The 57,671-nt window shown below is 41.0% G+C and carries 52 protein-coding genes; 24 read left to right on the top strand and 28 right to left on the bottom strand.

Annotated elements, in window-relative coordinates; all coding sequences use genetic code 11:
- Positions 1 to 87: 87 nt before the first annotated feature.
- Positions 88 to 336: a hypothetical protein gene (locus ACN0T8_RS06150; RefSeq protein WP_417879945.1), complete on the top strand. Its 249-nt coding sequence runs from the start codon at positions 88 to 90 to the stop codon at positions 334 to 336.
- Positions 337 to 394: 58 nt separating this feature from the next.
- Here the strand turns inward: ACN0T8_RS06150 and ACN0T8_RS06145 are convergent, their stop codons facing one another.
- A complete protein-coding gene (locus tag ACN0T8_RS06145; protein ID WP_417879768.1) occupies positions 395 to 1,303 on the bottom strand; it encodes a LysR family transcriptional regulator in 909 nt (302 codons plus the stop codon).
- A gap of 170 nt (positions 1,304 to 1,473) precedes the next feature.
- Between ACN0T8_RS06145 and ACN0T8_RS06140 the strand changes: the two genes are divergently transcribed.
- Positions 1,474 to 2,679: a multidrug effflux MFS transporter gene (locus ACN0T8_RS06140; protein WP_417879767.1), complete on the top strand. Its 1,206-nt coding sequence runs from the start codon at positions 1,474 to 1,476 to the stop codon at positions 2,677 to 2,679.
- Between the two features lie 40 nt (positions 2,680 to 2,719).
- Here the strand turns inward: ACN0T8_RS06140 and ACN0T8_RS06135 are convergent, their stop codons facing one another.
- Complete coding sequence (locus tag ACN0T8_RS06135; protein ID WP_027695533.1) at positions 2,720 to 3,160, bottom strand: Lrp/AsnC family transcriptional regulator; 441 nt, start codon at positions 3,158 to 3,160, stop codon at positions 2,720 to 2,722.
- A 110-nt stretch (positions 3,161 to 3,270) separates the two neighbouring features.
- Between ACN0T8_RS06135 and ACN0T8_RS06130 the strand changes: the two genes are divergently transcribed.
- Together ACN0T8_RS06130 and ACN0T8_RS06125 are read left to right on the top strand one after the other, a co-directional pair.
- Entirely contained in the window at positions 3,271 to 3,858 is a 588-nt protein-coding gene (locus tag ACN0T8_RS06130; protein WP_417879766.1) for a LysE family translocator, read from the top strand.
- A gap of 181 nt (positions 3,859 to 4,039) precedes the next feature.
- The gene (locus ACN0T8_RS06125; protein ID WP_417879765.1) at positions 4,040 to 5,362 is read left to right on the top strand and encodes a polysaccharide deacetylase family protein; all 1,323 of its coding nucleotides are present in this window, start codon (positions 4,040 to 4,042) and stop codon (positions 5,360 to 5,362) included.
- Between the two features lie 44 nt (positions 5,363 to 5,406).
- On the opposite strand, the gene ACN0T8_RS06120 is transcribed toward ACN0T8_RS06125, so the two are convergent.
- Positions 5,407 to 5,562 carry a hypothetical protein gene (locus tag ACN0T8_RS06120; RefSeq protein WP_417879764.1) on the bottom strand — a complete coding sequence of 52 codons (156 nt, stop codon included), beginning with the start codon at positions 5,560 to 5,562 and terminating at the stop codon, positions 5,407 to 5,409.
- Between the two features lie 379 nt (positions 5,563 to 5,941).
- Here ACN0T8_RS06120 and sstT point away from each other — a divergent pair, with 379 nt between their 5' ends.
- Entirely contained in the window at positions 5,942 to 7,180 is a 1,239-nt protein-coding gene (sstT, locus tag ACN0T8_RS06115) for a serine/threonine transporter SstT (protein ID WP_417879763.1), read from the top strand.
- 107 nt (positions 7,181 to 7,287) lie between these two features.
- On the opposite strand, the gene ACN0T8_RS06110 is transcribed toward sstT, so the two are convergent.
- Complete coding sequence (locus ACN0T8_RS06110) at positions 7,288 to 8,502, bottom strand: 4Fe-4S binding protein (protein WP_417879762.1); 1,215 nt, start codon at positions 8,500 to 8,502, stop codon at positions 7,288 to 7,290.
- Between the two features lie 244 nt (positions 8,503 to 8,746).
- On the opposite strand from ACN0T8_RS06110, the gene ACN0T8_RS06105 reads away from it, so the two are divergent.
- From ACN0T8_RS06105 to yghU, 3 genes are all read left to right on the top strand, one after another.
- Complete coding sequence (locus tag ACN0T8_RS06105; RefSeq protein WP_417879761.1) at positions 8,747 to 10,006, top strand: MFS transporter; 1,260 nt, start codon at positions 8,747 to 8,749, stop codon at positions 10,004 to 10,006.
- A gap of 2 nt (positions 10,007 to 10,008) precedes the next feature.
- Positions 10,009 to 10,683: a peptidoglycan DD-metalloendopeptidase family protein gene (locus ACN0T8_RS06100; RefSeq protein ID WP_417879760.1), complete on the top strand. Its 675-nt coding sequence runs from the start codon at positions 10,009 to 10,011 to the stop codon at positions 10,681 to 10,683.
- A gap of 252 nt (positions 10,684 to 10,935) precedes the next feature.
- Positions 10,936 to 11,790 carry a glutathione-dependent disulfide-bond oxidoreductase gene (yghU, locus tag ACN0T8_RS06095; protein ID WP_417879759.1) on the top strand — a complete coding sequence of 285 codons (855 nt, stop codon included), beginning with the start codon at positions 10,936 to 10,938 and terminating at the stop codon, positions 11,788 to 11,790.
- 88 nt (positions 11,791 to 11,878) lie between these two features.
- Here yghU and ACN0T8_RS06090 read toward each other — a convergent pair whose 3' ends face one another.
- Positions 11,879 to 12,235, bottom strand: a complete 357-nt coding sequence (locus tag ACN0T8_RS06090) for a helix-turn-helix domain-containing protein (protein ID WP_417879758.1) — start codon at positions 12,233 to 12,235, stop codon at positions 11,879 to 11,881.
- Between the two features lie 361 nt (positions 12,236 to 12,596).
- On the opposite strand from ACN0T8_RS06090, the gene ACN0T8_RS06085 reads away from it, so the two are divergent.
- The 3 genes from ACN0T8_RS06085 to ACN0T8_RS06075 are packed head-to-tail and all read left to right on the top strand — an operon-like array spanning position 12,597 to position 17,778.
- The gene (locus tag ACN0T8_RS06085) at positions 12,597 to 14,669 is read left to right on the top strand and encodes a type VI secretion system Vgr family protein (RefSeq protein WP_417879757.1); all 2,073 of its coding nucleotides are present in this window, start codon (positions 12,597 to 12,599) and stop codon (positions 14,667 to 14,669) included.
- Positions 14,651 to 15,292, top strand: coding sequence for a DUF4123 domain-containing protein (locus ACN0T8_RS06080; protein ID WP_417879756.1), 642 nt, complete (start codon positions 14,651 to 14,653; stop codon positions 15,290 to 15,292). Before ACN0T8_RS06085 ends, ACN0T8_RS06080 begins: the two co-directional genes overlap by 19 nt.
- Positions 15,289 to 17,778 (top strand): LysM peptidoglycan-binding domain-containing protein, encoded by a 2,490-nt coding sequence (locus tag ACN0T8_RS06075; RefSeq protein ID WP_417879755.1) that lies wholly within the window; start codon positions 15,289 to 15,291, stop codon positions 17,776 to 17,778. Before ACN0T8_RS06080 ends, ACN0T8_RS06075 begins: the two co-directional genes overlap by 4 nt.
- 53 nt (positions 17,779 to 17,831) lie before the next feature.
- Here the strand turns inward: ACN0T8_RS06075 and ACN0T8_RS06070 are convergent, their stop codons facing one another.
- The 5 genes from ACN0T8_RS06070 to ACN0T8_RS06050 all read right to left on the bottom strand — a co-directional run bounded on the left by ACN0T8_RS06070 (position 17,832) and on the right by ACN0T8_RS06050 (position 22,706).
- Positions 17,832 to 18,881, bottom strand: a complete 1,050-nt coding sequence (locus ACN0T8_RS06070; protein ID WP_417879754.1) for a formylglycine-generating enzyme family protein — start codon at positions 18,879 to 18,881, stop codon at positions 17,832 to 17,834.
- 135 nt (positions 18,882 to 19,016) lie between these two features.
- Positions 19,017 to 19,499: a DUF1097 domain-containing protein gene (locus ACN0T8_RS06065; RefSeq protein ID WP_417879753.1), complete on the bottom strand. Its 483-nt coding sequence runs from the start codon at positions 19,497 to 19,499 to the stop codon at positions 19,017 to 19,019.
- 170 nt (positions 19,500 to 19,669) lie between these two features.
- Positions 19,670 to 20,539 carry a DMT family transporter gene (locus ACN0T8_RS06060; RefSeq protein WP_417879752.1) on the bottom strand — a complete coding sequence of 290 codons (870 nt, stop codon included), beginning with the start codon at positions 20,537 to 20,539 and terminating at the stop codon, positions 19,670 to 19,672.
- A 161-nt stretch (positions 20,540 to 20,700) separates the two neighbouring features.
- Positions 20,701 to 22,332 carry a diacylglycerol kinase family protein gene (locus ACN0T8_RS06055; RefSeq protein ID WP_417879751.1) on the bottom strand — a complete coding sequence of 544 codons (1,632 nt, stop codon included), beginning with the start codon at positions 22,330 to 22,332 and terminating at the stop codon, positions 20,701 to 20,703.
- Positions 22,326 to 22,706 carry a hypothetical protein gene (locus tag ACN0T8_RS06050; protein WP_417879750.1) on the bottom strand — a complete coding sequence of 127 codons (381 nt, stop codon included), beginning with the start codon at positions 22,704 to 22,706 and terminating at the stop codon, positions 22,326 to 22,328. Before ACN0T8_RS06050 ends, ACN0T8_RS06055 begins: the two co-directional genes overlap by 7 nt.
- 256 nt (positions 22,707 to 22,962) lie before the next feature.
- On the opposite strand from ACN0T8_RS06050, the gene ACN0T8_RS06045 reads away from it, so the two are divergent.
- The 5 genes from ACN0T8_RS06045 to hpf all read left to right on the top strand — a co-directional run bounded on the left by ACN0T8_RS06045 (position 22,963) and on the right by hpf (position 27,679).
- Positions 22,963 to 24,105, top strand: a complete 1,143-nt coding sequence (locus ACN0T8_RS06045) for a polyamine ABC transporter substrate-binding protein (protein WP_417879749.1) — start codon at positions 22,963 to 22,965, stop codon at positions 24,103 to 24,105.
- Between the two features lie 91 nt (positions 24,106 to 24,196).
- Complete coding sequence (potA, locus tag ACN0T8_RS06040; protein WP_417879748.1) at positions 24,197 to 25,348, top strand: polyamine ABC transporter ATP-binding protein; 1,152 nt, start codon at positions 24,197 to 24,199, stop codon at positions 25,346 to 25,348.
- Positions 25,345 to 26,235, top strand: coding sequence for an ABC transporter permease subunit (locus tag ACN0T8_RS06035; protein ID WP_417879747.1), 891 nt, complete (start codon positions 25,345 to 25,347; stop codon positions 26,233 to 26,235). The genes potA and ACN0T8_RS06035 overlap by 4 nt, the downstream gene beginning before the upstream one ends.
- 28 nt (positions 26,236 to 26,263) lie before the next feature.
- The gene (locus tag ACN0T8_RS06030) at positions 26,264 to 27,106 is read left to right on the top strand and encodes an ABC transporter permease subunit (protein WP_417879746.1); all 843 of its coding nucleotides are present in this window, start codon (positions 26,264 to 26,266) and stop codon (positions 27,104 to 27,106) included.
- Positions 27,107 to 27,319: 213 nt separating this feature from the next.
- Positions 27,320 to 27,679: a ribosome hibernation-promoting factor, HPF/YfiA family gene (hpf, locus tag ACN0T8_RS06025; RefSeq protein WP_417879745.1), complete on the top strand. Its 360-nt coding sequence runs from the start codon at positions 27,320 to 27,322 to the stop codon at positions 27,677 to 27,679.
- A 91-nt stretch (positions 27,680 to 27,770) separates the two neighbouring features.
- Here hpf and ACN0T8_RS06020 read toward each other — a convergent pair whose 3' ends face one another.
- The 14 genes from ACN0T8_RS06020 to ACN0T8_RS05955 all read right to left on the bottom strand — a co-directional run bounded on the left by ACN0T8_RS06020 (position 27,771) and on the right by ACN0T8_RS05955 (position 44,560).
- Positions 27,771 to 28,397, bottom strand: coding sequence for a LysE family translocator (locus ACN0T8_RS06020; RefSeq protein ID WP_417879744.1), 627 nt, complete (start codon positions 28,395 to 28,397; stop codon positions 27,771 to 27,773).
- A 63-nt stretch (positions 28,398 to 28,460) separates the two neighbouring features.
- The gene (locus tag ACN0T8_RS06015; RefSeq protein ID WP_417879743.1) at positions 28,461 to 29,378 is read right to left on the bottom strand and encodes a DMT family transporter; all 918 of its coding nucleotides are present in this window, start codon (positions 29,376 to 29,378) and stop codon (positions 28,461 to 28,463) included.
- 104 nt (positions 29,379 to 29,482) lie between these two features.
- Positions 29,483 to 30,190, bottom strand: a complete 708-nt coding sequence (locus tag ACN0T8_RS06010) for a helix-turn-helix domain-containing protein (RefSeq protein WP_417879742.1) — start codon at positions 30,188 to 30,190, stop codon at positions 29,483 to 29,485.
- A gap of 280 nt (positions 30,191 to 30,470) precedes the next feature.
- Complete coding sequence (locus ACN0T8_RS06005) at positions 30,471 to 30,818, bottom strand: YajD family HNH nuclease (protein WP_417879741.1); 348 nt, start codon at positions 30,816 to 30,818, stop codon at positions 30,471 to 30,473.
- 97 nt (positions 30,819 to 30,915) lie between these two features.
- Complete coding sequence (locus tag ACN0T8_RS06000; protein WP_417879740.1) at positions 30,916 to 31,575, bottom strand: Qnr family pentapeptide repeat protein; 660 nt, start codon at positions 31,573 to 31,575, stop codon at positions 30,916 to 30,918.
- A gap of 145 nt (positions 31,576 to 31,720) precedes the next feature.
- Complete coding sequence (locus ACN0T8_RS05995; protein ID WP_017025474.1) at positions 31,721 to 31,930, bottom strand: cold-shock protein; 210 nt, start codon at positions 31,928 to 31,930, stop codon at positions 31,721 to 31,723.
- 383 nt (positions 31,931 to 32,313) lie between these two features.
- Entirely contained in the window at positions 32,314 to 33,807 is a 1,494-nt protein-coding gene (gene putP, locus ACN0T8_RS05990; protein ID WP_417879739.1) for a sodium/proline symporter PutP, read from the bottom strand.
- A 129-nt stretch (positions 33,808 to 33,936) separates the two neighbouring features.
- Positions 33,937 to 34,668, bottom strand: a complete 732-nt coding sequence (locus tag ACN0T8_RS05985; protein ID WP_417879944.1) for an aldehyde dehydrogenase family protein — start codon at positions 34,666 to 34,668, stop codon at positions 33,937 to 33,939.
- A 6-nt stretch (positions 34,669 to 34,674) separates the two neighbouring features.
- Entirely contained in the window at positions 34,675 to 37,824 is a 3,150-nt protein-coding gene (gene putA, locus ACN0T8_RS05980) for a bifunctional proline dehydrogenase/L-glutamate gamma-semialdehyde dehydrogenase PutA (RefSeq protein ID WP_417879738.1), read from the bottom strand.
- A 210-nt stretch (positions 37,825 to 38,034) separates the two neighbouring features.
- Positions 38,035 to 38,823, bottom strand: coding sequence for an AraC family transcriptional regulator (locus ACN0T8_RS05975; protein WP_417879737.1), 789 nt, complete (start codon positions 38,821 to 38,823; stop codon positions 38,035 to 38,037).
- A gap of 128 nt (positions 38,824 to 38,951) precedes the next feature.
- Positions 38,952 to 39,596 carry a pyridoxamine 5'-phosphate oxidase gene (gene pdxH, locus ACN0T8_RS05970; RefSeq protein ID WP_417879736.1) on the bottom strand — a complete coding sequence of 215 codons (645 nt, stop codon included), beginning with the start codon at positions 39,594 to 39,596 and terminating at the stop codon, positions 38,952 to 38,954.
- A gap of 229 nt (positions 39,597 to 39,825) precedes the next feature.
- The gene (locus tag ACN0T8_RS05965; protein ID WP_417879735.1) at positions 39,826 to 41,976 is read right to left on the bottom strand and encodes a GNAT family N-acetyltransferase; all 2,151 of its coding nucleotides are present in this window, start codon (positions 41,974 to 41,976) and stop codon (positions 39,826 to 39,828) included.
- A 386-nt stretch (positions 41,977 to 42,362) separates the two neighbouring features.
- The gene (locus ACN0T8_RS05960; RefSeq protein WP_417879734.1) at positions 42,363 to 43,337 is read right to left on the bottom strand and encodes a ParB/RepB/Spo0J family partition protein; all 975 of its coding nucleotides are present in this window, start codon (positions 43,335 to 43,337) and stop codon (positions 42,363 to 42,365) included.
- Positions 43,337 to 44,560 (bottom strand): AAA family ATPase, encoded by a 1,224-nt coding sequence (locus ACN0T8_RS05955; protein ID WP_417879733.1) that lies wholly within the window; start codon positions 44,558 to 44,560, stop codon positions 43,337 to 43,339. Before ACN0T8_RS05955 ends, ACN0T8_RS05960 begins: the two co-directional genes overlap by 1 nt.
- Positions 44,561 to 45,981: 1,421 nt before the next feature.
- Between ACN0T8_RS05955 and ACN0T8_RS05950 the strand changes: the two genes are divergently transcribed.
- Positions 45,982 to 47,958: a replication initiator protein RctB domain-containing protein gene (locus tag ACN0T8_RS05950; RefSeq protein WP_417879732.1), complete on the top strand. Its 1,977-nt coding sequence runs from the start codon at positions 45,982 to 45,984 to the stop codon at positions 47,956 to 47,958.
- 106 nt (positions 47,959 to 48,064) lie between these two features.
- Here ACN0T8_RS05950 and ACN0T8_RS05945 read toward each other — a convergent pair whose 3' ends face one another.
- Positions 48,065 to 48,529, bottom strand: a complete 465-nt coding sequence (locus ACN0T8_RS05945; protein ID WP_417879731.1) for a hypothetical protein — start codon at positions 48,527 to 48,529, stop codon at positions 48,065 to 48,067.
- A gap of 377 nt (positions 48,530 to 48,906) precedes the next feature.
- Here ACN0T8_RS05945 and ACN0T8_RS05940 point away from each other — a divergent pair, with 377 nt between their 5' ends.
- The 3 genes from ACN0T8_RS05940 (at position 48,907) to ACN0T8_RS05930 (ending at position 50,531) form a co-directional block, all read left to right on the top strand.
- On the top strand, positions 48,907 to 49,104 hold the full coding sequence (locus ACN0T8_RS05940; protein WP_417879730.1) for a hypothetical protein: 198 nt from the start codon (positions 48,907 to 48,909) through the stop codon (positions 49,102 to 49,104).
- Positions 49,105 to 49,476: 372 nt separating this feature from the next.
- Positions 49,477 to 49,686 carry a DUF3283 family protein gene (locus tag ACN0T8_RS05935; RefSeq protein ID WP_417879729.1) on the top strand — a complete coding sequence of 70 codons (210 nt, stop codon included), beginning with the start codon at positions 49,477 to 49,479 and terminating at the stop codon, positions 49,684 to 49,686.
- A gap of 122 nt (positions 49,687 to 49,808) precedes the next feature.
- Positions 49,809 to 50,531 carry a YebC/PmpR family DNA-binding transcriptional regulator gene (locus tag ACN0T8_RS05930; protein WP_417879728.1) on the top strand — a complete coding sequence of 241 codons (723 nt, stop codon included), beginning with the start codon at positions 49,809 to 49,811 and terminating at the stop codon, positions 50,529 to 50,531.
- Positions 50,532 to 50,641: 110 nt separating this feature from the next.
- Here ACN0T8_RS05930 and ACN0T8_RS05925 read toward each other — a convergent pair whose 3' ends face one another.
- Complete coding sequence (locus ACN0T8_RS05925) at positions 50,642 to 50,932, bottom strand: hypothetical protein (protein WP_417879727.1); 291 nt, start codon at positions 50,930 to 50,932, stop codon at positions 50,642 to 50,644.
- 175 nt (positions 50,933 to 51,107) lie between these two features.
- Positions 51,108 to 52,502, bottom strand: coding sequence for an MATE family efflux transporter (locus ACN0T8_RS05920; RefSeq protein WP_417879726.1), 1,395 nt, complete (start codon positions 52,500 to 52,502; stop codon positions 51,108 to 51,110).
- Between the two features lie 78 nt (positions 52,503 to 52,580).
- Here ACN0T8_RS05920 and ACN0T8_RS05915 point away from each other — a divergent pair, with 78 nt between their 5' ends.
- The 3 genes from ACN0T8_RS05915 to ACN0T8_RS05905 all read left to right on the top strand — a co-directional run bounded on the left by ACN0T8_RS05915 (position 52,581) and on the right by ACN0T8_RS05905 (position 55,626).
- Positions 52,581 to 53,465, top strand: a complete 885-nt coding sequence (locus ACN0T8_RS05915) for a helix-turn-helix transcriptional regulator (protein ID WP_417879725.1) — start codon at positions 52,581 to 52,583, stop codon at positions 53,463 to 53,465.
- Positions 53,466 to 53,597: 132 nt separating this feature from the next.
- A complete protein-coding gene (locus ACN0T8_RS05910; protein ID WP_417879724.1) occupies positions 53,598 to 54,575 on the top strand; it encodes a DUF1852 domain-containing protein in 978 nt (325 codons plus the stop codon).
- 19 nt (positions 54,576 to 54,594) lie between these two features.
- Entirely contained in the window at positions 54,595 to 55,626 is a 1,032-nt protein-coding gene (locus ACN0T8_RS05905) for a methionine synthase (RefSeq protein WP_417879723.1), read from the top strand.
- A gap of 103 nt (positions 55,627 to 55,729) precedes the next feature.
- Here ACN0T8_RS05905 and ACN0T8_RS05900 read toward each other — a convergent pair whose 3' ends face one another.
- The gene (locus ACN0T8_RS05900; protein ID WP_417879943.1) at positions 55,730 to 56,068 is read right to left on the bottom strand and encodes a cytosolic protein; all 339 of its coding nucleotides are present in this window, start codon (positions 56,066 to 56,068) and stop codon (positions 55,730 to 55,732) included.
- Between the two features lie 755 nt (positions 56,069 to 56,823).
- Here ACN0T8_RS05900 and ACN0T8_RS05895 point away from each other — a divergent pair.
- Positions 56,824 to 57,597, top strand: coding sequence for an NERD domain-containing protein (locus tag ACN0T8_RS05895; RefSeq protein WP_417879722.1), 774 nt, complete (start codon positions 56,824 to 56,826; stop codon positions 57,595 to 57,597).
- The last annotated feature ends 74 nt before the right edge of the window (positions 57,598 to 57,671 follow it).

Below are 57,671 nucleotides of genomic sequence, written 5' to 3'. Positions count from 1 at the left end.
GTAAATGCTATTAACAAATAGGATATATTTATCGACTTGAATAGAACTGTTATCCTACACACATAACGTTTTAATAGAGTATTTATGATGATTGACGATAACCTAGTAATTGAGACCTTAGACGATCTGGAAGCGTTTCTGCGCTTAGTGGAAAACGGCGGCCTAGGGCTGAAAAAGGTCACTGGCGTGGCGCTGGCAACCAATAACAATAATGGTCGCCCGTTTGTTGCGGTTTTAGATGATAAGCACCAATTATTGCTTGGCCGCTGGGTCACTCAAGACGTGTTTGATAACGGCAAAGATCTTGTCCGTAATGGCCCAAGTAAAGCACATTAATGCTTTCTATGTGAATGAAAGGCTGACCACCAGCTCAGCCTTATTTTTTTATATCGATTTAAACCACTTTCACGTCTTTCTCTGTTTCCAATCTCTGCTTTAAATACTCCACAAACAATTGAGTACGGGTATGTTCATAATCCAACTTCGGATAATAAGCATAAACTCGCGTATGATCCGACGTAACATTCGATAGCACTCGAACCAATTCACCACGCTCTATTTCTTCTTGCAGCATCACTTGATTGGATAAAATAATCCCCATGCCGCGTTTTGCACTGTGAAATAACGCTTCTGGATTGGTTGTCGAGAAGTTACCTGTTAAGCGTACTTTTTTGCTGCGTTCACCGAGGGTCGTAAGCCGCACTTCTCGTTCGACTTTTTCACCCCAAATCAACATGTTGTGATTGCTCAAATCATCGATCGTCTGTGGCGCGCCATATTTCTTTAAGTAACTTGGCGCGGCATAAAAGCCAGATTGGTAATCCACCAAAGGAGCGGCACGAAAACTCAAAGTATCAAGGTTTTCAATTTCACGACCAATGTAAATATCAAAGCTCAGCTCCGGCAATTGACCGGGGAGTGTAGTGATCAACTGAACTTTAATTTGTGGGTATTGATGCAGAAAGTCATCAACATAACGCATAAAAAACTTAGAGCCTAATGCGAGCGTAGCACCTACTCTTAGCATTCCAGTTGGGGTTTGATTAATTGAACGTGTTTCATCCACCAGCGATTGCCATTGTTCGACCTGAGCTTTACCACGTTGATAAAACATTGCTCCAGCTTCCGTTTGGCTTAATGAGCGCGTGGTGCGTTTGAGTAGTTGCACGCCAATACGTTCTTCTAAAAAATGTATGCGTTTACTTACCGCGGAACTAGTGGTATTTAAACGACGTGCCGCTTGATTAAAGCTGCCTTCTTCAACCACTCGAATATACGTTTTTACCGATTCAATCCAATCCATCGCACGCTCCATTCCATTATATCTCAAATAGACCCAATCTCTTTCCTATAAAGTCTATTATCATTTTATATTCATCAAAGTAAACTTAGTATTCATTAAGCTTCAATCGGCTTTCTCGCCAACAATGCTTTTATCTCAAAAAAATTCAATCCAAAATCAATAGTGCCTAGATGACAAATAAAACAATAAATGTCTTTAAAAAAACACCACTCTTGCTCGCGATGATGATCATTGCAACGGGTCAAGTTGGTGTAAGCATTTATCTGCCCTCTTTGCCTTTAATCAGCCATGATTTAGCAGTTTCTCAAGCGCAAGTTCAGTCTATCGTGACCTTCTTTTTAATTAGCTTTGGCTTATCACAGTTATTTTATGGGCCATTATCCGATGCGATTGGTCGCCGCCCCGTTTTTCTGGCAGGGCAAGGCGTGTATCTATTAGGTACATTGATTTGTGTATTATGGGCGACCAGCTTTGAAGCGTTATTATTTGGCCGTTTTTTGCAAGGTCTAGGGGCTGGCAGTGCTTCGGTACTCGGCCGTAGTGTATTACGCGATAGTTATAACGGCCCGGATCTCACCAAAGCGTTATCTTATCTCTCGATAACTGCTTCTATTTTACCGATTATCTCGCCAGTATTTGGTGGTTGGGTCGCCTATCATTTCGGCTGGCAAAGTGTGTTTAGTGCGGTACTGGTGTATTTAATTGCGATTGTCACACTCGGCTGGAAAGTGCTGCCAGAAACTTTACCCTACCCTAAAAGCCGCTTTAATCCGGTCAAAGTATTAAAAGGTTATGGTGAACTGCTCACCTGTAAACAAGTGGTGTCTAGTGCCAGTTATAACTGGATCAGCTATTTAGGCGCGGTCGTCTCGCTATCTGTTTTACCTTTCTTGTTACAAAAACAATTGGGGATGACGGTATCTGACTATGGTGAAGCGATGATCATTCCATCGGCAGGATTATTAATTGGCAGCGTGACGGTTAACCGCTTACATCAGTACTTCTCGCAAGCTCGCTTGTTGTGCATCGCATTTAGCTTGATGGTGATTTCAGGTGTTTGGTTGCTGATTATGCCACTTTCCGCTTTTCACCTAATTGGCGCGTTTACCTTATTAACGGTTGCGCAAGGCATGAGTTTCCCTATTTCCATGTCCTTACTACTAGAACCTCATCCAAACCGTGTAGGCACCGTTTCAGCGTTATCCGGTTCAATTCAAATGTGTATTGCGGGTTTCTTTGGGGAATTTCTAGTGCGCAACTTCGTTGCTAGCCAAAACGATCTCGGCATTTTTTATTGCTGCACTGCGTTAGTCATGATGCTGGTATTGCTCGGCAGCCGCCGCACACAAAAAGAAACTCAGGTTCCAGTAAGCTAAAGCAAACTGGTAAATTGCACTTAACTCATGGACACACTCCTTAACGGGTATCTTTCGGGGTATCCATCACTACTAATGTCGTTATGGTATTTACCTGCGGGATCTCACCTAACACCTCAGAATGAAAGCGTTTATAGCGAGTCAAATCTTTGGTTTCCACTCGTAGTAGATACTCATTCGCACCGGTGATGTTATGGCATTCGGTGACTTCTTTTGCCAACATCACTTCTTGCTCAAATCCACGCTGTGATTTTTGACTATGATCCGATAGTCCAATCGTGACATAGGCAATAAAACCAATCCCTAATTTCTCTGAATTAAGCACCGCTCGATATCCACTGATCACTTCTTGGCGTTCCAATTCTTGTACTCGCCTTAACGTCGCAGAAGGCGATAAACCAATTCGTTCCGACAACTCAACATTGGATAATCGACCATCCGCTTGAAGCTCTTGCAATATTCTTTCGTCAAATCTATCCATAACTTAACTTTGTTGCTCACTTTATCTAAACAGCACATCAAATAGACATAAAATGTAACCATAAACCAAATAGTATACAAGGAACCGTCACATCAAATGGAAACGAAGAAATGGATATTCAACAACTGCTCGCATTATTTACTTTTGTTCTAGTCTCAACCGCCTCACCCGGCCCTAACAACATTATGTTGATGACCTCTGGCGCTAACATTGGCTTTCTGCGCACCGTTCCACACATGCTCGGCGTGGTGTTTGGTTTTAGCTTTATGGTACTTCTGGTTGGGGTTGGTTTGATGGGCTTGTTTCAGTTATATCCGGTGTTACACCAAGTGTTGAATATTGCTTGTATTGCTTATCTCTTTTATTTGGCATTAAAAATTGCTCGCGCACAGCCCGGATCTCAAAATGCCGAATATCAACCAATGAGTTTTTTTGCTGCGGTCAATTTTCAATGGATCAATCCCAAAGCTTGGACCATGGCGATCACCGCAGTCAGTGTCTATAACACCCTCAATAACTGGCAAGGTGTGTTAATTGTGTCACTGATGTTTAGCTTGGTGAATATGCCGTCCGCCACATTGTGGACTTATGCAGGGCAAAAACTGAAAATCTGGCTTAATAGCCCACTACGTGTGAAATGGTTTAACTATTCAATGGCAGGATTGTTAGTACTCTCAATTGCGCCGATGATGTTCTAAAAAGAAATAGATCTCTAAAAAATGAGGCTTTAAAAAGAACATTTCGATTCCAATAAAGCAATCTACAAATCGCTTATTTACATTGTAAATTCAATATTGATTCCATTACGAGTAGTCTTCACACAGGATATTTCTCTTCTTTCTATGATTAGTTTTAACGTTATTAGGAAAGGAGAAAATAATGATTAAACAAGGATTTACTTTAAGTTTAGGACTGGCCGCTGTGTCATTTTATAGCCATGCTGCTCACCAAGCCCCTTCACAACTTCCACCAGCTGGCATTGCCGTTGGAAATGCGCCCCAATTTGTCGCCATTGCGTTTGATGACAACACGTTAGTCGATGGGCAAAACTGGGTACTTGATCAGTGGGGTAAGCGCCAAAACCCCACTGGACACGGCAATGCTGCAACCTTTGATGGTTCGGCTATTCACACCACTTTTTTTAATACCTGTGAGGCGATAGTCGTGGCAATTGAACAAGGCATCAATGCAGGTCATGTTAAAGAAACTTGGTATCAAGCCAACCTACTCGGGCATGAAATGGCCAATCACACTCTCAATCATTTACATGGTTTAGAATTTACTTCCGTAGAATGGCAACAACAAATCAATGATTGCCAGAACGCCATGAGTAAGCCATTTACCCAAATCGATCCTGAATTTCCATCCGATGCTCAAGGAATCGATGCCAAAGCGGTGGGCTTTCGTTCACCTTATTTAGAATACAACGATGCACTCTTTGCTTACTTAAAACAGAACGGATTTAAATACGATGCTAGTATTGTAGAAGGCTATGAGCCGGATCATCATGCAGGAAATCAGTATTGGCCTTACACCTTAGATAACGGCAGCCCGGGTGCTGATATGGCCGCAAGTTGGGGCATAAAACCACCTATCACTCAACATGTTGGACTATGGGAAGTGCCCGTGTATGCCTTAACCGTGCCAGATGATGAAATAGCTAAACAATACGGCTTTGATTATTCATTGCGCGACAAAATACAACAAAAGATGAGCTGGTTTGATGTTCAGTCTGGCAAAATTGAAGCTGGTGACTACAACTTATTTTATATGGCGCAACTTAGCGGCCCAGAAGTATTGGCGATTTTGAAATACAACCTCGATCTGCGTCTGGCAGGCAACAAAGCGCCAATGACATTTCTTGGTCACTCAACTCAATATGATGACCAAATCGATCAATGGACACCCACCGCATCTACCGCCGAAGAACGTCGACAAGCAATCGAAGACTTCTTAGATTACGCGCTTTCAAAACGGGATGTGCGGATTGTTAGTTACTTAGAATTGGTCAATTGGATGGAAAATCCTCAAGCATTGCCCGCTCGATGTGAATCTGCTGAATGGATGAAAGGTACTTCTTATAGTAAGGCTCAAAACGTCAACTATGCAGGGTTTGAATGGCAGGCGAAATGGTGGTCTTACAATGAAAGACCACAAGATAAAAGCTGGTCTGCATGGCAGAAAGTGAGGGCTTGTCGTTAAAGGAGATCAATTTTCTCGGCTAATTACACTTTAACTTCAACCAACTACTCTTTCTTCTCAAGCGACTGTTCTTTATTTAATTGATTCACGAACGCCTGCATGGCCATGCAGGCTTTACCATTGATGACAACATTAATGTGCGACAATAAATCTCCAGTAGCAATTGGGCTGCCTTTCACTACCGGGAAGACATTCGCCATACTCTCACTATTGACCTGATGACACACTGCACAACATCAAGTACCTACCCCCACCATGAGTGAATCACATCATCAGAAGTCATAGATAGTTAGAATTTTTAATTTGTTCTAGAAGCAAACAATATCAATATTCAAACTGTGAACACAAAACCAACAAAAAAGTTTTTCTCACGCTTATTTAATATGCTATAAACCTGCGCAACATTTATTTAACAATATATATGCACACCCAAATGCATCAATTGTTAATTCTTGTACTGATATTATTGCTTTCTAGTAGACAGATTCACTACAGAAGCTATGATGGTTCAGCCTAGAAGCTACTAGGCCGGTCAAACAGGATTTTTGACTGACAATAAAACATAAAACAGGCTTAAATATGCAAAACAATAACTCTTTGATTTATCGATTGGCCAACGGCAATTTAGTACTGCAAATTTTGGTGGGTATTATTGCAGGTGCTGCACTTGCTATGATCTCTCCTTCATCAGCAACTAGTATGTCTATTTTTGGTAGCCTATTCGTAGGCGCACTAAAAGCCGTCGCACCTATCCTAGTTTTCGTTTTGGTTGCAGCATCTATTGCTAGCCAGAAAAAAAACTCTAGCAGTAACATGCGCCCAGTTATTACTCTTTACCTTATCGGTACATTTTTAGCAGCGCTAACAGCAGTACTAATGAGCTTTGCGTTCCCAACATCGCTTACTTTAGTGAATGCAGCAACTGGCACTACCCCTCCAGAAGGCATTGGCGAAGTATTAAATACACTACTTTTTAAGATCGTTGATAACCCAGTAAATGCATTAATTAACGCGAACTACATTGGTATTCTTGCTTGGTCTGTTGGTTTAGGTTTAGCGCTTCGTCATGCGAATACCGCAACTAAAGATATGTTTAGTGATATCAGCCACGGTGTTTCTGCCGTTGTTCGCTTTATCATTCGTCTTGCGCCAATTGGTATCTTTGGCCTTGTTGCAACAACATTTGCTACTACTGGCTTTGAGGCAATTGCTGGTTACGCTCAACTACTCGCAGTTTTGCTTGGTTCAATGGCAATTATTGCTTTAGTGGTGAATCCATTACTTGTTTTCCTAAAAACTAAACAAAACCCATACCCGTTGGTATTCCAATGCTTACGTGAAAGTGGTGTAACGGCATTCTTCACGCGCTCAAGTGCTGCGAACATTCCAGTTAACATGGCGTTATGTGAAAAACTAAAGCTAAATGAAGATACTTACTCGGTATCTATCCCACTAGGTGCAACCATTAACATGGGCGGCGCAGCGATTACGATCACCGTATTAACGCTTGCTGCAGTAAACACACTTGGTATTCAAGTTGACCTACCAACAGCGGTTCTACTAAGCCTAGTCGCAGCAGTTTCTGCTTGTGGCGCATCTGGTGTTGCCGGTGGTTCTCTACTACTTATCCCACTAGCATGTAGCTTGTTCGGTATTTCAAACGACATCGCAATGCAAGTTGTAGGTGTAGGCTTTATCATTGGTGTTATCCAAGATTCAGCAGAAACGGGCCTAAACAGCTCTACAGACGTAGTATTCACTGCAGCAGTATGTCGCGCAGATGAAGCTCAAGCAGCAGCACAATCTAGCCAAGCTTAAGTTTCTTTAAATAAACTAGAAATGCAAATGGCCAACTGAATGATCAGTTGGCCATTTTTTGTTTCCTATCCAATCTAAAAATACATCTAACTCGAAAACGACAGAATTTAATAACTAATGTAATCCATAATTTGGATCAATTGCATACGCACTTCATTTGACGTTTGACTGTGCCAAAAACCAGCCAAGAATGCGAATAATGGAATGCCAAACATAATAGCTAACACAAGCCCAAGCACCTGCTTACTCGATAATTGCCACCCATTACGCGTACCAAACCCCAATGCCTCTTTTTTAGGACAAGCACTCACACAACGCATACAAGCTTGGCATTCATCCGTACGAATTGTGTTCACGGTATGAATAATAATATTCGAAGGACAAGCACGTGTGCACTTATCACAGTTGAGATCACCGCGTTCATTTAAACAATGCGTTGTATTACGACGGATCTTAAATGGACTAATAACACTAACAATTCCGAGCAATGCGCCATAAGGACACAAGTAACGACAAAATGCACGCTGACGCCACGCCGCAAGCAATAGCATAATGGTTAAGACACTTAGGGTAATCACACCTGGATTGACAAATAACCAAGCCGTTTTGATATCAGCAATCTTATGGTAGTTGCCGTTGAGGTAATAAGGAATATTGGCAGGGTGCATACCTAGAGAAATAAAAGCAAAAAAGGCCAGCAATAGATATTTGATCATCCTCAACGGCCAATCTAGCCACTTGGGAACAGGATAAGGTTTTGTAATCCACTTCACACGCCACTGATATAAGTATTCTCCGGCCAACCCGAGTGGGCAGATCCATCCACAAAATGCACGTTTGCAGACTATCCCCGTGATGAGAACCGTAAATAACATCACTGCTCCAGCAGGGTGAGTTTGATCCCAAAGTCCAAGACTGACAATCGCTTTTAATTCAATGGCAGCAGCAATCGGTAAGAAGGCATCCACAACATCAGGACGCAAGAATTTCGGAGATATTTGTGCGGTTAATAGTGCAGTGTGGAGCGTGTATTGTATCGCGACGAAAAAAAATGATAACGCCATCGCGTGCTGGCAAAAATAACGTAATGTGTTTGGGCGATAATTGGCTTGTAGAACTTCCGGTTGATACCGATGCACAACCACCATCACAATGACCGCCAAGCTAAGTGATAACATCAATGGCCAATAGAGTGAAGCTACACTCGCTAACATCAATATGCCAAAGGTGAGACTAGCGCCTAGCTTTTTCCCACTAGAATACAAAAGGCTAATGCTATACACCAGGGCAAACATTAAGGTCAGAGATTCTATAATTGTCACAACCGCACCATTTACGCTATTTATTATATCTCTATAGTAAAACCTCCCTTTATTGTTTCTTTGATGCGCATTAAGATTGGTGCGAGTTTAACTACTACTTAAGAGTAGTTCTGATATTCATAACTTGGGTGGCGGGGTGCCAAAAGTTTTACATGCATATCAATGGAAATAACTAGATTCTCCTGGTCCTATTCCCATCCTCCATATACCCGAGTAAAATACTCAGACAATTTTGGAGATAGTCATGACGTCCACAACCAGCAGCGCTTTACCTCAACTGCCTAAAGGCACTCTTTTCGCTTTATATTTCATTATCTTTCTAGGTTCGGCGGGGTTCTTTATTACCATTCCGGCTTATGTGAACTTGTTTTTAACTGATCATTCTCTGGAGATAGCTCAAGCCATGCCATTGGAAGATAGACGCACTTTATTTGGTACGGTCATGTCTGCTGCGCCTTTTATCTCGATGTTTTTTACACCGTTTATCGCTCGTTTTGCGGATCGTTATAGTCGTAAAATGGTCATGGCATTATGTTTGGTGGTAGCGGCAATTGGTTTTGTGATGCCGGCGTATGCGATTATTGCAGGTTCGGTGGCCTTGTTGTTTGCAGGCAATATGATCAACAGCTTGGGCTCGGCTAGCCAGCCTATTGCTCAAGCGATTTTGGCCGATAATAGCCAAGGAAAAACCAAAACAACTTTAATGAGTTTTGTGGCAGTTGTGATGACGGCAGCAATGTCTTTTGGCCCGGCACTGGGCAGTAAACTTACTGCGCTCTATGGCCCTCAAGCCCCTTTCTATGCTTGTTTATTGATTGCTGTGGTGTGTTTTATTTTGCTGCACATCATCCAACTACCAAAACAAGCTATTTTAAAGCAAACTTCTCTAAAACAGGAAAGTCCATTCTCGTTAGCGGCGCCATTATCACGTAGTCAAAAAGGTTTATTGCCTTGTTTAGCCATTGTCTTTATTTGCCAGTTCAGTTGGAGTTTATATTTCCAGAATATCTCTTTTATTTTGCCGCAAAAATGGCAACTGGCAGTAGAAAGTGAATTTTACCAATACTTCATGTTGGCAATTGGCATCGTGATGATTGTTTCTTTGTTGTTTGTTCCTCGCCTACTACTTACTTGGGTGCCACTCACGCATGCTCTAAAATCTGTGTTAATCGGTGCGGGCATAGGCATGATTTTACTGGCGATCACACCGACGCCAACCACTCACGTTCTCGCCATGATATGGACATCAATTATGGTGGCCTCTTCGTTCCCTTTATACATTACAGCATTATCAGATCGTGCCAGTGATGGTGACCAAGGTTGGGCGATGGCGTTATCAAGTGCCATGGTCGGTTTAGCGTGGACATTAACAGGTTATCTCACCGCTATTTTCGTTAATATTGATTTAATGCTGCCAACCTTTATTGCCGCGGCGGGTTATGCGGTGGCTATGATGCTAGTGCCTCGTCAATCATCAGCAGAATTTCAAGAGGCGAAAGCGTAATCATGACTTTTGAATCTGTTCTTAAAAATCATCAATTTCATCCTGTTCTGGATAGTAAGTATCAGTTTGGTAAAGGGCTGATTGTCGACCTTTCACCAAGTAGTGATATCTGGGACAGGGTGAATAAACAGCATGATTTTTCAGCAGAAATAAAAAGACAGGTGGCTGAAATCGGTGCGGTAGTCGAGATTGGTCGTTATGCGGAACAACGCATGATTTATCAAGATACCGATAATTTTTCGGGTAGTGAATCTCGCACGCTACATATTGGCATTGATCTTGGTATCCCGGCTGGGAAATGTGTTTTCGCACCATTAGAAGGTGAAGTGTTTGGGTTTGCTAACCACCAGCAACAAGGCGATTACGGCCCAACCATCATTTTGCGTCATGAGCTAGAAGGTTATGTATTTCACACGCTTTATGGCCATTTAGCTGCATCATCATTAAATAACCTCCAACGTGGGCAAATCATTAAAGCTGGTGAAGCGTTCGCAACCATTGGTAATTCGCATGAAAATGGCGGTTGGGCATCGCACCTACACTTTCAAATCATCCGTGATATGGCAGAGTATCAAAATGATTACCCCGGCGTAGTCGATCCCATTCACGCAAGTTTTTACCTCAAGAATTGCCCAAACCCTAATTTGATGCTTAAGCGTGAAGATTTAGCTATATAAAAACTCTCTTTTTAATAACTAAGAGATCTGAACAAAATCACGGAAAAAGTCTGTCTATCCTTTTAATCTAAATAAACGGCCTAATATCTAATATATCCTTCATACTTGAAGCTGCAGCTTTGTTGACGGCGTTCATTCGCCCCAATCACATAGACGAGCTATGCTCATGGGGTCTCATTCACTTGTCGCCTCGCTGCAACTCCAATTACTTTGGCTATACAATAGTGGGTAAACTCAACAAAAGGGAAGATGATGACGAACGAATATATTCCACCGAAAGTTTGGACCAATGAACAACAAGGTGGCACTTGGGGTAGTATTAACCGCCCAGATTCTGGCGCTCGCTTTGAACGAGAACTACCAGTCGGTCAGCACCCAATTCAGTTGTATTCAATGGGTACGCCAAATGGTCAAAAAGTCACAATTTTGCTTGAAGAATTACTGGCAAAAGGTGTCACCGAAGCTGAATACGATGCGTTTCTAATTAAGATTGGCGATAGTGATCAGTTTTCTTCTGGTTTTGTTGAAGTCAATCCAAACTCCAAAATTCCAGCATTAGTTGATCGTAGTGGTGATTCACCGATCAATGTCTTTGAGTCGGGATCTATCCTGCTTTATCTTGCCGAGAAATTTGGCCACTTCATTCCAAGTAACATTGAAGATCGTACTAAGGTATTAAACTGGCTGTTTTGGCTACAAGGTTCTGCGCCATATTTAGGGGGTGGTTTCGGCCATTTCTATCACTATGCGCCAGAAAAATATGAGTACCCTATCAATCGCTTTACCATGGAAGCCAAACGCCAACTAGATGTACTCGATAAGCAACTAGCCAACAATACTTACATTGCAGGTGAAGAGTACAGCATTGCTGATATCGCAATCTGGCCTTGGTATGGCAACTTGGTACTAGGTAATGCCTACAATGCCGCTGAGTTTTTAGATGTTGAAAGTTACACGCATGTTCAGCGTTGGGCGAAAGCGGTATTAGAGCGACCAGCTGTTCAACGTGGCCGTATCGTCAATAAACCGATGGGCGAAGCTTGGGAAGCGATTGAAGAACGTCATAGCGCCGAAGATATTGATAAAGCGCTGAGTTTGAAGCCTTAACTAGGTTTCTATCCACACCAAAAAACCAAAACGCCTAGCCGATCACAATGATCAGCTAGGCGTTTTTAATTTGATAACTGCTTATAAGCTAATTTACTTTGGCCACCTTACAACAGTAATCAATGATCACTTGATTACCATCGATTTGTACATTTTGAATGTCACCATCAATGCTAATTCGGTTTTGCAAATACACCACCGCATTTTCTGGCGCGATCTGGTTTTTAAGTGAAGGTAAAATCGTATGCGGCTCAATATCTAGTTGCTGAAAGAAGCGACTGACAAAGCTTTTGCTAATCTCGCCTTTGCCGCGGATCACTTCAGAAAACTCACTGATCGTCATGCCTAAACGCTTTGCCATATCCATTTGTGTTAAGTGACGCTTGGCTTTTTGGGACATCCATAAGTGATAAATCGCGTCTCTGTCTTGCTCTGTATATTCCATTACTTCTGTAAATCCATAACCGATAAAAACTGCTTATAAAAATGACAAAATCCGGTAAATGGCATGTCATTGACAGGTCAGGTTTTGTTTAGGGAAATTTAAAACTATGACCACACGAGCTATAGCACCTTACTTGCTAATCGGATTTTATTCGTTAAAAACCACACGTATCGACTAGGCAAAAACTTGCCGAACTGTTGGCAAGTTTTTGCCTAACTTAAAAACAACAAAAACATAACCATATGATTTAAGTAAAAATAAAAAATGGCTCAATAATTGCTTAGACCACTCCAAACATAGTGTTCAACCGATAATATAAACGACCACTATTGAATTCCAAATTTAACGAGCAGGTTTATCTATGGCAACGCTGCAATTTAGTATTCGCGTCGATGGCGTCAGTGACGAATCGTTAGTCGTGAGAAGCTATCAAGGGCAAGATAACTTTTCTTCGGTTCAACAAGCTGATGGCAGTTGGTGCCATGGTTTTCGTTACCAGATTGAGCTTGCTAGTCGCCGCCCCGATTTAACCGCCTTAGATATAGTGGATAAAAACGCTGAGCTTGTCATGCATCGCGATGGTGAAGTGGTACAGCGTATCAATGGTATTGTACGTAACTTTACTCAAGGTGAAACCGGTCACCACCATACTTTTTATTCGCTAACCTTAGTACCTGACATTGAGCGTTTATCGCTGCGCCATAACAGCCGCATTTTCCAATCCATTTCCGCGCCCGATATCATCGCCACTTTGTTTAAAGAAATGGACATTCAAGATTTTGCCTTTGCGCTAATTCGCACACCAAAACAGCGTGAATTTTGTATGCAATATCGTGAAACCGACCTTGAGTTCATTAACCGTCTTGCCGCCGAAGAAGGCATGGTTTATCACATTGAACAATTAAAAGGGAAACACAACGTACTGTTCACCGATGATTCTCAAGTGATTAGTACACTTGATTCACCGGTTCCTTATAACGTCATGGCCAGTGGCATTAGCTCAACCCCATATATAAAAGCATTCAGTAAGACCACTCAGTTTGAAGTCAGTGAAACGCACAGCGGTGACAGTAGCTTTAAAAAACCGCAATACACCTTTAGCCAACAAGCGGTTGCCAGTGATATGGACTACCAGCGTGATACTTATGATCACTTTGACGCGCCGGGACGTTTTAAAGATGACGCCATTGGTAAAGAGTTTAACCAACTGCGTCTAGATAGCCTGCGCCGTAGCACCCACACTGCCAAAGGCAAAAGTAATGAGCCACAACTACAAACCGGCGCTAAGTTTGAATTAAGCGAACACTCTGATGACAGCTTTGATAAAAAATGGCTAGTCATAGCGAGTACTCATCAAGGCGAGCAACCGCAAGCACTTGAAGAATCTGCAGGCAGCAAACCCACGACTTACGCCAATCAGTTTGAAGCCATTCCAGCCGATAAAACCTGGCGCATGCCACAAATGACCAAACCACAAGTCGATGGCCCAATGACTGCTTACGTTGTCGGCCCTGAGGATGAAGAAATCTTTTGTGATGAATATGGTCGCGTGAAACTGCATTTTCCGTGGGATCGATATTCCAACGGTGATGAGCATAGTTCATGTTGGGTGCAAGTCTCACAAGGCTGGGCAGGTAGTCAGTATGGGCAAATTTCCATTCCAAGAATTGGCCATGAAGTGATTGTCTCATTCTTAAATGGCGACCCAGACCAGCCTATCGTAACTGGTCGCGCCTTTAGCGCGCAAAACCTACCGCCTTACACACTGCCAGATAATAAAACTAAAACTGTATGGCGCAGTGAAAGCCATCAAGGTGAAGGCTTTAACGAAATCAGTTTTGAAGACCAATCCGGATCAGAGCAAGTGTATGTTCATGCGCAGAAAGATTTTAAATCGGAAACTCTCAATGACCACATTACCGATGTAAATCACGACCAGCATCTAACCGTAGAAAACAATCAATTCACTCAAATCAAAAACAATCACAATTTGACGGTGGATGGAGAAAGCCGAACCAAAGTCACCAAAGATCAAACCTTTGTGGTTGACGGTAACCTACAAATCAAATCCGGCTCAGTGATCGTCAATGATGCTGCCAATGAAGTCCATATAAAGTCAGGTAACAAAGTAGTGATAGAAGCCGGTGCAGAAATCACAGTTAAGGTAGGTGGTAGTTTTGTCAAAGTCGATGCAGCTGGTGTTCATATTGTCGGTGCTGGCGTGAACATTAATTCTGGTGGTAGTGCAGGCAGTGGTAGTGGGTTTAGTGGCGCGATGCCAGCCTTACCGAATGGGATAGAGCCACCGATTGTAGAAAGCACACCGCCCGCTTCAATTACTCCGAGCATGCACGCTGAAATGGTCGATTCTGGCAGTTTAATGATGGAACTTTGCAACTGTGGCATGGGGGGAATATGCAAAATTCATGGTTAAATCCTGAATGGAAAATCCAAGTATTGGACAAGGTTCCATTAATCGATATTTCCTCAAATACATCGAAGATCTACGCATTAATTGAATCATCATTAATGCCTAATTGGAAAATGGAACTCTACCAACACATCAATCAGCACCAACTCAGTGAGCCTTATAGCGATCTACTTTTCCATGGTACTCACTATCAACACTTAGAGCTCGGCCCTGTTGTCGTCGATATTACCTCCTACCCTGAGCTACAAGCCAAATGGCTAACTCAATTTGAGCAAGCCCCTTTAGGTTGCATACTTGTCGCACCTGCAAATGTTCAACAAAGTAATATTGTTGATTTGTTACGCAATAGATTAACCATCTATAAAAATGCCGCCCCCACCTTTCTTCGATACTACGAACCAAGAACCATGTTGGCATTTATCGGTGCTTTGAGTGACGAAGAAAGGCAGCACTTCTTCTATCCAATTCATGCGGTTTATTGGCATCACAACCAATGGTTTCAAGCGCAATGGTCCACACCAGAGTTCGCCCCTAAACAGCTAGATTCATGGAAAATGACACCAACTCAGATCGATAAAATGGCAGATATTATGCAACAAATTCAATCTCATGAGGCATTAGCATGAGCCAAACTTATACCGTCCAAGCAGGTGATACCTTACTGGCTATCGCAATTCAACAACAAGTCGATTTTAACCAAATATTGGCGCTTAACCCTAAATATCAGCCCAATCCAGATTTGATTTTTCCGGGAGATGTCATTGTATTACCTAGTGACCCAGAGCCTGAACCACAAGCACCACTACCAGACGTCGAACCACCACAGGTTAAACGTCCGGTATCAGACCAAGGCAGCCTAATCCACCCTCCAGCTTGTCAGGGCAAAGATATTAAAGATGTGTTGTTTTTCACTCAAGATAAAGGCTCACAATATTATTGCTTAGATGAACAAGCTATTGCGCTGTTAAATGAAGAAATCCAAGCCACTGAACAATTAATCGCCAATTTGAAAGCTGTGCAAGATAGTGCGCCCGATCCAAAAACTGCCACCGATGAAGACCACTTAGCCCATATAAAGAAGAAACAACAATGGGCTGAACAAGCGGTCAATGCAGGAGCCATTGCGATCGAAGAAACCAAAGATCAAACCTCGAAGGAGGAGACAAAGAGTAACCAACAATTGGTGAAAGCTAAGCTCAAAGAGTTAGAAAAAAGACGTCGAATAGTAGACGGTTATAACCCTATTTTTAACAATGAAAGCGCCACTCAAATATTAAAACAACGAGTGTTAGCCGATATACAAGCAACCATTGAATACAATCAAGCGCTGCAAACCAAAGCGGAAACCAAAGACCAAAAACCCAATAACTTGGGCGTTAATTTGCAAAACTTTACCAAAAATAAAACGCTTACCACCCATCCAGCTAGTCAGCATGTATTAGAAGCCTACTCGGTATCTCATAATCAATTTGTTTATGTGCGTATCACTTATGTTGAGCGTGAACGTATTGCTTGGGATCGCCGTCCAACCAATTCGACGATGTTATCAGCATTGCGTGAGGGCAATGTGGCAGGGTTTAAAGAGGCGCTACTTAATAACATTAAAGAAACCGTCACCAAAACCATTGAAAACCCATCAATTGAAATGGTCTTTAAAGAGTGGAAAGCGGAAGGAGGTAACAGCGGTGAATGGAAAGCCAGCCACTATATTTTAAATCAAGACGGTAACACCAGATTTGCTGCCAGCTCTGAAGCACAATTATTACGCTGGGGAGCCACGGCTGCGCTAAAATCTACCTTTGAACCCACTCAAGGTAAGGTTGATATTGGTATTAAAGCGGAAGCTGCCATTGCTCTGGCTGAGGCTTCGGTCGAGTTTAAAAGTTACCTGCCTTATGAAAGTGGTTTTCCGCTGTCGCTGAGCTATAAAGATGCCAATGGTGACACCCAACACTATTCTTTTGGTCGTTTTCGAACCAATTGCACCACCAAATTAAGTTGCTTTGCTGGGGCGATGGTAACGGGCTCAGCAGGGGTAACCAACCAACCCCAAGAGCAAGAAGCCGGTCACAGTATGTTGTTGTCCCCTTCGGTAGGTATGGCAGTTAAACCTAATGGTGAAGTCGGGGTAAAAGCAGAAGGATTTGCTGGCGTACAGGCGGGCGGTCAAATCACTGGTGCGCTAGAATGGCAAGATCCAGACAAAGAAACCACCCTTAATTTTGAGCCCTTAGCGGAATTGAAGGCTGAGGGGAATTTAAGTTTAGGTGTAGGCTTTGGAGGTGATTTTCAGCTTATTTTAGATACGGGTAAATTGTACCTATATTGCAATGGTCGCATTGTTTGGGGTGCAGGTGGCAGTGGTGGCTTTGGTGCCAATATTAATTTTGAAAATATTTGGAAACTGGCGCAAGTGGTGTGGCAAGGGTTGCAATATGTCGATTATCGTCAGCTAGAAAATATCAACAAAGATATGTATGAATATCTGACTCGCACCAGTTATATGGCGTTTGCCTTTAATGCTTATGAAGCCATTAGCGATCCAGCACAAGCATGGGAAAACGCTGTCAAATTGGGGACGAGAGAAGTGGATGAATGGTGGAAAAATCGGCAATATCAAAAAAATGAAGCCGACTTATTAACCCGCCGCATCCTCAACAAACAAGCCTGGTTAGAGGTTAAACCCGACAAACTGCCGCCCGAGACCATAGGTATGATGCTTGATACCTTAACTGAAACCTTTTTTGAACGCTGGGAAGAACCACAAGAGCAGGCGATTTGTTACCTGTTAGCCAGCAGCATTTCTAGCTGGCGTAAATTTGAAGAAGTATTGGCGCACATGAGCCCAGATGGCAGTAAACAAGAAGGTGAGAAAGTGTTATTTGATAACCTCGCTCGCATTAATGCGATACTCGACTGGCAACAACAAGACGACTTTAATGACTGGGTATTCAAACTGGCCCAAAAAGATAAGTTCACCAAGCTCGTTACAATTCGCTCACCATTACCCTTCACACCAAGAAAAGGGAATTCATGGAGCGATAAACGTGAGGCGGTTGAGCAACAGTTAGCAAAAATTGGCCGAGCGCCACAAGGTAGCCGCTACGTATAATCATCGACGATAAAGCAATAAGCCAACCAACTTCACGGTTGGCTTATTCATGTTTAACGCTTAACTGGCGTGCTTTGTTGCAATGCGCAACGAAAGCTAACGGATGAGTAATATCTTTTCTCTCCCACTGAATGGAGGCGAGAAAACGTCATGGTAGTTCCCATGCCATCACGCATGACTTTTTCCGTGCCAGTTTCTGGCCCTTGAGGGTTATGCTCTGGCGAGTGCAAATAATAATCTTTAGCATACCAATCATTGACCCACTCGCTGACTTGGTTGCTCATGCCATACACCCCTAATGGATTAGGTGGAAAAGTATTTATATTCTTAGTATCAGTTGATGCATTAACCTCATCATCTTGATAATCAATATTGGTACCCAGCTCAGGGTCGTAATAATAGCCTCCTTGCAACTGGCGGTAACCATTATTGGTGGCAAAATAGTAATGTTGCCCACGGCTGCGTGCGGCATATTCCCATTGCGCTTCGGTGGGTAAATCAAACGGTAAAGCCGTCACTTGACCTAACCAGAGACAATAATCTTTGGCTTCTTGCCAGTATTGTGTAGAAGCGGCAGACATTGTTTTCTTTTTTAAGCGAGCTTTGAATTCATCCGTACCACGTTGATAGTAAGTACGATCTAATCTTTGATCGGCAACAGGAAGCCCTTCGACTTTGCGCATCACTTCCATATCTGGAAACGTGGTTTCAAACTTAGCTATTGAGTAAGAATCCAGCGTGACTTTATGAAGATAACGACCACCAGTTAAGCCACTGGTGAGCGTACTAAAACACTTGCCATCTGGTGACCAATCAATACGTTCGTAAGTTTTACTTGGAATTTCACAGGGTGCTTTAAAGTCGCCCATATCAAAACTGCCCCCTTCGACAAAAACCAAATTTTCAATGGCTTTAACTGCAACATCGGCAATTTGTTGTTTTTCTTCCGCGCTCGCGTTGGGGTATTGAGAAGCAATATTTTGCTTAATGGTATTGGCTTGCTGTCTGCTAATTTGGGTGCTGTTGATAGTGATATCTGAACGGGCATCACAGGCGGTTAACAAGGGTAATAATAGCGTTATCCCTAACCAAGTCGATTTCATAAAAATTCCATATGCTTCAATTATTTCCAATGAAAAAATTATAAATAAAAGGGCATTGAGCGGCTATAAAAACAACAGTTTATTAATTGATTTTCAGAGATAATCTTGGAAATGATGCAACAAATATCACCCCTTTCATTTTTCTTCTATCACTTTTGGTTTTAGACTTACACCGCTTCTCGCCTGTAACCACAGACCGCTCGCTTTCATGATGTAACCGAATACTCCGCCAATTAACAGTGAAGGGATCACCAACTGCCAATTTCCATCGGTGGCAAAAGTAGCACATGCGCCAATGAAGGTTCCGGGAATAAAACTCAACCAGTGTTTCTGCGCTTGAATACACATAAAAAAGGAAACCAATGCTGTCAGGATATAACCAATCACATCGCTGCCTAGCCATTGAGAACCATGAATAATAACCAGCGCCCAAAACACCCCAGAAAGGTTGGTCAGTAAGCTCACACCTAAACCTTTTAGCCCTTGAATCGGCGAGGCAAAGTAACTGGTGCAACCGAGAAAACCAGCCCAAGACAATAATCCCAAAGAAATGGCGACCCAACCCCAAATACCCGAAAGCAGTCCAGTGGTCAGTGAAATGGCAAATAATGTCGACATAAGCAGATCTTCAGTTAAAAAATGAAGAAGGGAGAGTAAAGAAGGAATAGGCTAAAAGAAGAGATTTTGATCACAGATAATATGAATGAAAAATTGCTATTACATATAAATGATAACGCAAGCGATTAACTACCATTACTTGCGTTATCGACCACTTAAGGTAGGTTAACTTACTTACGTCTCTCCCACTGAGTAATAAACACGATCGAAGCCATCATAATTGCAGCGCCTACCCATAAATTGCCTGTCGGGATCCAACCAAAAACAAGCCAACCTAAAAAGACATTAAACGGCAATTTTGCTAAATCAAATGGTTGCACAAAAGAGGCATCTGCCACGGCATAAGCTTTAACAATCGCCCATTGTGCTAACGCTGTCATTACGCCAGCACCAATCAATAATCCCCAAACACTCCAACCGGTTGGGGTAGACCACTCCGGTAATGCCAATAAGATATTAAAAGGCGTGAGTAAGATCAGCAGGTAAACCACCATGGTAGAAGGTGAATCGTTAACCGACATTTTCTTCACCATCAATGAATAACAGGCCCAGAAAAAAGCCGCACCGACAGGTAATAATGTTGCCCAACTAAACGCATCTGACCATGGCTCTAAGATAATCATCGCCCCGCCAAAGCCGGCTAAGGTTGCCATCCAACGCGCCCAGCCCACATTTTCTTTTAGTAATAACCCAGAGCCGACAGTCGCAAACAATGGTGAAGTCATTAACAATGCAATGCCTTGCCAAATTGGTACCGGATACGCCAACGCCCAAAACCAAAGTTGAATGCCGATTACTGATAAAAAGACTCGAAACGCATGCCAGCCAAAGTGTTTGGTATACAAAGAACGACGAATACCTAATGTTTTTAAGTAAGGTATGATCGCCACCAGCGCAATCGCATATTGAAGCAGAGCAACTGTGGTAGAAGGAATAGAAAAAGTGATGCTAATGTACTGGGCAGCACTGTTAACTACAGCAAAAGACAAGCCAGCAATTAGCATCCACGAGGCACCAAGCACTGGTGAGTGGTTAGGCATATTGAAAAGTTCTCATACAAAGAAATAAATTAAGCTGGGATAATAAATCACACAGATGGGAATAACTAGACCAAACCGCATTATCCCTACCGTGTGGCCTTAATTAATCTGACTGCGGATAGCTAAGGTGCTTAGTTGCTTAGTTGCTTAGTTGCTTGATATTACTGCTCATTAAACCAACGTGGTACCATCACATTCAATGAGCGAGGTTGAGTACGAATGCTAAGTTGTTCAGTCTCATACAGCTCACCATCAATCACATATTTAAAAGCGACTTCACTGGATATAGTGACGTCTTTGGCTTGCTTATGCACAAACCCCATCGGCTCTGCGGTAGGGAGCAAACCTGAGATGGCTAATTCAGATAGCGATAATAAGCGCCCCGCAACACTTTGATGACTAGGCATGTAGGTAATATCCAAAATACCATCTTGTAAATCCGGCTCTCCGCCACCTTGTGCCAGTAGTGTCGTAAAAGGAGCGGCATTGGCGACCACTAAACTACTCACGTCTAATTCTTGCGGCGTTTGTTTATCTAAAGCAATTCGAATCATTAACGTTTCATTATTGGCAATTGCACCCCATAAACCTTTTAAGTAAGCCAATTGGCCATCATTATTTTTCTCTTCACGCTCAGCGTATTCAATCATTTGTTGTTCAAAACCAATCCCAGACACCAACAGCATTAAATCGCTATTACATAAAGCGGTATCAATTTGAGTCACTTCACCATTTAAAATAGCGCCACATGCTGCTTCCACTGGAATGATTTTATTCTCAATACCATAAAGCACATGGCATAAGGCATTCGCAGTACCCAATGGTAGGATGCCAAGAACAATATCGGTATGGACTAATTGACTTGCCACTTCCGTTACAGTGCCGTCACCACCACCCGCAACAATCAAAGAAGCCCCTGAGTTAATCGCCTCTTTCGTCAGTTCGCTTGCCGATATTTCAGGTGTGGTTTCTCGCACTTCTACCTGATATTTAGCTTTAAAGTTTTCTAGAATTTCATCTTTATAGGTGTCCCACTTTCCCCCACCAGAAACCGGGTTCACAATTAGCCACACGGTCTGTTCAGAAACTAATGCTCGCTGCTTATCAAGTTGCTTTAACATTTTCATTTGTTCCTTATTCAAATTGGCGGTGCTGCGAATTGATTGAATTTTTTTCATCACATCTTCAATACTCATTCTTGGGTAACGACGCAATAAATAAGCAGCCAATACAAACACCGAACGCCCACGACCTAATGCACAATGCACCACTATTTTCTTGGAGTCCGCGAGTTGAACATCCATCCAATCTAATGCTTTTAATAACTTCCGCTTTGATGGCACTTTGTGATCAAGCACTGGCAGATTGAAATACTCAAAATCACGACTGGCTTTACGGCTTTGTAATCCATGAAATTCAGCGGTGATATCTAAAATGCTGGTAATACCTTGAGCTTTTAACTCTTTTAGATCTTTGGTAAATAAGCGTCGAGCTAAGTACAACTGAGGATCAATACGTTGAATAGGCGCAACCGAATCATGCGTTCGCGCCCAATAATTATAGTAATGCGCACCAATCAAAAAAGGCGCAAGTACTAACTGGATACCATTTGGGATCACCCCGTTAGGCTTTTTACGAAATAAATGAGGGAAGTTGCATAGATAAGCGATGCTGACAATCGACAAGGATAAAGCAATCCAAGCAAGCGGAATCGACAGCCAAAAATTAGGGCATAACAAGGCCAACACATAAAATAGAATACTGCCCGCAATATAGTATTTGGTGACTAACATTGTCTCTCCCTATATACCCAAGTGACTTCAAGATGTGCAGAATTCAGAACTCTCATTTTGAAGTTACTTGGGTATATACTTCTATCATTACAATAATAAAACCATAACATTACTTTACTAAGGGTGCCTATCATATCGTAGCCGAATTCCAGCATCGTTAAATTAAGTTTATTCTTTAAATAAATAATCACACTCGCAGCCTTAACGTTTTCATCAAAACCAGCTAAAAAAGCCAAAGAAACACCACCTTTTCTACAACAAGCAAATCTTATCGAAACCATAAAATTATTCTGATTTACTATTTGAATATTCGTTTTATTATCGCCCCTGTTCTTCGCAAGAAAGTACCAACCGCCACACTCAACTGTTAACATTTACAGTGTAAACAGCCTATTTAGTGTCGCTATTCGTTAACGCAAGGTTAATGGGCGCAGGTTGCAAATCTACGAGTTTGGATGATTTCTCCCTTCATACATCCAACTCAGAAAACGTCATATTGAATAAATTAACTTATGTTCAACCTGACTCAAATCAGTGATCTCCCAAGGCTAAAATCAAAAGGAATGCTGGCTATAAGCTAGGTTGGTGAGCTAACCATTGGATCAACTGATCCATTATTTGGGACCTACTATGTTTATTAAAACTTCAGTGTCTTTCAAAAAGACGGTGTTCGCTGCATCTATGACTGTCACCACTTTGTTATCGTCTGCGGCTTTATTTACTTCAAGTAAAACTTACGCTCAAGATGAGCAAGTGCTACACGTTTATAACTGGAGCAGCTACATCGCGCCGAACACGATTAGCGATTTTGAAAAGCAAACCGGCATTAAAGTGGTATACGACGTATTTGATAGTAACGAAGTACTGGAAGCTAAACTGCTTGCAGGTCGTTCTGGTTATGACGTGGTGGTGCCATCAAATAACTTTTTAGCCAAACAGATTCGCGCGGGTGTTTTCCAAAAATTAGATCGCACTCAACTGCCTAATTGGAAAAACCTCAACCCAGAATTATTGAATGCACTATCACCAAGCGATCCAGGTAATTTATACGCGATGCCTTATTTATGGGGCACGATCGGCTTTGCTTACAACATCGATAAAGTGAAAAAAGCACTCGGTGAAGATATGCCAACCGATTCATGGGATTTGGTGTTTAACCCGCAGTACATGGAAAAACTGAAAACCTGTGGAGTGTCATTTTTGGATTCACCATCCGAAATGTTACCCGCAGCATTAAATTATTTAGGGCTCGCTACAGGCACACAAAAGCCGGAAGACATCAAACAAGCGGAAGCATTGTTCTTGTCTATTCGCGAAAACATCAGCTACTTCCACTCGTCTAAGTACATTTCAGATTTAGCGAATGGCGATATTTGTGTTGCGGTGGGTTATTCCAATGACTTATTCATTGCTCGTGACCGTGCCAATGAAGCGAATAATGGCAACAAAATTGAATACGTGATCCCAAAAGAAGGTGCAGGCAGTTACTTTGACATGATGGCGATTCCAGCCGATGCCAAAAATGTACAAGCCGCTCATGTATTTTTGAACTACTTAATGACACCAGAAGTGATTGCCAACATTACCAATGAAGTCAGTGCTGCCAATGGTAACCAAGCGGCAACACCTTTTGTAAACCAAGACATTAGTAGTAATACTGGAATTTACCCAGATGAAGCAATACTGAAAAACATATACACGATCAGCGATCTACCCGCCAAGACTCAACGTGTTATGACACGTGCTTGGACCAAGATAAAAACAGGTCGATAGCGCCGAAAGCACATACTTGAGTTGAAGTGTGATTAAGGCGTCCAGATTAGGACGCCTTTTTATTTTAAGAATAATTTAAAAGAGAGTTGAAATGGCCATCACTTCCAGTGCCTACAAAAAAGCATTAGAGCGTCAATCTAAATCAAAAGAAATCTTGGTGAAAATTGATCGTGTAAGCAAACAATTTGACGACACTCTTGCGGTCGACAACGTGTCGCTCACCATAAATAAAGGTGAAATCTTTGCTCTACTCGGTGGTTCAGGTTCAGGTAAATCAACCTTACTTCGTATGCTAGCGGGTTTCGAGAAGCCAACTGAAGGACGCATCATTTTAGATGGTGTCGATATTACTGACATGGCGCCTTATGATCGGCCGATTAATATGATGTTTCAGTCTTATGCGCTATTTCCACACATGAGTGTTGAGCAAAATATTGCCTTTGGTTTGAAACAAGATTCACTGCCAAAAGAAGAAATTAACGCACGCGTGGCGGAGATGTTGAAACTGGTGCATATGACGCAATACGCCAAACGTAAGCCACATCAATTATCTGGTGGTCAACGTCAACGTGTCGCATTGGCTCGCTCACTCGCCAAACGTCCAAAACTGTTGTTACTAGATGAACCAATGGGCGCGCTGGATAAGAAACTACGCTCACAAATGCAGTTAGAGCTGGTTGAAATTATCGAGCGTGTGGGCGTGACCTGCGTCATGGTGACTCACGATCAAGAAGAAGCGATGACCATGGCACAACGTGTCGCCATCATGCACCTAGGTTGTATTGAGCAAATTGGTAGCCCGATGGATATTTACGAAACGCCAGTTAACCGTTTGGTGTGTGAGTTCATTGGCAACGTAAACTTATTCGATGGCATGTTGGTCGAAGATGAACAAGATCACGCGACGATTGCCTGTGTCGATTTGCCACAGCCCATCTATATCGGCCACGGTATTAGTACTCAAGCTGAAAACAAAAAAGTGACTTATGCATTACGTCCTGAAAAGTTGTTGATCAGCGCGACATTGCCAGAGGACTTAGTCCACCCTGACTTTAACTGGACAACTGGCAAAGTCTACGACATTGCTTATTTAGGTGGATCTTCGATGTATCACATCCAATTACCGTCAGGAAAGATAGTCCAAGCGTTTATTGCTAACGCCGTGCGTCACGTCAAACGCCCAACCTGGGAAGATGATGTGTATTTATATTGGGAAGATGATAGTGGTGTGGTTCTGCAATGAATAAATGCATCCAACAACTAGGACGTAAACTGGTCATTGGTATTCCATTCTTTTGGCTGTTTATTTTCTTTTTATTGCCGTTTGTGATCGTACTTAAAATTAGCTTTTCACAAGCCGATGTCGCCATACCGCCCTACACTGAACTGGTCAGTTGGGCCGATGAACAGATGGCCATTTTTCTCAACATGGGTAACTACTTGCTACTCAGTGCTGATGAATTGTATTTAGCCGCTTATCTCAGCTCGCTAAAAATGGCGCTGATCAGCACCTTGGCTTGTTTGATGATTGGCTACCCAATGGCGTATGCGATTTCTAAAGCAAAAAAAGAAACGCAAACTATCTTGTTGTTACTGATCATGTTGCCAACTTGGACAGCCATTTTGATCCGTGTGTATGCGTGGATGGGCATTTTAAGTAACAACGGATTATTAAATGGCTTCTTACTCCACTTAGGGGTAATTAATGAGCCACTACGGATTTTGAATACGGATCTCGCGGTCTACATTGGCATTGTGTACTCATACTTGCCGTTTATGGTGTTACCACTGTACGCCAACCTAGCAAAGCATGACCAAAGCTTACTAGAAGCGGCGTCAGATTTAGGTTGTCGTCATGTCTCGACCTTCTGGCAGATCACCGTACCACTGTCAAAAGGCGGGATGATTGCAGGCTGTATGTTGGTGTTTATTCCCGTCGTCGGTGAGTTTGTGATACCGGAACTGCTAGGTGGCCCAGATACCTTGATGATAGGTAAAGTCTTGTGGCAAGAGTTCTTCAACAACCGAGATTGGCCTGTGGCAGCGGCGTTAGCGGTCATTATGTTGGTGGTTCTTATGATCCCAATCATGTTCTTTAATCGTACTCAAGCCAAAGAACTTCAAGGCTAATTTAAGTACGAATTGTTTAGGAATAACGATGAAACGTTTTGGTTTTGCAAATCTAATGTTGGTGCTCGGCTTGGTATTTATTTACTTGCCGTTAGTCATCATGGTGATTTACTCATTTAACGCTTCCAAATTGGTAACAGTATGGGGCGGCTGGTCAACTCAATGGTATGGCTCGTTATGGGAAAATACTCAGCTAATGGGCTCGGTATTTCGTTCATTAGAAATTGCTTTTTACACTGCTATTTCTGCAGTTGCACTAGGCACTATGGCAGCTTTTGTATTGACGCGAATCCCTCGCTTCCACGGAAAAGTATTACTAGGAGGCATGGTTACCGCGCCATTAGTGATGCCAGAGGTGATCACCGGTCTTTCATTGCTACTGCTATTTGTGGCAATGAATAATCTAATTGGTTGGCCGGTAGAGCGCGGCATGATGACGATTTGGATAGCTCATACCACATTTACTAGCTCGTATGTGGCCATCTTAGTCTCATCTCGCCTGCGTGAGCTAGATATCTCAATGGAAGAAGCGGCGATGGATTTAGGCGCTAAACCTTGGAAGGTATTTATGCAAATTACCATTCCAATGATCGCGCCATCACTTGTTGCGGGTGGCATGATGGCATTTGCTTTATCACTCGATGATCTAGTGTTGGCAAGCTTTGTGTCAGGCCCAGGCTCAACGACACTACCAATGGAAATTTTTTCCTCGGTACGCCTAGGGGTGAAACCAGAGATTAATGCAATTGCTAGCTTGATCTTACTGTGTGTATCCCTATTTACCTTTAGCATATGGTTCATTATGGTAAGAGCAGACAAGCGCCGTAAAAAAGAAATTTACCAAAGCAAAAAAGCATTAGTGATGGTCTAAAATTAAAGCGAGATAGTTAATGCTATACTCAAGTTACTTGGGCATAACAAAATGGAACAAAGCTCTTTGCCTATTGTCTTAAAGTTTGATAGCTTGAAAGAATAGTGACGAACTTCGAAAGTAATTAGGCTTTTGAATAACAAGCACTTATGGATATGAAATCCGCATTTTTGCCTTGTATTTTCAAGGTGCTTCAACAGGAAGGTATTGTGTATGAAAATAAACATCCAAACGCACCATGTTTCTCTCAGTGAAGACTCACGTACTGAGATTGAAGGAAAATTCGATAAAATATCTTCACACTTCCCCGACTTAATCAGCTGCGATATTATTATCACTAAACAACATAATGAACACCAAGTTGAAACCTTCACCAACTACGAAGGCGCTCGTATCTCAGCTAAATCTGAAGACAAAGTGATGTACCCAGCTATTGCCGCTGCGGTTAAAAAATTAGAAACCGGACTTAAAAACCGTAAAGGCCAACTTAAAGCCGAACTTCATGCAACACCGACCAGCACTAAGCCGGAAATTGCCTCTGATATTATTCAAGAAATGAAGTTAGTCGATTAATTACTTAGTGTAGCAAAAAACAAAAGGAGCTCATTTGAGCTCCTTTTTTCATTTCATATGCCCCAAATAATTGAGCACAATGGATATAAAGTTAATTACGAGTAATCATCAACTTAATACCTAGTGCCACCATCGCACCACCAAGTACTCGATCAATCCAATGACCACATTGCTTAAACTTCTTATTAATCGTTGGTCGAGACAATAACGTCACAATCAAAGAGAACCATGCAAACTGTAAAATCATGATCCATACACCATAAATCGCAATTTGATAGATTGGCATATCCGCTGACAGAACTAAGGTAAATAACGATACAAAATAAATCGGCGCTTTAGGGTTTAGAGCATTACACAAGAACCCCATACCAATCATTTTTTTCGCCGACTGTACTTTCGCGACCGGCAATTCAACCTCATCAGGCATTGCTGCTTTCGCTTTTAATCCCTGCCAACCTAGATAAATTAAATAACCTCCGCCGAGTACTTTAATCACCCAAAGTAAACTGGCTGAATTAGCGATAATTGCCGCTAAACCAAAAGCAGAATAGAGAATATGAATCGATAAACCCAGCGCAATACCGACACTACACAGCAGCCCTGCTTTTTTACCATTCGAGATGGTTTGTTGTGAAACCAGTATAAAATCTGGCCCAGGCGAAGCAGCGGCCAATAAGTGAATAGAGGTAATTAAAACTAATCCGTGCCACAAATCCATTGAAAACTCCTTTCTCAGCAATACTTTGAATATAAAAACATCAATTCATCTTCTATTCAATTGTTATTTTGTGCCTTTATTTAACCTCGCTTGAACTGGCTTCACTTTTTGAAAGCAATACACTGCGATCACTACCACGACAATGCCAACCATAGTCATGCCACTCAACTGTTCACCAAAGATCAAATAATCAAACATAATGGCCAAAATCGGTATGCAATAAAACAGCACGCTTACTTGGCTGGCACTACCTCGCTTAAGCATGTAAAGCAGCAACATCACCGCACCAACCGAGACCACAATACTCATCCAAAATAATGAAATAAACAGTTCATTGGTCCATTCAACTTGCCAGTCTGTACATAAGGCCACCACGCTAAATAGCAATAACGTGAATAGGTTCTGATAAACCACCATGCTTTCAATATTCATGTTGATGCCTTTTTGCTTAATGGTACCAAAAGTTAGCGACATTAAAGCCAATAAGGCAAACAACAAGCCTATGACATGTGAAGCATCGATCCCTTTTGCACCCAATACAGCGATGCATAAGCCGATAAAACCAAGTGCTAACAAAGCATAACCTTGTTTCGACATCCTGTCTTTCGCAAGGAATGGCGTAATGAGCGGCTGAAAACCTAATATCATAGTAATCAAACCTGGCGATATGCCGGCATCGATCGACAAAATATACGTACTCAGGTAGGCAAACTGCAAAAAGAAACCGACTTTTAGCACCGCAATAATTGACGCTTTATCATGGCGAAATAATTCAAACTTTAATTTAGGTTTTACCACCAGCAGCACCAGAGTTGAAAATAGGAAAGTCGCCACTGCTCGTAGGAATAAAAAGGTCCAAGGTGACGCATCTATTAGTCCCATTTTCACCATTACCGCCCCACTACTCCACATCAGCAAGAACAGCAAAGGGGCGGCCGTTTCAAAGCGAATAGGTGAACGTAAATTTTCAATCCTTTGCATTTTTAACCTTTAAAACCATAACTGTACCCAAGTGAGTTTTCAGTATAAGAATCATTGGTAACGAAAATGTGCTGATCAGACGGTCTTTATGACTAAAGTGATGATTATCGATATGATTTAGGAGACAGACCAAAAAATTGACTAAAGCGGCGAGTAAATGCTGATGGGTTAGAAAAACCGACTTTTTCCCCGATCAATTGCACAGGAAGATCGGTATGCGTTAATAGCGCTTTGGCTTTTTCCATTCGAAGTTGTAAAACAAACTGCTGGCTGGTTTGACCTAAGTTCGATTTGAATACGGTTTTAAATTGAGTAGGGCTTAAAAAGGATAGTTTGGCTAATCGTTCAACCGACCAATTTTGACTAATATCTTGTTGAATTTCACTTATGACACTCGCAATACGAGGATCGATTCTAAGCTGCTGGCCTTGCTGTTCTAATAGCTGCAATAGCATAGCGCACATCGCATTTTCTAAATGGGCATTAGTTTTGCTCATCAATTGCAACCCGGCAAATTGCACATAAGCTAGAGTCGCTGGAGATAACAAAAACTTTTTCGTTTCAGCATGGCATAAGTTAGGTGGAAGTTGGTTGAGATCGACTACTAAAAAGCGTGCGGCTTGATCAGCGGAAAAAACATGGTTCAAGCCTGCGTGAATAACGATAGCGTCACCAACACTCACTTTGCCATCAAATTCTCCGACTTGCATCTCAATCACGCCCTGTAGTGGCAGCACAATTTGATGATAATCATGCTTATGCTGACGTGATTGACTAATGTAAGAACGAATCGATAACCGATCGTTAATCATAACCGTTTATACCCAAGTAACTTCAAGATGCGAATTTCAGCAAGAATAAAACAAGCTTTAGGCAAGACAAATTGAATATGATCATAGTTATTCTATCTCTGTTCAATTTAACGCAGGATAAAGCTTGTTTTAACTTGCCCTCCGAGAGCTTCATTCAAACCTTTATGCTGTGTCAGATCGGTTTGAAAGATGCCTACATTCCTTCGCCCATCTTCCTTGCTTAAAGGTTTGGATGATAGCTCTGAATTCTGCATCTTGAAGTCACTTGGGTATATATTCATTATTTTTTAAGTAAATCTTTTAGGTTTGCAAACGGGTTATGGGTTGCGGTTTGGTGCTCCTCTTCTTTGGGTGTGGAGTCAGCCGAACCATACAAATCATGCTCTAAGTATTTAGAGTGTTCATGGTCGTGACAATACAGACAAAGCAACTCCCAATTACTGCCATCTTCTGGGTTATTAGTATGATCATGGTCTTTGTGGTGTACCGTCAATTCACGTAAATTAGAATACACAAACTCGCGAGCACAGTTACCACAAATCCAAGGATAAAGCTTTAACGCCTTTTCACGGTAACCACTTTCTTTGCGCGCGTAGCTAGCACTAGAGCCATAAAAATCAGACGACATATTAGTTCCTAATCATTGTTTTTATTAATTTAATTTACACTGTAAACTGTTTATACCCAAGTAACTTCAAGGTGTAGAATTCACTTGGGTATATAACCTAATCTGGAATGGTGATCACACCTAAATGTTCAAGCAGCATTTCTTGTTGCCATTGACAAATCATCGTGCCTTTTAAGTTCACGCTACGAATGTCTAGCCCTTCAAGTTCAACATGTGCGAGGTTACAGCTTTTCCAATTTGCTTGGCTCCATTGTTCGTTAGAGAACTCCCCGCGACTAAGGTCAGAGCCTTCAAATGAAGTACCTTGTAGATTAGCACCACGCCAACGGTTTTCAAACAAATCACATTTTTCAAGGCACTGATTTTCTAAATTTGCGTAAGTTAAATCACACTGCGTAATATAAGCAGAACAGAAATAGGTATTGTGCGTGATGTGATTCGCAAACAAGGTTCGAACAAAGCTTGCCCCTTTCAGGGTGCTATTGCGTATTTCAATGCCAAACGCTAAAGCCCCATCAAAATTAGCCATACTCAAATTACAGTGTTTAAAACTGGCATCATTCAGTTTGGCGTAAGCAAAGTTGCAGCCTATGACGTCACCGGATTCAATAAAAACACAATCAATAAACTGCGTATCAGACAGATCACAACGAGAAAAGTCACACTGATAGAAGTGGCAACCTTGATACGTATGTTGACTCAAATCTTGTTGAGAGAAATCGTGTTGTTTAAAGTGTTTTTGATTATATTTGGTCATCGTTGCTCGTTGCTCGTTGCTCGTTGCTCGTTGCTCGTTGCTCGTTGCTCGTTGCTCGAGAAGATTATTTTTATAAATTCGATTTCAATAGAAACAAAAAAGCCGCAACAAGTGCGGCTTTTTTTAATTCGTTATAAGTACTTAATTATAGTACTTCAACGTTTGCAGCTTGAGGGCCTTTTTGACCTTGCTCAACTTCAAACGCTACTTTTTGGCCTTCAGCTAGAGTGCGGAAACCTTCACCTGTGATAGCACGGAAGTGAACAAATACGTCTGCGCCGCCATTCTCTTGAGTGATAAAACCGAAACCTTTCTCTTCGTTAAACCACTTAACTGTACCAGTTGTCTTAGACATGGGTAAATCCTATAAATATTTTTTACTAATCAATTACGCTTGTTGCGTGTTATAGCCGGGAATAGAGTTACTTAAGTGAGGATACTTAAAAGGAGGCACTTCATGACACTTAACTGGTATATCAGGTGTTGCGAAGACTTCTAAAGCAAATTTCAAATAAATAGGTCCGTTACAGGCCGTGTTTAAAGATACTCGGGTTTTTCATCCTTGTATAGGGTTATTTTTAAAAACTTGATCTAAGTAGTTCAAAATTTTTTTATTGTTATTGTCGGATTACCTATGTGATTATTTTTATTATTAAAATCAAGATAGACATCTAAACGTAAAAGCCCCCATTATTTAAATAATGAGGGCTAAATAACCGTCAAATTATCAGAGGAATATTAATCTAATTCTTCTAGTTGACGCTGATATTTTTTGTATTGTTGAGTGACTTCTTCATTTGGACCGCCAGTTAATAAACTGACTGCAACAATCGAAATGGTAGAGAAAATGACACCCGGTACGATTTCATAAACATCAAACCAACCACCCGTTAATTGTTTCCAGATAACGATAGTCACACCACCGACAATAATTCCAGCTAGTGCACCGTTACGGTTCATTTTCGACCAATACAAACTCAATACGATTGCTGGACCAAATGCTGCACCAAACCCTGCCCATGCATACGATACTAGTCCTAAGACTGAACTTTCAGGGTTCATTGCTAGTAACAACGCAAACATAGAAACGCCGACTACAGCAAGACGACCAACCACAACCACTTGCTCTGGTGTCGCATCTTTTTTAAACACTTGCTTATAAAAGTCTTCCGCTAGCGCAGATGATGAAACTAATAATTGTGAATCAGCAGTACTCATAATCGCAGCTAAAATCGCAGCCAGTAAAATGCCTGCCATCACAGGATGAAATACAGCATTAACCAAGATCATAAAGATTTTCTCACCATCTTGGATATTAAGCATCGGATGTCCATTTACATAAATCAGACCAACTAAGCCGACCATGATAGCACCAGCCATAGATAACGCCGTCCAAATAACCGCAATACGGCGTGCTGTAGTTAAGTCTTTGTTGCTACGAGTTGCTTTAAAACGTGCCAAAATATGCGGTTGACCAAAATACCCAAGTCCCCAAGCAACCAATGAAATAATAGCGATTGCTGTTAATGGCTCACCGGTAGCAGATGTCCAAACATTCATCAATTCAGGATTAATGTTATTGAGGTCGATATCGACTTGAGTAAAACCACCACTCATTGCAGCAATAGGAACAATCAATAGCGCAGCTGACATTAACAAACCTTGTACTAAGTCAGTCCACGCAACAGCAAGGAAACCACCAAATAAGGTATAAGAGATCACACAAATGGTACCTATCACGACTGCAATTTTATAATCAAGACCAAACACTGTTTCAAATAATTTACCGCCTGCCACTAAACCAGAACTGGTGTAGAACAAGAAAAACAATAGAATAAAGAAAGCGGAAATGGTTTGAATGAGTTTTGAATTATCAAGGAAACGACGAGACAAGAAATCAGGAATAGTTATCGCATCCGTAGTAATACTATAAGTACGAAGACGTTTAGCACTTATCAACCAGTTAAGCCAAGTCCCGACAAGTAAGCCACCACAAATCCACGTCGCTTCTAACCCCGAAGCATAAGCATAACCAGGAACACCCAGTAATAGCCAACCACTCATGTCTGATGCACCTGCTGATAAGGCAGCAGGCCAAGGACCAAGAGTTCTTCCACCTAGAAAGTAATCGGTTGAACTTGAAGTTCGTTTATAAGCAACATAGCCAATGATAAGCATTAAGGCTAGATATCCGACAAATGTGCTAGTAATAGCAAAACTATTTTCTATCATAATTATACCTTTTATATGATTAGCCCCTCTATCCTGAGGGGCTTTTTATTGTGTTGTAGATCGTTATGATACTAAATTATTGATAGTTCGAATAATAAGAATCAATCTTAATTTAAGTATCACATATATTTAATGTTGATTTCCTAACTCTAGCAGAGTCGCGTTCCCCCCGACGGCAGTTATGTTAATAGTGCGAGTTCGCTCAGTAATAAAGCGTAGTACAAGGCTAGGATCATGAGCCTGTACTAAACTGAGTGAATCATATCTATCTTGTGTGTTTTCAGCGGCAATCGTTTCTGCAATAAAAGGAACAATTGCACCTCTCTTTTGAGCTAAATCTGCGTTTATGGATCTTTGTGTTTTAACATTTCCTATAAAAGCAGCCATTCGAATATCAGCTTCAATCACCGCTTGATAAGCATCATATGCCACGATATGGACTAAATGTGCCGGCAGTGCGCTACTTATCGCACTTTCCAGGCATTGATTCAGATCTTTATCATCACTGCAAATAAGTACTGCATTACCTGCAATTAATGCGGCGGTTAATGGTGCTATAACCGCCACCCAAGGCATTGCTGGCTCTACAATTAATGCACAAACCCCTCTACCAGCCGTATATAACTCATTAGTTTCACCGGTTGGCCCTGGCATTAATTTAGGTTCAGATAAACGCTCATCTGCTTGTTGAAGGTGAAAATTCATCACAGCACTTAATGTAGGTTGCGTGCCTTCTAAGTTACGACAAACCGAACGTAAGCATTCACTTTTAAACGTGTATTCGGTCAAATTCCATTGTTCCCAAGCGGTATTTGCATCAAAGAACGTCACTTCAGAAAAACGAGTAATAGTTTGCATAATACTCTCCTAAACAGATTCAGTTTCAGTGGTCATCGCCACTTGAGAAAAACGATATAGATAGTGCGGCCCGCCAGCTTTAGGGCCAGTACCAGATAGCCCTTGCCCACCAAATGGCTGAACTCCAACCACCGCGCCAACTTGGTCGCGGTTGATATAACAGTTACCGACACGTGCTTGTTTTTCAATCCAGCGATAGGTAGTTTCATTACGACTATGCACGCCCATCGTTAAGCCAAATCCGGTTTGATTAATATCTTTAACCACTTGTGGCAATTTATCGGCTTTAAAACGGATGATATGTAACAACGGCCCGAATTTTTCTTCCGTTAACACACGAATATCATCAATTTCAAATGCGGTTGGTGGAACAAAATCGCCGGCCTGGCACTCTGCTGATAAGGCAAGTTCTGTCACCAACTTTTGGGTTTTCTTCATTTCATCGATGTGGGCAATCAGTTTTTCTTTTGCCGCGGTATCTATCACTGGCCCAACATCGGTTTTATGTAAGTAAGGTAGACCAACTGATAACTCTTTCATTGCACCTTTGATTAACTCAATAATGCGATCTGCAATATCGTCTTGCACATAGAGCACACGTAAAGCCGAACAACGCTGCCCTGCCGAAGCAAAAGCAGAGCGTAGTACATCACGCACCACTTGCTCAGGTAACGCAGTACTATCGACTATCATGGCATTTTGACCGCCTGTTTCAGCAATAAATGGCACTGGCTCTGCATCACGTTGAGCAAGCGTGGCATTAATTCGCTGCGCGGTTGGTGTTGAGCCTGTAAATGCCACACCGGCAATCGCAGGGTGAGAGGTTAATGCAGGACCAATTTCAGAACCTTGCCCGGTTAACAATTGAATCGCACCAGATGGGATCCCCGCTTCAAGCATTAACTCAATGGCTCGTGTTGCGATTAAGCTAGTTTGCTCTGCTGGTTTGGCAATAACGGTATTACCACTGGCAAGCGCAGCAGTAATTTGCCCTAAGAAAATAGCTAAAGGAAAATTCCATGGGCTAATACACACGAATACTCCACAACCTTCGCGATAAATCGTGCGCTCTACCCCATCAAATCCTAGCTGTTTTTTAGGTTCGAAGATGGCATCTTGCTTACTGTAAAAACGACAAAAATCGACAGCTTCACGTACTTCATCAATAGAGTCATGAATCGTTTTACCGGCTTCCTTATGACAAATCGCCACTAACTCTGGCAAATGATCCTCTAAAAGATCCGCCAAACGGTCTAATTTTTCGCCACGGGCTTGATAACTAACCTTGTTCCATTCATGGAAGCATGATTGAGCAACCTCAATTGCCTCGGAAACATGATCAAGGTTGGCATGAACAATAGATCCAACTGGGATCTTTCTGTCATAAGGTGCGGTGATTGCTTGAACCTGCGCATCGGCATTTTCTGTATCCTTGATCATGCTTTCGAAATATTTTTTGCCAGCAATGATAGGCCCACCTTGCCAAGTTTGAGTCAGCCAATGTTCAACTTGTGCTTCAAATGGCTCTAGCTCACTTTGGATATCAATATTGACGCCATAAGAGTTTTGTCTTTCATTAAATATCGCTGGTGGTAGTGGAATCGCCGTATTGTTATAATGCTCATGCGCGGTCAAGGTATCAACCGGATGTTGATTGAGAGTTTCAATTGGACAGCGGGCGTCAACCAAACGGTGAACAAACGAACTATTGGCACCGTTTTCAAGTAAACGACGCACTAAGTAAGGTAATAAGTCTTTGTGGCTACCCACTGGCGCGTAAATACGTACAGATTGACCAAACGCTTTCATCGCATGTTCATATAGGGAATCTCCCATGCCATGCAAACGCTGGAACTCATAATCTTGATGGTTGGCCATATTGGCAATCGCCGTCACCGTATGAGCATTGTGGCTAGCAAATTGTGGGAAAATATTGCCATGCACGTGTTCACTTAATAAGAAACGTGCACATGCTAAATAAGCCACATCAGTCGCTTCTTTGCGAGTATAAACTGGGTAGTTTGTGTAACCAGCCTGCTGAGACCACTTGATTTCACTATCCCAATATGCGCCTTTAACTAAACGTAGTGGAATAAGATCACCTTGCTCTTTAGCAAGTGCATTTAACCAAACCAAAACAGGTAGTGCACGTTTAGAGTAAGCTTGAATTACCAATCCAAACTGACCCCATCCTTTCGCTGCTTCACTACGATAAAGTTTTTCAAATAGTTCCAAGGACATTTCAAGTCGGTCGGCTTCTTCCGCATCAATGGTTAAAGCAACACCAAGTTGTCGAGCTTGTAAAATCAGTTGCTCAACCGTATTGTATAGCTCGCTCATCACACGCTCTTTATTGGCCACTTCGTAACGAGGATGTAACGCTGATAGCTTAATTGAAACCGAAGGTGCTGGGCTGATGGAAGGATCAAACTTATCATTACCAACCGATTGAATAGCCATTAAGTAATCATTAAAGTATTTTTGAGCATCTTGAGTGGTTAACGCCGCTTCACCTAGCATGTCATACGAATAGGTGTAGCCCTTTTCACGCATGTTTTTACCATTCTTTTGCGCTTCAGCAATACTACGACCTAGCACAAATTGATGACCCATGATTTTCATCGCTTGGTGCATCGCTTTGCGAATAACTGGCTCAGACATCTTATTGATAAGACGATTCAAACCTTGAGTTGGGCTTTGCGCTTCTGATTCTTTTAAACCGACAACTTTACCAGTCAACATTAACCCCCAAGTCGAGGCATTAACAAACACAGAATCCGAATTTTTAAGGTGAGATTTCCAATCAGCAACACTTAATTTGTCACGAATCAATGCATCTGCTGTTGCGGAATCAGGAATTCGCATAAGCGCTTCAGCTAAACACATTAATAAAATACCTTCATGGGTATCTAGACTGTATTCAAGCAATAAAGCATCGATCATTTGAACGGCTTTTTTATCCGCGCGAATAGATTTGATCAGATCTGTGGTTTGATTTTCAATGGCAAGTTTTTCTTCATCACTTGGTTGCGCTAAAGGTAATAACTCTTTGAGCCAAGTTGATTCATCAACCATATATAAAGGAGAAATCAAAGACCATAGTTGGTTTAAAGGCTGATCATTAAATTCCGCGTTCAATACATCTGCAGCAGTAAACATACATTTTCCTCATACAAATTCGGAACTATCATTGAAAGTAGATCTGAAGTGTAAGAGGAAAAATCCGTTTATAATTGTTTTAAGCTCCGTTTTATTTTATAAAAAGCATTTTATGCAACAAAAAACTAACACGATCACAAAAATTCGATAAATGTATTGGTGAAGGGAAAGCTGGGGAAATTGGTGAGCGTTTGTTTATCACGCAAAAAATTAGTAATTTTGTCGGTACTGAGAAGGAGACATTCCAACTATTCGTGTAAAGCTATGGGTAAAAACACTTTGCGCAGAAAAACCAACCACTTCTGCAATATGGCCAAAACTATACTGACCTTCTTTAATTAACCGTTTAGATTCTTCAATCCGTTTAGTGAGAACATATTGATGTGGGGTCATTCCAACTTGCGCTTTAAATAATAAATGAAATTGGCTTTCTCCCAAAAACGCACACGCCGACAAATCAGCTACCGTTATTTTGCTCGATAGGTGCTGCAAGATATACCGATCAAGCAAATCCATATTCAATCGATGCCCTTTTTTGTACATTTCGAATTTCTTAATATGACGGTGCAATAAAGCAATAATGGTATCTTGGCAGGCTCGGCACAATAACATATCTTCAGGGCTTGCTTTAATTTCTCGAACCAACATTTGAATCAATTGCTGAATTTCAAAATCAAGTTGAAAATAGACTTCTTCCGATAATAAATCTTCTAATAGATGGGCAACTTGAGAATCAATATTCAGTGTCTCTAAAAAGTTGAGAACTAAAATATCAGAATCACCAATACCACCAAAACGATGCTCTGAAGAAGCACGAACAATACAACCTTGTCCTGGGCCAATTAAATTCACTTCACCTTCAACATCAAATTCAGCTCTACCGGAAAGCCCTATCACTATCTGCGTGTAATCATGATGATGGTGCGCCATATGGCTTGGCAAGGTGATGACTTGTGCAGGTCGAGGTGGCGCTTGGTAAAATTCATCATAAGTAGGCATAACAAACCTTCATCCTTGAATCGTCGTCATTAAACAGGAAACCTCTTGATCATTGTTCCGAAACGATGATCAAGAGCGTCTGTTTTACGGTCAGATGTCGTTCAATATAAAGTAATCATATTAAGTCATTAAGGCGCTAAACGAGATATATCCCAGTTAGTCTCGGAGGTATCTTGTTTGCTATACACAAAGCGGTCATGCAAACGATGCTCGCCACCTTGCCAAAATTCAATGGTATCTACTTTGACTCGGAATCCGCCCCAGAAAGTCGGAACGGGTATTTTCCCTTCCGAAAACTTAGCTTTTAGTTCCATATATTTGCCTTCTAAAACACTACGGGCAGAAATACGACTGCTTTGCTTACTCGCCCAAGCGGCTAGTTGACTCTCTTTTGGTCGTGAAGTGAAGTACTTCATATTTTCCATTGTAGTAAGTTTTTCCACGTGACCAGTAATATGAACTTGTCTTTCCATCGGATGCCATGGGAAATGTAAACTGATTTTTTGATTGTGTTCTAAATGCTGAGCTTTGCGGCTACCTAGGTTGGTATAAAAAACGAAACCATCATCATCAACATTTTTTAATAATACGATTCGTTGAAAAGGCTGACCATGTTCATCAACCGTTGCAACTGTCATTGCGGTAGGATCGGTCAATTCAGCTTTTATCGCCTGCTCTAACCATAAATTAAATTGATCGACGGGATTGTCGGCCAAGTCAGAACGTTTTAAAGCATCCATCACATACTCACGACGCATATCAGAAAGTTTCATATATTTTCCCTAATTCTATTTTTTATTATTTTGCGCTTTACATCAGGTGAATTCAAGGCTAGTGATAAACCTCGATTAATCGTATCCGAGTCTATTTAACAAGTCGGTTTACAGTGTAAATCGAGGTTATACCCAAGTGATTTCAAAATACAAAATTCAGATCTATCATCCAATCCTTTAGACATAAAAGATTGGAAAAGAAATGTAATCACTTTTCAAACTCACAAATTTACACTGTAAATTGCTTCAACCATTCTCTTAATTGTTTCTCAACTTGTTTTCTACCCGCCAATTTATATTTAGTCGCTACTACTTGCCATGAATGGAAAAGCAGTACCTTATCAATCACAACTGATATGACATTTCTATCCACGCTACTTTGTTGCGAAGCTAATTCTGAAAACAGATTTACTTGTGATAAGTATTCGATGACAAACTGACTATACCAAGGCACAACCGATTCAAAACTGTTTCCCCCTAAAGCAAAGTTAGACAGTATAGGAGAAAGTGAACATTTCTTAGAATCCTGATTCGAATGAAACAATAAACTCGCTAATGTCTCATGTTCGATATCTTGATATTGCAGAGGCAAAACGCGTTGAAAGTTATCGAGGCAACTGAAAGCGGCAGATTCAACCCAGCGTTTAGCACGCTCAGATAATGCTTGTACCATAAAAGCAGAATAACAACCGCTAACGTGATCTCGACGAGTCCCCATTGAAACTAACTGAAAAGACTTTTTCCAGAAATGGATCAGCTCAGCCGTTGCACCAAAACTCACTGAAATAAAATCAACGGACCTTACGACATCAACCGATGTTAATTGCTGCTGTAATTTCTGTAGAGCAAAACGCCCTACCCCATACCCTTGGCAAGTGGGATCAACCGCAATTCGCATAATGCGAGCCGATGTCTGTTCAGCAGGTTGATTCATTGCTAGATGATTAGTTAAGTAGGCTGCGGCTAGATGCCCTTTTGGTCGACGCACTCCTAGCTGAATATCAGTAATCGATTGACTATCTAATCCACCTTCCATGCTTACCAGCAAGCAACCAATCACGTTAGGATTTTCTAGAGAATCTTTGTTCATATAAGAAATCTGATAAACGTGAATTTCATCAGACGCTAAAACTTGCATCATATCATTAGGTGTTGTTTGATAATGTGCAGTCACAAGCAAACCAAAAATAGAACGAAACCGTTCAGAGTTTTTAACCAAATCTTGCTTGGATACCAAACTCAATTCTATTTGCGATAGCTCTAATGACTCGGCATTAGTCTCAGAGGTATTGAGATTAAAAGCGCCAACACAATCATCGGTATTAAGTAAAAACGTCTCAAATGACCAGTTTTCTAATGGGTCATGTTCAGCCCAACGAATCGGTTGAGTTAACTCAATATGCTTCCAGCCAAGACGATGCTGATTCAGCCATTGCATAAACTTAATCGAAAACCCTCGACCAGAGCCTTCATAACCATGAATTGTGGAACTAAAAACTAAACGATGAAAACGATTCACGAAATTTTTTAGTATAGGTAAAGGTATGGCTGCCGCTTCATCGACTAATACAAGATCGGCATCAATTTCCGAAATATTCAATTCATCCGGTGCAATAAAGCATAACTGCGAACCATTCGAAAGATGCCATTCTGTGCGTGTTTGAGATAGCCAAGTTAATTGATCAACTGTTTTATCAGCGAATTCAAACAAGGGATTTAACGCGTTGATAGACGGTGCGGTAATAACTATCTTCATCACACGTTGCGACATCAATTTTGCCGCCGCGATACCTAGACTGGCCGTTTTACCTCGACCACGGTTAGCGTTTAAAACCAATGGTCGGCGACGATGACCTGTCACCACTTTTTCAATTGCAGCAACCGCCTCTTCTTGTTGATCATGTCGATTAAGGGTTGCAGAAGCCTGACTAAGCTCCACATTAGCAAGCGATAAATCATCAACCGAAAGGTTATCAATACATGGCCAATGCTTAATATGTTGTGCCAGCCACTGGGTTTGATATGAATTATCTACCGATTCAAAATTGATAATAAAAAGAATGCCACCACCGACCAAAGCACCCAGCGCAGCATTAAAGCTATTTGCATCAAAATTGTTGTCATCAAAATCAACAACCAGCAACTCTACCTCTTGTCCAAGTAATCGCTGGCCTTGTTTACTCGTATAGTGTGGACAGCCTAACAGAGGTTGAGTACCACCAAGCCAAGCAGTTTTGGTAATATCAATATTCTGTTGATCGATAAACTGAGATAGCAATTGATGAGCATCGGCATCATTTAACTGTAATTGCACCGCAACTCGCTGATTAACAAGACGCAGATTAGAGGATAAGGTAGTAAGATAGTTAAGTGCTGACATACTTATTTCTAAATTTAAAAATCGATAGTGTATACCCAAGTGACTCCAAGATGCAGAATTCAGAGCTATCATCCAGAACTTTAAGCAAGGAAAATTGGCAAAGGAATGTAAGCACCTTTCAAACTAATACGACACTGTATAAAGGTTTGAATGAAGCTCCCGAAGGGCAAGTTAAAACAAGCTTTATGCTGCGTTAAATTGCAAAGAGATAGAATCACTATGATCATATTCAATTTGCCTTGCCTAAAACTTGTTTTATTCTTGCTGAAACTCGCATCTTGAGGGTACTTGGGTATAAGCATATCACAGAGACAAAAAAAGCCGCACAAATGGCGGCTTAATTAAGGAGAACAGTGTTACCCCAAATTACTTGGATATAAAGTTTACTAGGCTAATTTACCTTGCACATAGGCCAAGATATCTTGCATCACTTCATCATCCACTTTTTTCAGAGAAAGCGATAAATTAGCACCTTTGCGAGTATAACTAACACGCCCTTTCACTAAATCAACTTTATCTGAAGCTGTTTCTTTTTTGCTTGGTAGCAACTCTTCAATCCACTCTTCTAACTTGTTTGATACTTCTTTCGTCAAGCGAGCAACACCTTGAGATTGTGATTGTTGCCAAATCGCACCATGCCCTTTTCGACACTTCTCAAGTAACCTTTCTTGTGATTGTTGAGATAATGAAAAGTACTGTTTATGCAGTTTAACGATAGTCGGACGGCCCACATCGCTCACATTAGGGTAAGCTTGCAGTAATTCTAATGGTAGCGCGGCGGCTTTAAGTGCCCCACTCACCAAGGCTTCACTGCATTGGAACATTTGCGCTAATGCTTTTTGATCTGCAGCGGCACCAGAATCGAGCTTAGCTTGCATCTCACGGCCACGTTCATATAACGATAGCGGCTTATGTGCATTCGCCACATCAGATAAAAATTTAGCGTGGTCAGATTGAATATCGTCAGCTACATAGATCAGAAAATCTTTCTGCGCCAAAATACACGACATACGACGACGGCTACCGTCTAGTACTTCAATTTTACCTTCAGCATTACGTCGACCAACAGCTGGATACTGCTGTCCACGCTCTTTTAAAGTAACTAAAATATCAGATAAGGCGTGCTCATTTAAAAATGATTGTTCACGTGAATTCTCAGCGAACACCACAGTTTGGCTTTCGATTTCTGAGGCAGGCACAGACATCAACTCAAAAGCCACCAAATCTTGGCCAGCGATCGCCAATTCAATCACTTGTGCTTTTTCTTTTACTGCTGCTTGAGCTTCGACAGGAGAAGTCGCACGGCGTTTATTCGCCTTACCAAATAATTTAGCATTCAATTCAGAAGTTTTAATCGCCATTATTTATCCCCCTGGTTTAATGACGCCCAATGACTATGCATCACACGCTCTAATTCTAGCGCGCTTTTTTGAATAGCATCTTGTGCTGTAGCTAAGGTTTTCTTACCACCTTCAAAATCACCGGCAGTTAAATCAAATACTGTACTGTAAGTATCAGCACAAGTTTCAAATGCACGACTACGTGGAATGGTTGCCATCATTACTTGTTCGGCAAGCAGATAATTCATTTCCGTTAATACTGAAACTTGTTTTTTATTGTCATCTTCAAACATGGTAGGCATTAAACGAACAAACTCTAAACCTTGCCAATCTTCCGGGAACATTTCATACACCGTTGGTAAATGTTGGAAAAAGTTCACTGTTGATGCCCAGTCTAAGCGCTTAGCAGCACAAGGAATTAGTAAGGCATTAGAGGCATACATTGCATTCCAAACTAATGGATCGACGTGCGGACCGGTATCCATCATGATGATATCAAAATCATCGGCAATCTTATCAATCAGCTTTTCTTTTAGTAGCTTCACAATATCTAATGACTGATTTTGTGATAAATGCTGCCAAGCTTCCGCGTTGAACATGGCATCTTCAGGAAATGCCGAAATGGTTTTTAAGTTCGGATATTGAGTCGGCAATAACACATTTTTACGTAAAAACTCCGTATCGACCTCTACCCCTTCCGGCACATTATCCAGCATGACATCTACTGCTGAATAGATTTCTTCGTGATCATCAACACTAATTTGTGGATTAAGGAACAAACGTAACGAACCTTGCGGATCTAAATCGATTAAGCAAATACGGTAACGCTTATCCAAATTCAATGCTAAACAAGCAGCAAGATGCACTGCCGACATAGATTTACCTGTGCCACCTTTTTGGTTCTGTACATTGACGATCCATGGTTTATTACCCGTATTCTTCTTACGCTGATAGAACATATCAACACCAGCCGCATCCATTAACTGATGCGCTTCACTCAGTGTAATGGAATAATGGTTCGCATTGTTTTTGGTAAATTGATGACCAGTCGCTTCCATTTTAGCAATCGCTTCATCTAACTTACGACGCGTCAAGCCTGAACGAGTTTCCATCAAAGCTTTGGACATAGCAGGGAAGTGGTCATCTTTACGTTCTTCTAAAACAATCTCGATACGATCTGCTTGAACTTGCTTTGTTTGTTCAGCAAGGCGCTCAAGATTTTGAATCGTCTGTTCTCTTTTCATAAGTTCATCCAGTTAACTTTACTTAAAATCATTGTACAACAAAAAACCACAAAAACAATGATTAGCTGCACATTTAGTGTAATGATAAATTCAAAGCAAAATTGTCATTTATTTGCAATAATGGATAAAAATGTATATTTACTCACATTTTTCTCACCATTATTATCAGGAAAGTGCAAAACTTTTTAACAGTTACAATGTCACTTATTTACAATGTAAATACCGTTTTATTCGGAACGATTAATTAAGTAGATAAAATTACGGTCATTGTCGAATCAACATAAAAATAACGATAAATCAAGTAAATCTATTAAAATCAACCTATCAATAAGAGGGTAGGGGAGCAAGATAAAACAAAAGAGTCGTATAGGCTAAAGCAGCAACTACGCTTAATAATAGAATTACTTTGTATATAAACCGTTATATCCACTCATAGGTAACGACAATACACCAGTTTCAGCTTGTAAACATATAGATAAATGACTTCAAGATGCAGAATTCAAAGCTATCATCCGAACCTTTTGGCAAATAATTATTGCCTAAGTGTTCTAAAAATTAAATGAATAGTACAGATTTACCCTAAGCTAGATTGATGAAATAGCCTTGATCATCGTTCCGTAATTAATATAGAAAGAGTCCCAAATTCCAATATAAAAGCTGAGAGATTGAAAAACAGTGATAATTTTTATTTTAATCGCTCATTTATCTAATAAAGATAAATATAGAAGGAAGCATGATCAAGGATTAAAGTGTCAATTCAATTTGATTGATATAAAGATCACTTTCGGATCGATGATCAAGTGTAAATATACATCGGAAGCATGAAAAGCCTTGTATAGATTACATTGAATGTGAATTGAATTGATATTTTATATCGAAAAACACGCTTTAGTATCTCCAATCAACAACTAATAGCCTTGATCATTCTTTCTAACACCAGGATAAGCTCATCAATAATTAAGGAACGATGAATAACAGAGCCTCACCTTGATCATCGTTTCATAGAGTTACATAAGTGAGGAATATTCATTTTTTCAGCTTTTACACAAATCCGCACGGTTTAACTGTGGATAACATGTAAATAATAGATGATCATCGTTTCATTATTTGTTTGATCATGCTTCATTAAATTAATGATCATGCTTCTGTTTCAAATTGATCATGCTTTCTATTAGATAATGATCATCGTTCTGGGTACTCTATGATCATGCTTTCAAACAAGAAAAAAATAACTTATTTATATTCAGATACTTAAAAGAGAAATCGCAGCCAGATCATAAGATCATATAACCATTTAAGATCAAATAAACATAAAGATCAGTTATTTAAAGAAAAGCATTTTTTTTCTTTCTTTTTTGATCTTTTTTATTTATTCTTTTGGAACTATATGAGATTTACACCCAATGACAAATGGAATTGATATGCCAACTCAAGAAAAGATCTTGATCAAACTCCCTCGAAACCACAAAGATGGACACTTATTTCAGATCTCAGAACACACTATCGATTGGATTGAGCAATATCAACATTTTAAAGGTGTCACCAAAAGTATTGTAGAACTACTAAATTTAATTTCTCTTAAAGGTTTATCCAGTAAAGATGGTTTAGTCTCTACAACTGAATTAATTGAAGCCACTGATGGACAATTGACTCGCGCTGCAATTCAGCAACGATTAAGAGCTGCCGTATCTATCGGTTTATTTAGCCAAACCCCAGTTCGATTTGAAGAAGGTCTGGCTGGCAAAACAATGCTTCATACTTTCATAAATCCAAATCAATTAATTTCTGTACTTGGTTCTACTAGTTTAAAAACCGATTCTACTCGCCAAACCGAAAAGCAAAAACGTTCTAAAGCATTGGCTCAAACTCAAGTAAATCGTCAATTACTCAACGAACACGGTTTATATACACCACCAGCAATGCGTGATGAAGCGGATCAATTCGTGGTTTCACCAACCAATTGGGCCGGTATTATTGATCAAGCTTTGGCTCCACCAAGAACAAGAAAAAATTATCAAAAATCAATGGTTTCTATTTCAGGAACCCGAGCGATTATTGAAACTCGATCATCAAAAAATATCATGACGGTTGATGATCTCATGACCTTGTTTGCTCTGTTTACACTCACCGTTCAATACCATGATCATCATCAGGATGATTATCATATGAATGCTAAACAGATGCCAAATAAAACCCCTTTGTATATCACTGATATTTTATCTTTACGAGGTAAAAAAGACAGCGGCCCTGCACGAGATTCAATCCGAGATAGTATTGATCGTATTGAATTTACCGATTTTCAATTGCATGAATTAACAGGTCGTTGGCTTAGTGAAAATATGCCAGAAGGTTTTAAGAGTGATCGTTTCCGCTTTATTGCTCGTACGATCACCGCTTCAGATGAAGCACCAACAGAAAATGCCTCGGGTGAAATTCGGATCAAACCAAACTTATATATTTTAGTTTGGGAGCCTTCGTTCTTTGAAGAGCTGCTAACCAAAGATTACTTTTTCTTATTCCCACCTGAAATTCTGAAACAGCATACACTCGTGTTCCAACTGTATACCTTCTTTAGAAGCCGCCTGGTGCGCCGTTTAACTGAATCTATGCTGCTCAGCGAGATTAATCAGAAACTCGCTCGTAACATCGAATGGCGTCGTTTTTCGATGGATCTTATCCGTGAATTAAGAAAATTATCGGAAGGCAAAACCACTGAAGATCTTTTTGTGGTGAATTTGTGGGGTTATCATTTAACGATCACGACCATAAAGGATAAAGGAAAAGTTCAAGATTATCAGATCAATATCCGTTGCGATGCTGAAGAGGTATTAAGATTTTCTCGTGCTCGCACCACCAATGCAGGCAAGCGAAATATGGCACCAACCTTGCCAAACCCACTACGTCATGAACTGGTGTCTCAGCAAAAGCTGCAAGAATTGGCGGAAATTATTGATGGTGAGTTTGAACCGATTCAACGTAAAGATCCTTCACCAAGAGGCCGTCTAGGTCGTAGAGTGAAGCTTAAAAAACACCTTGTAGAGATCAATGCGGATGAGTTAACGATCACTCTATCTAAATATACCTCACCACAAGCCTTGGAACGCAGTATAACAGCTTTATCAGCCATGACAGGACATCCGTTCAATTCTATCAAAGAAGAGTGCGAGGAGCTGATGAGTAAGCTGGATTGGTTACGAGTTGGTGAAGAGGTGTTGCCTTATGAGACATTAAGCAAAACTATTGAATTATTTAATCAGGAAACCAAATCTAAGCACCTTTCCATTGAAAGATTAATTGCAGGGTTAGCTGTACGACGCAAAGTTTGCAAGCAAGTGTTTGATGGTCATCTCGATGAAACTGTGATGCGTGCATTAGATGATATGGCGAATGTTTATTAATTATTTAAATTCAATTAGTTATAATTAAATATGAAAGCATGATCAAGGGGGAAGGTTATTCATGCTTTCGGAACGATGATCAAGTGCGATAGATCAAGTTGTATGCTTAAAAACGACGTTGATCTCTATTTCTCATATTTAATTCACCTAATGGTGCCATAAAAGCAATATGCAGCTCTATAAGTTGATTACTTTCTTGTTGCCACTCTGGTTGTCTTTGGCAAAATTCCAACATCATTACCGTTAATTGGTCGAGATACGCCGCTCCCCAATATCTTAGTTCAATTTGAGTGTGTGGGTTGGCAGTTATGCTTTGTAAGCGTGCATAAGCCAATTGAATATATTGATAAGCTATCTGATGATGTTCGAGACCATTAAAATAATGAAATAACAACAAACAGCCATCAAGCCAAGACTTGATCGCTTTAATATGCGTTTCCGATAATGGTTCCGATTCCGACCAAAGCTGCGGAGGCGGAGAGTGGATAAGGGAAACCAACTCCGAAATATTATGATTACCAGTATCTTGTTGGTGGCATTGAAGGCGAAATAACCAAGTGCTGAGTTCCATTGCGAGCCTCTTTCTTGAGTCTTCGAGCTATAAATTGATTGTAGTTGTTTTACTCTAAGGCTGCTTGTGTTGAAGGCATAAATTTTTGATTTTGAACTTGCCAGCAAAAAAAATTTACCTAAAATGCGTCAATCTGCTATTTATTATTGAGTGAAGGTTTAATTGCTAATTGTGACAGTTGAAATTGTCGCTTTTAGAATGGCGAGCCTTTGACGCTACACCCAGTTAAATAGAAACAAAAGCGGTAAATGGAATGGAAAACGCAACTTGTTTCTGAACTCTGAGTTTAGTCACACTCTGTATTTTATTTACTTAACAAGTGGACATTAGTTTGCTTAATATCCACTTTGTTTCCGCATGGTTTTCTGGAGGTACTTATGTCGATTAATTCAATTGATCATGATGACATGACTGGAATTGCAACAAGTTGGGATAATAATGATGATTCGAATTCTCAAGCGACGCCGAAGCAAATGAAAAGCGCTGAAGCGAGACGTCGAATCGAAATGTTAAAAGAGATTCGTGAAAGCGGTCTAACGTTAGAAGAAGCGAGAGATCTTGGCTTACTTCATTGAGATACTTAGCTAACCTCAGTTAAGAGGAATAGTTTATAAAGACAGGGTGTTTATTCATTCTGTCTTTTTATTTTCTATTTTTGCCATTACTTGGATATATACCCAAAGTAATTGGAGTTGCAGTGAGCGGCAAGTGAGTGAGGCCCCATGAGCATAGCTTGTCTATGTGATTGGGGTAAATGAACGCTGAGAAAAAAGCTGCAGCTTTAAGTACGAAGGGTATAGCAATATGGTTTGTTTACTAAGCTCGTTGAATTGCTTGCTACTAAATATCCTAAATTTACACTGTAAACCGATGAATATCTTTTTATCATTTGCCCCCTGCTATGGTATATTCCTGTGACTAACGACTCTTGAGCATAGGCCATTTTAATGTCTATAAATTTATCTTTGTTGTCACCAACTGAGAAAAATAAAATTGAATTGGATAAGCAAGCTTCATATGCAGTTTGGCAGTTAAAGCAAGCAAAAGCTGGACCTGAACTATTGCTAACCGAAGCTGAAAAAATTCGTAATGAAGATGAACGTAGATTCTTCGAACAAGCAGTCCAAAAATACAAACGGATAATGGGTGTCGCTTAAATCGCGAATTCGTTATCGGTATTCATAAGAGACATATTGCCAATTTGCTTGAATGGTAATAGTGATACGCAAACTTTTATGATAAATATAACGCGTTAAATTGAATCAGAGAGAACATTCCCATGGGAAGAAGTTTTGAAGTGCGCAAGGCCTCAATGGCAAAAACAGCTGGCGCAAAAATTAAAGTTTATTCTAAATACGGTAAAGAAATTTACGTTACCGCTAAAAATGGTGGTTCAGACCCTGATATGAACCTTTCGTTAAAGCACCTTATTGCTAAGGCGAAAAAAGACAACGTACCGGCTCACGTTATCGAAAAAGCATTAGATAAAGCGAATGGCGGTGGTGGTGAAGATTTCCAGCCAGCACGCTATGAAGGATTTGCACCAGGTGGTGCAAGTGTGATCGTTGACTGTTTAACAGATAACGGTAACCGTACTTTCCAAGATGTTCGCCAATGCTTTGTGAAAACGGGCGCTAAAATTGGTAGCCCTGGTACAGTCGCTCACATGTTTGATCACCAAGCGGTATTCCAGTTTAAAGGTGAAGACGAAGAAGCCGTATTAGAAGCACTAATGATGCAAGATGTGGATGTAACCGATATTGAGCTAGAAGATGGTGTGATTACTGTCTTTGCTCCTCATACTGAGTTCTTCAAAGCGAAAACAGCACTAAATGAAGAATACCCAGATCTTGTTGTGGATGTTGAAGAAATCACTTTTGTTCCGCAAAATCATACACCAGTAACGGGTGATGATGCCGTTAAATTCCAGAAGTTCTTAGACATGCTAGATGACTGTGACGACGTTCAACAGGTCTACCACAATGCTGAATTAGAAGGCTAATAAGCTAACCGCGTTGTCTGATAATTTAAGAAAGTTAAAAACAAACACCGAACTTTAATTGTTCGGTGTTTTTGCTTTTGAAGTGTGGTGAAAAGGAATTCTTATTGATGTTAATCGAAGAACTTACCACAAGGTGTGCCATCACTATCGACTTGTAATTGTTGATTCGAGCAGTGTTGGTAGAAGTAGGCCGCTTCTGCTTGAGTGGACATTTCATTACACATTTTTCGACTATCGCAAGCGAAACCTTGTTGTGAAGGTTTGTTTGATGACGCTGTGCTACCCATACCAAAAAATTCCGCTATTTGAGGTTTATAATCGGCATTATTTTGGGGGCGGCTTTGGTAAAAAAATTGCCAAATAGCTAATCCAACTAAGATGATGAAGGCGATTTTTTTCATAGTGAGTTTGCGTAGGTTTTTGTTTGATTATTGAACACACCATGGCGCAGTTAAATTATAAAGCCAAGGCGCAATAGAATACGTCTTGGCTTTTTGCGATTTAATTCTCAATTTAGTGGTCAGTATTCATCACTGACAGAAACATATGCGGTATTTTCAATAACTTCATCTGAGGTTAAATAGTCTGAATGGTTAAATTATTCAGCCATTTTCGTTTTAAATAACGGGTAAAACACAGACTTAACTTGACGATTTCTTCTGATATCATCAATAAGTATACCCAAGCAAAGCTTAATTCTGCGACAAAAGCGCCATAAGCGGTGAGTGGAATACCGACCATCCACATGGCAATAAAATCCATGCGTAAGCAGAAATGATTCTCTCCACCGGCGCGTAATATGCCGTTGATGATAAGCATATTAAGCATGCGGATGATAATAGCAAAACTCATCACCACAAAAGCCGGATCGGCAATACCGCTGAAGTTAGGACTATCGAGATCTAAAAAGGCGATCACATGGTTTCGCTGTAATAGCATGATACCGCAAGCAATCACTCCCATGACTAAAATGCACTTTATGAAAAATTTAGACATGGCTTGCGCTTGTAGATATTCATCTCGACCTAAAGATTGGCCAAGTAATACCGAACAAGCCACCGATATTCCCATAAAAATCGCATAACATAAGCCTTCAAACGGCCCTATCATGCTATAAACTGCTAGCTCTGTGGTTCCCATGTGGCCATAAATAACCTGATAAGTGAGCGTACCAAAGGCCCACAGTACAGCATTACACGCATTCGGTATCGCGAGTCGTTTATAAGATTGCCATAGGCGAGTGTTTTGCTTTTGGTAATCGCTCATGATTAACCAATGTTGCTGAAATTTTAACACACCATAAATAAGCAGTACCTGTACTACACGTGCAATAGTGGTTGAAAGTGCCGCCCCCGCCACGCCCATAGCCGGAACTCCGAAGCCACCGTGAATTAACCAAAAGTTAAGGGCTATATTAATCGCGATGGTAATGGCGGCTAAAATCAAAGGTAGCACTGCGTTACCACTTGAGCGTAAACTGGCTTCTGCGGTGATTACCCAATGAGTTAACATAAGCAAAGGCAGGCTATACAGCAAGTAGTCGGCACCTTGTTGGATCACTTGCATATCTTCAGTTTGCAGTCGCATAATTTGTGAACCGAAGCCCACCATTAAAATGGTTACTGGGATCATGATAATTGACCCAAACTTCAGCGATTGCATCGTGACGGTTTTAGCGGTTTCTTTATCATCACGCCCCCAGTATTGAGAAACAAGGGTTCCAGTGGCAGTGGCTAAGGCGGCCATGATCATGATTGCCACGAAATGCCAGCGAGATGCGATGCCTACCGCTGCGGTAGCGGTTTGTCCAAAATCACTGACCATCAATACATCAGCCAGCGCTAAAATTGCAACTAAAGCACTTTGTAGCGCCACAGGAAACGCCAGTTTCACTACCTTAGAAAATAACTTAGGTGGCAAGTATGACGTTGGTGGATTGGTTTGTATGCAAGAGTGTGGTTGAATGGACATGGTACATTTCCTAAAAGAACGGACTCTGTGATTACTGTAATTAGACTGCGAATATAGAAGAGCTTGGAATAAACCAACATGTTTGAAACCTCGAAAAACCTGTGCAAATCCGTCATTGAACAAGAGTTGCTCAATCGTCATTGGCAAGATGATGTTTATCTCGCTGAAGCATGTAAAGAGCGCTTTATTGTATCTTCAGAGATTCCTGAATTGAGTAATGAAGAAATTTCAATGGCAGGACTAGGGGAGTTTTCGCAGGGGTATTCTGTTGAGCGTCGTGAACCTGAAATCCATACGATTTTGTTTACTTTAGAAGGGGGAGGTTGCTTATCTACTCGTCATGGCGTTCATTATATTCAACCTAATAGTGTGACTGTTTTACCGCAAGGTCTCCCTTTTCGTTTTGAATTAGGCGAAAGTCCTTATTGGAAGATGGCGTGGATTTTATTACCTCCGACTGAAAAATGGCAACAAATCCAACAAAGCAAACAAAAGGTAGAGCAGACCCATCTTAGCGAATCAGTCTGGTCACTACTTAATTTAACCCATCAAGAAATTCATGGACGAGCCACCTTTCGTCAACTGTTATTAAGTGAATTATCCCGAGTGTTAATGGGTTCAACAGAGCTTAATCCATCGAATGCCGCCATGCGGGTGCACAGTGTGTTTAATCAAGTTGAAGCGCAGTTGCATTTGCCTTGGACAGTCAAAGAAATTGCTCAGAAAAGCTTTTTGAGTGAAGAACAGCTTAACCGTGTTTCCAAGCAGCTATATCAACGTTCCCCAAGCCAAAAATTGATCCAATTGAGAATGGAAAAAGCACTCGATCTACTGCATCACCGCGATTGGAGCATTACCATGATCGCCCACCGTTTAGGCTATCCCGATCCGTATAACTTCACGCATCGCTTTCGAAAAATCTATGGCATGTCACCAAGGGATTATCGTAAAACCAAATTATGAATATTTGTAGAGAATAGTACTCAACATGAATTTTCTTCATCTTCATTAGTAAATAAACGACATATCTATGCTGCGCTTAAAAGGTTATAAATTAAGCACGTTATCTTTTCGGATATAGGGACAGTCATCGATATGAGCCACGAATTTTCATTTAGTATTAAAAGCATCAGTTTTGATGAAAACTACCAGCCAGCGCAAAGCACTCGCGCCACGACTAATTTCGCCAATTTAGCGCGAGGTGAAAACCGTCAAAATAATCTTCGTAATACTCTGAATATGATCACCGATCGCTTCAATACACTTGCGCATTGGGATAACCCAACCAGCGATCGCTACACCGTTGAGCTCGACATCATTTCTGTAGATATGCACATTCAAAGCCATTCTGATCCTTTTCCATCAATTGAAGTGTTAAAAACTAGCATTGTTGATAACAAAACTGGTCAGCGTCATCAAGGTATTGTAGGTAATAACTTTTCATCGTATGTAAGAGATTACGATTTTAGTATCCGGTTACGTGAGCATAATAAAGATAAAGATCAATTTACGGTTCCCGATGATTTTGGCGATCTCCATGGCAACATATTTAAAGCCTTTGTCGAGTCTGATCTTTACCGCGACCACTTCAGCAAACGCCCAGTGATTTGCCTGAGCGTGTCAGAAAATAAAGTTTATCGAAAAACTACCAATCAACACCCTGTGCTTGGCGATGAATATCTCCCTAATGAATCCTCACTCACAGAACAATACTTTCAGAAAATGGGCCTGCAAGTACGCTACTTCATGCCGCCACAAAGCCGTGCGCCACTTGCCTTTTTCTTCTTTGGCGATTTGCTCAATGATTACACCAATCTTGAGCTGATTAGCACCATCAGCACGATGGAGACATTCCAAAAGATTTATCGCCCAGAGATTTACAACGCGAATGCAACCGCTGGTGAGCACTACCAACCTAGTTTGAAAAGCTCAAATCATTCGTTCACACAAATTACGTATGACCGTGAAGAACGCAGCCGCCTTGCTATTGAACAAGGAAAGTTTGCCCAAGAACATTTTATTAAGCCGTATCAATCTAGCCTCAAGCAATGTTTTAAAAACGTCGCGGCTTAATCAAGTAAAGGATCGAATCATGAAAACACTTTTACCGACTTCAACCGCAGGAAGCTTGCCGAAACCATCATGGCTAGCAGAACCGGAAACCCTTTGGTCACCATGGAAGCTAGAAGAGCAAGCACTTATCGATGGCAAGCATGATGCCTTACGTATTGCTCTGCATGAACAAGCTCAAGCGGGTGTCGATATTGTCAGCGATGGCGAACAAACACGACAACACTTTGTGACTACCTTTATCGAACATTTAAATGGCGTGGATTTTATCAACCGCAAAACCGTGACTATTCGTAATCGTTATGAGGCGAGTGTCCCAATGGTTGTCGGTCCTGTAAGTCGTAAAAGTTCAGTGTTTGTTGATGATGCAAAATTCCTCAGACAACAAACGACTCAGCCTATCAAGTGGGCATTGCCTGGCCCTATGACCATGATTGATACCTTATATGATGATCATTATGGTAGCCGTGAGAAATTAGCATGGGAATTTGCCAAGATCTTAAATCAAGAAGCCAAAGAGTTAGAAGCGGCAGGCGTGGATATTATTCAATTTGATGAGCCAGCTTTTAATGTGTTTTTTGATGATGTGAATGATTGGGGTATCGCCTGTTTAGAGCGAGCGATTGAAGGGCTAAAATGCGAAACTGCTGTTCATATTTGCTATGGCTATGGCATTAAAGCCAATACCGATTGGAAGAAAACGCTCGGTTCAGAATGGCGTCAATACGAGGCGGTGTTCCCTAAATTACAACAATCCAATATCGATATCATTTCACTGGAGTGTCATAACTCACATGTGCCGATTGAACTACTTGAATTGATCCGAGGCAAGAAGGTTATGGTTGGTGCAATTGATGTTGCCACCGATACCATTGAATCGCCTGAGGAAGTCGCTAATACACTACGAAAAGCACTACAATACGTGGATGCGGATAAGCTCTACCCTTGCACCAACTGCGGCATGGCTCCACTTTCCCGCGATATCGCCTCAGCAAAATTGCGTGCTTTGAGTGCGGGTGCAAAAATTGTGCGTGATGAATTGGCTTTGAGTTAATTAACGCCACAATTGATAGAGCAGTTAACGCGCTCTGATCCATTAAATCTGACACATATAAAAAATCCGATAAACACTGAGCTGTTTATCGGATTTTATGGTTTTAGTCTATGCGGGTAATAAAGGTTTGCTCGTCATCCACAAAAGCGACAAAACCGCCGTGATAGATAAACACCCGACCACGCCCCTCAACGAGGCAAGCAAGCTGTGGATTCAAATCTTCTTCATTGTCCGGGCTTTGAAAAGTGCCGGTATCGGTGATGGTGCCTCGGAATGTAGGCAAATATCCATAAGTGCGCTTGGCTTGATCAATCAGGCTCAATTCGCTGGTGGTAGAAAAGCAAGATGGAATCGCCCCAGCTTCTTCAATAAATAGTGTTTTCAGTTCTTCAAAAGCGGTAATCACCAGCCAGTCGATGTCGTTAACATGATGGATAAACATAGAGTCTCTCGATAATTCTGATGTGGAGATTCTATCATTATCAGGGGTAAAACGTAGTAGGAATTGAGTGTAATCAACCCCATCCCCGCTTTCCCTTATATCGACATCTGCTGCCAAGTGGCTTCATTTATCAAGGGGAAGAGCTGATCTTTGGCGCTTGTAGTTGTAATGCCTACTCAAGATTGACCGCTCATTATTGGGTCGTCATTCCAGCCGAGCCTAAGCGAGAGCAGGAATCTACTAATCACGCGCTGAATAGTTACAGTGTTTTTTATGTAGATACCGTTAAACAACAAGCGGTCACAAACAACTCCCTCCCTTTACCAATGAAAAATACTTGGCATCAATAATACAGCCAAGGGAGAGCGGGGGAGGGGTGATGCCGAAAAGCTAAGTTATCCAGAAACCCTACAACTTCTACAACGGCTATCTTTTATCATGTTAAATATTGCCAATACTGCCTAGTTTGAAATTAGAGTCATTGGATTTTTAGTTAGAAAATTAGTTATGTATTAGAGATATAGTTTCAGTTTTCGGTACTGAATAAATCTACAGTTCTTTATCACGAGTTGGCTTTGGTGAACTATACGGGTTATTTCCGCATTTTATGATGAATAAATATGAGGCGAATTCATATTTTATTAATCAATTTAGTTGTTTAGCTTGCTGTTTAAAAAAGTGACTGAGAAGATAGATGGAAAGACTATACGGATTTTTTTCGTCTATTAAATTGTTAGTTGAACAAGGAGAGTTTAGTGGATATTTTCGGAATATTAATAGGTGCATTAGCTCAAGTTTGGTACATCATACCTTTGTTGATTGTCGTTTCGATATTCAAGAGTCGGTGGTTTAAAGGTGTATTTGGCGAGTTTCTGGTAAACAAACTACTATCTCAGTTGCCTGATACCGACTACACACTGGTGAGGAATGTAACCCTACCTACAGATGATGGTACAACACAAATCGACCATATTGTTGTCTCAAGGTTTGGTATTTTCGTTGTGGAAACCAAAAACATGAAAGGTTGGATCTTTGGCTCTAAAAACCAAAAGCAATGGACTCAGAAAATCTATCGTCACTCATCAAAATTTCAAAATCCACTTCACCAAAATTACAAACATGTTAAGACTCTTGAATCCTTACTGGCTGTAGACAGTGAAAAACTGCACTCAGTAGTTGTTTTCATCGGAGACAGTACCTTTAAAACTGATATGCCTGAAAACGTCACTTATGCGCGTGGTTGCTTAGAATACATCAAAAAGTTTGAACAACCAGTGTTCTCTGAATCAGAATATAGTCAATTTGTGTACTCGATAAACGAAGTTAAGCTCAAAAAAGGCATTATTACGGATATTAAGCACCGTCAACATGTGAAAGAAATCGTAGAAGCAAAAGAAGCTATAAAGCAGTGCTCACGTTGTGGCTCAGAAATGGTTGTTCGTGAAACTAAGCGTGGTGAAAACAAAGGTAAACAGTTTTGGGGGTGTTCGGCATTTCCCAAATGTAGATCAGTCGAACAGTTCAACTAACAAGATAATTGGGCTCCCGCTCTAATAATGATTAAACTAAAACTGAGTCATTAAAGCTGGGAGATCAAAGATGA

The sequence above is a fragment of the Vibrio sp. genome, assembly GCF_048266485.1.
Lineage (GTDB): Bacteria > Pseudomonadota > Gammaproteobacteria > Enterobacterales > Vibrionaceae > Vibrio.
The sequence above is the reverse complement of the archived record's forward strand: the minus strand, read 5'-3'. Positions and strand labels throughout refer to the sequence as shown.

Excerpts from the sequence above, each read along its gene's own strand:
- ACN0T8_RS06000 (WP_417879740.1), bottom strand. The coding sequence starts at position 31,575 with ATGACCAAATATAATCAAAAACACTTTAAACAACACGATTTCTCTCAA.
- ACN0T8_RS05995 (WP_017025474.1), bottom strand. The coding sequence starts at position 31,930 with ATGTCTAAGACAACTGGTACAGTTAAGTGGTTTAACGAAGAGAAAGGT.
- ACN0T8_RS06145 (WP_417879768.1), bottom strand. The coding sequence starts at position 1,303 with ATGGATTGGATTGAATCGGTAAAAACGTATATTCGAGTGGTTGAAGAA.
- ACN0T8_RS05920 (WP_417879726.1), bottom strand. The coding sequence starts at position 52,502 with ATGTCCATTCAACCACACTCTTGCATACAAACCAATCCACCAACGTCA.
- ACN0T8_RS06075 (WP_417879755.1), top strand. The coding sequence starts at position 15,289 with ATGAGCCAAACTTATACCGTCCAAGCAGGTGATACCTTACTGGCTATC.
- ACN0T8_RS06125 (WP_417879765.1), top strand. The coding sequence starts at position 4,040 with ATGATTAAACAAGGATTTACTTTAAGTTTAGGACTGGCCGCTGTGTCA.
- ACN0T8_RS06055 (WP_417879751.1), bottom strand. The coding sequence starts at position 22,332 with ATGTTAGTCACCAAATACTATATTGCGGGCAGTATTCTATTTTATGTG.
- ACN0T8_RS05940 (WP_417879730.1), top strand. The coding sequence starts at position 48,907 with ATGTCGATTAATTCAATTGATCATGATGACATGACTGGAATTGCAACA.
- pdxH (WP_417879736.1), bottom strand. The coding sequence starts at position 39,596 with ATGAAACTTTCTGATATGCGTCGTGAGTATGTGATGGATGCTTTAAAA.
- ACN0T8_RS05925 (WP_417879727.1), bottom strand. The coding sequence starts at position 50,932 with ATGAAAAAAATCGCCTTCATCATCTTAGTTGGATTAGCTATTTGGCAA.
- ACN0T8_RS06015 (WP_417879743.1), bottom strand. The coding sequence starts at position 29,378 with ATGCAAAGGATTGAAAATTTACGTTCACCTATTCGCTTTGAAACGGCC.
- putA (WP_417879738.1), bottom strand. The coding sequence starts at position 37,824 with ATGTTTACTGCTGCAGATGTATTGAACGCGGAATTTAATGATCAGCCT.
- ACN0T8_RS06035 (WP_417879747.1), top strand. The coding sequence starts at position 25,345 with ATGAATAAATGCATCCAACAACTAGGACGTAAACTGGTCATTGGTATT.
- ACN0T8_RS05905 (WP_417879723.1), top strand. The coding sequence starts at position 54,595 with ATGAAAACACTTTTACCGACTTCAACCGCAGGAAGCTTGCCGAAACCA.
- ACN0T8_RS05965 (WP_417879735.1), bottom strand. The coding sequence starts at position 41,976 with ATGTCAGCACTTAACTATCTTACTACCTTATCCTCTAATCTGCGTCTT.
- ACN0T8_RS05975 (WP_417879737.1), bottom strand. The coding sequence starts at position 38,823 with ATGCCTACTTATGATGAATTTTACCAAGCGCCACCTCGACCTGCACAA.
- ACN0T8_RS05910 (WP_417879724.1), top strand. The coding sequence starts at position 53,598 with ATGAGCCACGAATTTTCATTTAGTATTAAAAGCATCAGTTTTGATGAA.
- hpf (WP_417879745.1), top strand. The coding sequence starts at position 27,320 with ATGAAAATAAACATCCAAACGCACCATGTTTCTCTCAGTGAAGACTCA.
- yghU (WP_417879759.1), top strand. The coding sequence starts at position 10,936 with ATGACGAACGAATATATTCCACCGAAAGTTTGGACCAATGAACAACAA.
- ACN0T8_RS05945 (WP_417879731.1), bottom strand. The coding sequence starts at position 48,529 with ATGGAACTCAGCACTTGGTTATTTCGCCTTCAATGCCACCAACAAGAT.
- ACN0T8_RS05955 (WP_417879733.1), bottom strand. The coding sequence starts at position 44,560 with ATGAAAAGAGAACAGACGATTCAAAATCTTGAGCGCCTTGCTGAACAA.
- ACN0T8_RS06120 (WP_417879764.1), bottom strand. The coding sequence starts at position 5,562 with ATGGCGAATGTCTTCCCGGTAGTGAAAGGCAGCCCAATTGCTACTGGA.
- ACN0T8_RS05935 (WP_417879729.1), top strand. The coding sequence starts at position 49,477 with ATGTCTATAAATTTATCTTTGTTGTCACCAACTGAGAAAAATAAAATT.
- ACN0T8_RS05915 (WP_417879725.1), top strand. The coding sequence starts at position 52,581 with ATGTTTGAAACCTCGAAAAACCTGTGCAAATCCGTCATTGAACAAGAG.
- ACN0T8_RS06130 (WP_417879766.1), top strand. The coding sequence starts at position 3,271 with ATGGATATTCAACAACTGCTCGCATTATTTACTTTTGTTCTAGTCTCA.
- ACN0T8_RS06100 (WP_417879760.1), top strand. The coding sequence starts at position 10,009 with ATGACTTTTGAATCTGTTCTTAAAAATCATCAATTTCATCCTGTTCTG.
- putP (WP_417879739.1), bottom strand. The coding sequence starts at position 33,807 with ATGATAGAAAATAGTTTTGCTATTACTAGCACATTTGTCGGATATCTA.
- ACN0T8_RS06090 (WP_417879758.1), bottom strand. The coding sequence starts at position 12,235 with ATGGAATATACAGAGCAAGACAGAGACGCGATTTATCACTTATGGATG.
- ACN0T8_RS05960 (WP_417879734.1), bottom strand. The coding sequence starts at position 43,337 with ATGGCGATTAAAACTTCTGAATTGAATGCTAAATTATTTGGTAAGGCG.
- ACN0T8_RS06140 (WP_417879767.1), top strand. The coding sequence starts at position 1,474 with ATGACAAATAAAACAATAAATGTCTTTAAAAAAACACCACTCTTGCTC.
- ACN0T8_RS06065 (WP_417879753.1), bottom strand. The coding sequence starts at position 19,499 with ATGTCGACATTATTTGCCATTTCACTGACCACTGGACTGCTTTCGGGT.
- ACN0T8_RS06030 (WP_417879746.1), top strand. The coding sequence starts at position 26,264 with ATGAAACGTTTTGGTTTTGCAAATCTAATGTTGGTGCTCGGCTTGGTA.
- ACN0T8_RS05930 (WP_417879728.1), top strand. The coding sequence starts at position 49,809 with ATGGGAAGAAGTTTTGAAGTGCGCAAGGCCTCAATGGCAAAAACAGCT.
- ACN0T8_RS06020 (WP_417879744.1), bottom strand. The coding sequence starts at position 28,397 with ATGGATTTGTGGCACGGATTAGTTTTAATTACCTCTATTCACTTATTG.
- ACN0T8_RS06080 (WP_417879756.1), top strand. The coding sequence starts at position 14,651 with ATGCAAAATTCATGGTTAAATCCTGAATGGAAAATCCAAGTATTGGAC.
- ACN0T8_RS06005 (WP_417879741.1), bottom strand. The coding sequence starts at position 30,818 with ATGTCGTCTGATTTTTATGGCTCTAGTGCTAGCTACGCGCGCAAAGAA.
- ACN0T8_RS06010 (WP_417879742.1), bottom strand. The coding sequence starts at position 30,190 with ATGATTAACGATCGGTTATCGATTCGTTCTTACATTAGTCAATCACGT.
- sstT (WP_417879763.1), top strand. The coding sequence starts at position 5,942 with ATGCAAAACAATAACTCTTTGATTTATCGATTGGCCAACGGCAATTTA.
- potA (WP_417879748.1), top strand. The coding sequence starts at position 24,197 with ATGGCCATCACTTCCAGTGCCTACAAAAAAGCATTAGAGCGTCAATCT.
- ACN0T8_RS06135 (WP_027695533.1), bottom strand. The coding sequence starts at position 3,160 with ATGGATAGATTTGACGAAAGAATATTGCAAGAGCTTCAAGCGGATGGT.
- ACN0T8_RS06060 (WP_417879752.1), bottom strand. The coding sequence starts at position 20,539 with ATGCCTAACCACTCACCAGTGCTTGGTGCCTCGTGGATGCTAATTGCT.
- ACN0T8_RS05900 (WP_417879943.1), bottom strand. The coding sequence starts at position 56,068 with ATGTTTATCCATCATGTTAACGACATCGACTGGCTGGTGATTACCGCT.
- ACN0T8_RS06150 (WP_417879945.1), top strand. The coding sequence starts at position 88 with ATGATTGACGATAACCTAGTAATTGAGACCTTAGACGATCTGGAAGCG.
- ACN0T8_RS06085 (WP_417879757.1), top strand. The coding sequence starts at position 12,597 with ATGGCAACGCTGCAATTTAGTATTCGCGTCGATGGCGTCAGTGACGAA.
- ACN0T8_RS05950 (WP_417879732.1), top strand. The coding sequence starts at position 45,982 with ATGCCAACTCAAGAAAAGATCTTGATCAAACTCCCTCGAAACCACAAA.
- ACN0T8_RS06045 (WP_417879749.1), top strand. The coding sequence starts at position 22,963 with ATGTTTATTAAAACTTCAGTGTCTTTCAAAAAGACGGTGTTCGCTGCA.
- ACN0T8_RS06105 (WP_417879761.1), top strand. The coding sequence starts at position 8,747 with ATGACGTCCACAACCAGCAGCGCTTTACCTCAACTGCCTAAAGGCACT.
- ACN0T8_RS06070 (WP_417879754.1), bottom strand. The coding sequence starts at position 18,881 with ATGAAATCGACTTGGTTAGGGATAACGCTATTATTACCCTTGTTAACC.
- ACN0T8_RS06050 (WP_417879750.1), bottom strand. The coding sequence starts at position 22,706 with ATGTTAACAGTTGAGTGTGGCGGTTGGTACTTTCTTGCGAAGAACAGG.